The organism is Nocardia sp. NRRL S-836 (genome assembly GCF_001279525.1).
GTDB lineage: Bacteria > Actinomycetota > Actinomycetes > Mycobacteriales > Pseudonocardiaceae > Lentzea.
This window is the reverse complement of sequence record NZ_LGDY01000177.1, coordinates 1-56,077: the sequence shown is the minus strand read 5'-3', so window position 1 is coordinate 56,077 and position 56,077 is coordinate 1. Positions and strand designations below refer to the sequence as shown.

The following is a 56,077-nucleotide window of genomic DNA, read 5'->3' as shown; positions in this document are numbered from 1 at the left end:
AGGACCGCCTCGACCGGCCCGGCGGCGGCCTCTCCGGTGGTCAGCAGCAGCGCCTGTGCATCGCGCGTGCCATCGCGGTGCAGCCGGACGTGCTGCTGATGGACGAGCCGTGCTCGGCACTGGACCCGATCTCCACGCTGGCGATCGAGGACCTGATCACGGAGCTGAAGAAGGAGTACACGATCGTCATCGTGACTCACAACATGCAGCAGGCGGCCCGCGTGTCCGACCAGACCGCGTTCTTCAACCTGCTGGGCGTCGGCCAGCCCGGTCAGCTGATCGAGGTCGACGACACCGAGAAGATCTTCTCCAACCCCGGCCAGAAGGCGACCGAGGACTACATCTCCGGCCGTTTCGGCTAAATTTCTGCGGGTGAGCCCGCAGAGCAAGTCGCGCAAGCGCAAGCAAGGCAAGGCACCCGGCCGCCGGCCCGAGAAGCAGTCCCCGTACGGGGCGTTGCTCGAGTCGGCGGCCGCACTGCGTTCCGAGTCCTGGTTGCTCGCGGACGCCTGGGCGAGCGAGCTGTACGCCACGCTCTGGCTCGCCGGATCCGGCTACGAGCCGATGATCGAGGCGTTGCGGGGCATGGACGACCCGGCCGCGCTGACGGCGTTGCGCGCGCTGTCCGGCGTGGGTGACGCCGAGACCAGGGCCGAGGCGGCCGCCGCGGCGGAAACCGTTGCGGCACGCGGGATCGCCGAGCCGTCCTGGTACGTCGCCGGTGCGGAGCTGACGTTCCGCGAGGCGTTCCTCGTCACGAACCTGCTGGGGGACGTGGAGGTCGTCGCGATCACGCAGGAACGCGCCGGCGCCGCGGAGACCGTGCTGTTCATGCGCCAGCCGGTGCTCGGGCCCACGGCGATCGAGCTCTTCGCGACGCCGGACGAGGGCACGGTGGCGTTGCTGCAGGACATGATCGCCTCCACGCCCGACGCGTTCCGCGACCGGATCACGCCGTTGAGCGCCACCGAGGTCTACGACCGGGTGTGGCCGGACATCGAGCTGTTCTGGGACGAGGGCCCCGACGAGGACGCCGAGGAGGGCCTGATCGGCTCCGAGGACGTCCGGCACCCGATCCAGCTGATCGCGCTGGCCGACGCGCGCGTGAGTGCGTTGGTGCCCACCGACTACGAGATCGCCGAAGGTCCTGATAGGACGGACGAGGTGGTCGAGGCGTTCCTCGCCTCGGAGCACGCCGCCGCACTGCCGGACGCCGGGCTGGCACGGGCGCTCGCGCGGGTGCTCGCCGGTGCCGCGACCGAGCAGCGCCGCGACCCGGTGGTCTACGGACCGGCGTCGCTCACCGGTGTGCTGATCCTGAACGTCGCCGCGCGGCTGCGGGTGAGCGACGAGGACCTCGCGCTGCTGCCCGACGCCGTCCGGGCGTGGGCCTACTTCACCGCCGACGCACGTGAGCTGCCGCGCGAGGAAGCGCGAGCGGCCTGGGACGCGGAACTGCCCACCGTGCTCGCCGAGTTCTCCGAGGCGTACGCCGATCCGGAGCTCGAAGCGGAGCGCGATGGGCAGCTGCGCGACTAGCGGTTCCTACAGGGCGTCGTCGTCACCGTAGCCGGGCATCCGGCCGGTGACGACGAAGACCGTGCGCTTGGCGACCGACACGGCGTGGTCGCCGTAGCGCTCGTAGAAGCGGCCCAGCAGCGTCACGTCCACGGCGGCGGCAACGCCGTGCTGCCACTCCTTGTCCATGATCACCGAGAAGAGGTGGCGGTGGATGTCGTCCATCGCGTCGTCCTCTTCTTCGAGGGAACGAGCACGAGCGACGTCCCTCTCCCGGATGACCAGCGCGGCCTCGGTCGCGAGCTTGACCGCGATGCGGCCCATCTCGGCGAAGTAGGGCTGGACGTCCTCCGGCAGCGCGGACGCCGGGTGGCGGCGGCGCGCGGCCTTCGCCACGTGCAGCGCCAGGTCGCCCATCCGCTCGACGCTCTCGGCCGCGTGGATCACGGCGAGCACGGTGCGCAGGTCCGTGGCGACCGGCGCCTGCAGCGCGAGCAGCGCGTACGACTGCTCCTCGATGCTGGCGCGCACGTCGTCGACCTTCTGGTCACCGCTGATGACCTGCTCGGCGAGGCCGAGGTCGGCCCGCAGCAGGGCAGCGGTCGCGTTCTCCATCGCCTCAGCGACCATGCCGGTCATGTCGGCCAGTCGTTCGGCGAGCTGTTCTAGCTGGTCGGTGTAGGCCTCGCGCATGGGGGTCAGCCTACGTTGCGACCATCGCGGGAGCGACATGCCCGAATGAACCGCAGGTGAACCCCAGGCGAATCACTTCGCGCAGGGGTCCTGGCCCGCGTTCACAATGGACAGATCGTTCTTGTTGCCCGAGCCCTGGTTCTGGTTCGGCGCGGGGGCGGTGCCACCCGACTTCGGGTCGACCACCTTCTCGTCGAAGCCGGCGCCGATGGTGAGCAGCACCGCGCCGCCCATCTCCGGTGCCTCCACCAGCTCCGCGCCGGGAACCGCGGCCCGCAGCGTCGCCGCCCGGTCCTCGGAACCCTTCGAGTAGCGGATGGTCGTCTTCGTCGCCCGCTCGACCGCGTCGCCCTTGCGGGAGACCTGGAAACCGACGTTCTGCAACGACGACGCGATCCGTCCGGCCGCACCGTCGTTCGCCGGGTCGCCGTTGACGACCTGGATGAGGAACGACTTCGGGTCGATCACCGAACCCGCCTTGGGCGGCGCGTTCTGCTCACCCGGCTTCTGCTCGACCGGCTTCTCCAGCGGCAGCGGCGTTCCGTCGATGATCGACTGGAACAGCCTCTTGACGCCGTCGTTGTCCAGCCGCTCGATGTTGTCGTCCGGGTTGTTGATCAGCTTGTTGTCGTCGGTCCAGTGCGGCATCGTCACGAACGACACCCGGCCGGCGTCCAGGCCCTGCAACGACTGCCCGAGGTCGAGCAGCTGCGCCACGCCGATGTTGTCGCCGACCGTGGCCCTGGTGAAGGCCTTGATGAAGTCGTTGAGCCGGCTCGGGTTGAGCAGCACCTCGCTCGACAGCGCCGTGCGCAGCATCGACGACAGGAACTGCTGCTGGCGCTGGATGCGCGCGAAGTCCGAGGCGTCGTCGCCCTGGACGTAGCGCGCCCGCACGTACTGCAGCGCCTGGTCGCCCTTGAGGATGTGCTTGCCCGGCTTGTCGATCACGACGCCGATCTCGTTGTCCTTGATCGGCTTGGACGTGCAGATCTCGACGCCGCCGACGGCCGTGGCCATCTCGCGGAAGCCCACGAAGTCGATGCTGACGAAGTGGTTGATCTTCAGCCCGGTCAGCTGCGTCATCATGTTGGCGACGCACTCCGGTCCGCCCTCGGCGTACACGCTGTTCGCCATGACGTCCTTGGCGGGAGCCAGCGCACCGCCGTACTGACCGCTGTCCGAGTCCCAGCTGCGGCAGTTCGGCCGGTCGACCCGCACGTCGCGCGGCAACGACACCACGACCATGCGCTTCCGGTCGGCCGGGATGTGCGCCAGCATGATCACGTCGGACCGGGCGCCCTTCTCGGTGTCCGCCGTGCCGACGTTGTCGCCGGCCTTCGCGCCCGCCCTGGTGTCCGAGCCGACCAGCAGGAAGTTCTCGTCACCGAGCTGCTTCTCCGCCTGCTGCACCGCCTGCGAGTTGCCGCCGAGCGCGTCGATGTCCCGGAACTGGCCGTCGGCCCACTGCATCGCGCCCCAGCCGACACCGGTCGACACGAACACCACCGCCGCGGCGGCGATCGCACCGACCTTCGCGGCGCGCATCATCTTGCGCTGCTGCGGGGTGCGGCCGGCCGGGCGTTCCTGCTCGTCGTCCTCGCCGAGCTGAACGGGATCGGCGAACTGCGTCGCCTCCTCGTTCTCCTCGTCGTCGTTGAGCCACGGCATGAGCTTCGCGCGCCGTTCCTTGCGCTGACGCTCCTGCTCCAGCAGCTCGTCGTGCACGGCCGAGAACCGCGCGAGCGTGTGGTCCACCTCGCGGCGCTTCTTGACCTCGTCGCCGATGGCCTCCATCTCGGTGGTCAGCGACATCGGGTCGATGTCCTCGCGCCGTTCCACCTTGGCCACACCCGCCGCGGGGGCGATCTGCGTGGCCTCGGGACCGGGGTCGTCCGCGGGCGCGTCCTCGGGAGCGCCCGTGAGCCGGTCGGAGACGCCGGGGGCGCCACCGAGCCGGTCGGCGACACCGGGCGCGGGCCGCGGCCCGCTCGACTCCGCACGCGACGGCATGGGCGAGCGGCCGGTCACGTCCCCGTTTCCGGGCCTGCGCGCCGTTTCCGGCCCCTCGCCGGGGACGGGCGGGCGCGGGATCCGGTTCGCGGAGGGCGCCTCACCGGCGAGCAGCCTGCGTGGCCCGGCCTCGGGCGGCACGCCGTTCGGGTCGGGGCGCCGGATGCTGCTCGACGACGGCGCGTCGCCGGGGTGCGGCCTGCGCGGTCCGGCGTCGGGCCTGCCGTTCGCTGCCTCACCGGGCGGCATCCGCCGCGCGTCACCGGGAACCGGCGGGCGGGGAATGCCGTTGGACGACGGCACGTCGTGCCTGCGCAACCCGTCGGGGGCCTCGCCGGGCACGGGCCTGCGCGGCCCGCCGTCGAGTGCCTCGCCCGGCGTCGGCCTGCGTGGTCCGCCATCCGGAGCGTCGCCGGGTCCGGGCCTGCGCGGCCCGCCGTCGAGTGCCTCACCGGGGACCGGCGGGCGGGGAATGCCGTTGGACGACGGCACGTCGTGCCTGCGCAACCCGTCGGGGGCCTCGCCCGGCGCCGGCCTGCGCGGCCCGGCGTCGAGTGCCTCACCGGGCGTCGGCCTGCGCGGTCCGCCGTCGGGAACCGGCGGGCGCGGGATGCCGTTCGACGACGGTGCGTCGCCGGGAGCCAGCCGCCTGGGCGCGCCGGGGGGTGCGTCGAGCCGTCGTTGCACGCCGTCCGCGTCCACCGGGGCACCGGGTGGTACCGGCCGGCGCATGGTGCCGCTGGCCTCACCGGGCCGGGCACCGGGGGCATCGGGACGTCGTTGCGCGCCGGTGGCCTCGCCGGGTCGCACCGCCGGGTCGACGGGCGCGCCGGGAGCCGGGCGTCGCTGGGTTCCGGTCGCGTCCGGGCGCCGCTGGGCACCGGTCACGTCGCCGGGGCGGGCTCCGCGCGGACCGCCGTTCGGGTCGCCGGGGGTGTCCGGCCGCCGAATCGGTCCGCTCGCGTCGCCGGGACGCACACCCGGTGCGTCGGCGGGCGAACCGGGGCGGCGCACCGCACCGCTCGCCTCGCCCGGTCGCACGGGCCGCTGCACCGCGTCGCCGGGAGCCGGTCGCCGTGGAGCGCCGTTCGCGTCGGGCCGCTGCACCGCGTCGCCGGGAGCCGGTCGCCGCGGTGCGCCGTTCGCGTCGGGCCGCGGTCGCATCCCGGTCTGCTCACCGGGGTGCGCGCCGTTCTGGGGCGGGTTCTGCGCGGGCCGCGGCCGGGTTCCGGTGTGTTCGCCCGGATGGACAGCGCCCTGTGGCGGATTCTGTGGCGAATTCTGCGGCGGGTTCTGGGCAGGCCGCGGCCGCGTGCCGGTCTGCTCCGCACGCCGCTCACCCGGCGCCGGGCGCGCGGGCGCACCGTTCTGCTCGGGTTCGGGCCTGCGCCGCCGGCCGGTCTGGTCGGGCGCCTGGCCGCCGGCGAAGTTCTGCGGAGCGGGTTGCCGCTGGTCGGCGGGCGGCTCCGGCAGTGAACGGCGGCCGGTGTCGGGTGGGGTCTCCGGCAGGGCACGCCTGCCTGTGGTGGAAGCGTCGGGCGAGCCAGGCGGGACGGGCCGGGGGATGTTCGTCCTGCTGTGCTGCTCGATGAGGTCCGAGACGCTCAGGCCCCCAGAGCCTTCCATCGAGCGACGTCTACGGCCGGTCGGCTGGTCCTGGGGTTCCTGATCACCGCGGGAAGAGGGGCCGCCACGTCGGGGGTCGTCGGGCACCCAATCTCCCTTCAGGGTCAGAAGCGTTTTAGCGGTTCGCTATTACGAGTTGACGACGACCGGGACACAAGGGTTGCATCACCGGCGTGTCAGTTGCGCCCGCGATACTACGGATGTAGGCGACTTCTGACGACCACTCCGGGTGATAGAAGTTCGGTCTGTACTCGATTACGCGCAGTCCCCTTGCCCTGAACGGGTGAGCTGGGTCACTCAGTAGTAACCGAGAACCCGTGTCTGGGTGATGGCACGCCGACCGGATGCCGCACCGGCGAGGCGCACCCGGCCGTCCGAACGGTACGCCACGGCGTTGCGGCCGGACTGCTTGGCCGAGTACAGGAGGCTGTCGGCGCGCAGCAGCTGCTGCTCGGCACTGACCGCCGGCCGCTGCGGCGCCTCGTCCGCGGGCGGCTCGTACGCGAGGCCCGCGCTGACCGTCACTCGCAACCCCGGCGCGATCTCGTCCCACGGGTGACGCTCGACACGTTCCCGTGCAGCCTCGGCCACGGCGACCGCGGAAACGGCGTCCACCCGCGGCAGCACGAGCACGAACTCCTCGCCGCCGTACCGGGCGCAGAACGCGCCCTCCGGCAGGCCCTGCTGAAGCAGCTCCACCACGCGCTGCAGCACCCGGTCGCCGAGCAGGTGGCCGAACGTGTCGTTGACCTGCTTGAACCAGTCGAGGTCGATCAGCGCGATGGCGAGCCCGTGCCGACACGCGCCGTGCTCGGCGAGCAGGTCCATCAGCTGCTGGTCGAGGTAGCGGCGGTTGTAGGAGTCGGTCAGGCTGTCGCGCAGGCTCTGCTCCCGCGCCTCCGCGTGCTCCCTGCGCAGCCGGTCGACCTCACGGCGCAGCTGCTCGGGAACGTGCGGCTCCTCGACCTGGTCGGCCTGGACGAGGTCGAGCGCGGAGCGGAGGTGCTGGTAGGCCTGGCGCCACTGGCCGCGGGAGGCGAGCAACGTCGCGATGGACTCGTGCAGCCCCACCAGCCCGGCACCCTGCCCGGCACCGGCGTCGGCCTGCTCGGTCTCTGCGATTTCGGGTCGCAGCGCGGTCATCGCGATCACCTCCTTACCTGCCAGGTGTCGTCTCCGAAGAGGCGGCGCTTGAGCTAGAAGGACGCGTGGGGGCGGGATTTCCCCCGTCCGGTTGACCGCGAGCTGCTCCGATCCAGTGAGCTTGGAAGATCATCAACCCGTTCAGCCACCGATGCAGGGCGCGAACCCGTAGACCTCGTCTTCGAGGAGCACCACGTGCAGGGAACCGATCTGGCTCCCGACCACCGCTTCCTCCTGGCGCAGCGTCACCGTCACGGCGACGACGTACACGTCCCCGCGGGGGTGTGACTTCTCGCCAGGGGGTGCCCAGTCGGCGTCCATCCGAAGCGTGGACCAGGTCGGTTCGACCCTGATCGTGGCACCGCGCAGGTCGCAGGCCTTCTGCCGGAAGTCGGGGTGCTGGGTGTCCTTGAGCAGCTTGGCCTGCTCGGACGCACCCTCGTCACCGGCCTTGTTGAGCCGCTCGTAGTACTGGCGGAACTTCGCGCGGTCGCCGTCGGACAGCGACACCGGCCGCGCCTTGCCCGCGACGGGACCCGTGGCGCAGCCCGCGAGCAGCAGCAGGGAGGCGAGGAGAACCCCGGCGCGCTCAGCCACCGGAGTGCATCACGTCGGCGCCGGCGGGAACGGTCGCGTCCTCGGGGTCGGCCAGCCACCCCTCGGGGAGCACCACCTTGGCGGCGGACCCCTGCCGGCCCCGCGGCCCCTCGGCGTTCACGGGGAACGGCACGTCCGGGTCCAGCTGCCCGATCAGGTCGTCCAGCTCCTGCAGGCTCGACACCATCGCGAACGCCCGCCGCGTGTCCCCGCCGACCGGGAACCCGTGCCAGTACCAGGCCATGTGCTTGCGCAGGTCGCGCAACCCCTTGTGCTCGCCGTCGTGCGCCGCCAGCAGCCGCGCGTGCGTGCGCAGGACCTCGGCGACCTCCCCGAGCGTGGGCCCCGGCGGGACCTCCTCGCCGCGGAACGCCGCCTGCAGGTCGCGGAACAACCACGGCCGCCCGAGGCACCCGCGCCCGACGACCACGCCGTCGCACCCGGTCCGCGCCACCATGTCGAGCGCGTCCTGAGCACTGAAGATGTCGCCGTTGCCCAGCACCGGAATGCTCGTCACGGCCTCCTTCAGCCGGGCGATGGCGGTCCAGTCCGCCTTGCCGGAGTACCGCTGCGACGCTGTGCGCGCATGCAGTGCCACGGCCTGCGCACCCTCGTCCTGCGCGATACGTCCCGCGTCGAGGTACGTGAGGTGGTCGTCGTCGATGCCGATGCGGAACTTCACGGTCACCGGCATGTCCCCGGCGTTGCGCACGGCCGCGCGCACGATCTGCCGGAACAGCTCCCGCTTGTACGGCAACGCCGCCCCGCCGCCCTTGCGCGTCACCTTGGGCACCGGACACCCGAAGTTCATGTCCATGTGGTCGGCGAGGTTCTCGTCCACGATCATCTTCGTGGCCTCGCCGACGTTGACCGGGTCGACCCCGTAGAGCTGCATCGACCGCGGGTTCTCACCCTCGTCGAACGTGATCATGTGCATGGTCATCGGGTCGCGCTCGACCAGCGCCCGCGCCGTGATCATCTCGCAGACGTAGAGCCCGGCCCCGTACTGACGGCACAGCTGCCGGAACGCGACGTTGGTGATCCCCGCCATCGGCGCGAGCACAACGGGCGGGTCGACGGCGTACGGGCCGATTTTGAGGGTCGGAGCGGACACGCCCACCAGGTTACGGCACTGACCAGCCGTGATCTTCACCCAGCGTGATGGCCGCCCGGCCGGGTCGTCAGCGCGTGGCCGCCAGGACCTCCACCAGCGCGGCGTGGTCACCCAGGCTGTCGGTCCACCGGTGGTTCTTCTCCGCGACGCACCCCGATCGGCCTGGCCAGCGCGTCGCGCAGGGCGTCGTGCGTCTCCCGGTCGAACGCGACCAGCCTGATCTCGCCGACGGTGCTGGGTGTGGACCGCACCGCGTCGGCGGCGACCACCGCCGCACGGTCGAGCGGGAAGCCGTACACCCCGGTCGCGATGGCGGGAAACGCGATGCTCTCGACGCCGAGCTCCTCCGCCACCAGCAGCGAGTTGACGTAGCACCGGGCGAGCACCTCGTCCTCGCCGTGGTCGCCGCCCTCCCACACCGGCCCGACGGTGTGGATCACGTACCGCACCGGTGCCAGGTCGAACGCGGGCGTCGCCACCGCCCGCCCCGGCAGACAGGGCGCGAGCGCCGCCCCGGCCTCCGCCAGCCGCGGACCGGCCGCCCGGTGCACCGCCCCGTCCACGCCCCCGCCGCCGAGCAACGACTCGTTCGCCGCCGTCACGATCGCGTCGACGTTCTCACGCGTGATGTCACCCAGCACAACCTCGATCGCCCCCATGTACAGAGCATCGCAGCCGTACTACCAGGGGGAGGCGGACTTCGCCGAGCGCGAACGGCTTGGGGCGGCAATGCCCCGATCGGGTGGCCCGCACCCCTTCTGCCAACATGCCCCTGGGAAAGGAGACCGAAGCGTGGGGGCGAGTCAGCTGATCAAGACCGGGTTCGAGCTCTTCTTCGAGGAAGGCCCCGTCGGCAGACCGACCGGTGGTGACGACCAACAGGTCATCAGCGTGCGCGAGGTGGGTTCGCTGGCCATGCCCACCGGCCGGCTCGTGGCGGCCGACCCGTTCGTGCTGTGGCCGGAGGACGCCGAGCCGTTCACCGCGACGTTCGAGCCGGGCAAGTACCCGGTGACGGTCTCCCTGGTCTCGTGGCTCGACCGCGACGGCTTCCCCGACGTGCGCCAGGGCTACCGGGTCGCCGCGGCCAAGCTGACCGTGCGCGACGAGCCCGCGTACGTGTGGGAGCCCGCGTTGGTGCCCGGCGAGCACGTGTCGCCGATGCTGCCCGGCCAGCGCTTCGGCTACCACGTCGAGTCGAGCACCGGCGCGTTCTTCGACCTCTCCGCCGCACCCGCCGTCGACCGGCTGGCCGGCGACGACCTGTCCGGCAACTGCGAGCTCATCGACGCGCTGGGCGCCGTCGGCGGCGGTCGCGGGCCGGTCAACCTCACCGACGTCGAGTCCGGCCTGAACGTGGTGGCGTTCTCGACCGGCTGGGGCGACGGCGTCTACCCGACCTGGGTGGGCCGCAACGCCGCGGGCGACCCGGTGGCGTTCGTGACGGACTTCTTGATGATCAGCCAGTTCTGACGATTTGGCCGAATCCGAGGATTCCGGACAGGCGCGGGCGGGTACGCGGGTCACGTGAGCGAAGCCGAGGAGTCTTCCCAGCGCCGACTCGCACGCAACGTGAACGAGCTGCTGCAGGAGCTCCGCGTGGCACAGGCCGGCGTGCAGATCCTGTTCGGCTTCCTGCTCTCCATCGCCTTCACCGACAAGTACGCCTCCGTCGGCGGCTACGTCCGCGTCACGCACCTCGCCACGATCATGTGCGCCGCCATCGCCGTCGCGTTCCTCACCGCCCCTGCGGCGTGGCACCGCGTCCTGTTCCGCCAGGGCCGCCGCGAGGACATCGTCAACTCGGGCAACACGTTCGCGTTGATCGGACTCGGCTTCCTCGCCGCCGCCATGACCGGCACCGTGCTGCTGCTGGCCGAGGTCGTCGTCGGCGGCTGGCCGGCCGTCGTCGTGGGCGCGCTGGCGTTCCTCGTCTTCGCCGGCCTGTGGTTCGCCCTGCCCTTCGCCTCCCGCTCAGCCGAGGGTGCTGACGAACGCGAGAGCGCCTAACCCCACCGCGACCGGCGCCGCGAGCACCACCGCCCTCCTGCTCGGCCGCGGCAGCTCCCGGAGCGTCCTGACCCCCAACGGCACCAGCGCCACGCACAACCCGGCCGTGCCGACGACCGACAGCACCTCCGCGCCCTTCAGCACCCCCAGCGGCAGCAGCCCCATCGCGGCCAGCGCCACCGCCCTGACCGGCCCGAGCACCCCGCCGAGGTAGGCGCCGACCGCGAGCACGTACCAGCCGAACATGATCGTGAACGACAGGTAGCTGAACAGGTGCAGGTCCCCGTACCCGTCCGCCACCAGCCGCGTCGCCTCCTCGACCCCGCGGTGCCTGACCGCGCTGAACGCCGCCTGGTCCACCCCGGCGTGGAACGTCCGCGCGAACAGCCCGACGGTCACCAGCACGCCACCCCACGCCGCCCACACCGGGCGTTTCGCGCCGATCCGCCGTGCGACCTCGGCCACCGCCGGCCACATCACCACGTGCCCCGCCAGGAACACCGTGTACGCCGCCGTCATCAGCGCCGGGTGGTCCGCGGCGGCCCTGAGCTGGTCGGGGAAGAAGAAGTGGAAGGGCGACCGCAGCAGCGTGCCGGCCAGCAACAGCAACGGCCCGAGCACCAGCGCCCCGCCTGCGGTCCACCCGTTCGGGAACCTGTTCGTCATGACCGTGGACGCTGCCAGCGCCGCACCCCACCCGGATCGGCCCGCGGTCCGACCTCCCGCCTCGGACCACGGTCCGAGTGCCGCACCGCGCCGCCGGAAAGTTTTCCGGCAGGCCTGTCGATCCGCGCGCCCGCGGTTCGACGTGTGAGTAGACGGACGAGGACCTGATGCCGCTGACGGCGGAATTCAGGTGAGACGGACGCCGTGATGGTGAAAGACTCGAACCACCGATGAGTTCCACCTGATCCGCCGGTCTCAACCGGTGTCAGCGACGACACCGGCGGCCTTGGCCGCGACGTGACTGTGCCAGCTACCTAGTGAGGGCCTGACATGCCTGCTGCGATCCAAGACCGGCCGACCGCGCAAGCGCGCCGAACACCACTCGTGGTGCGCCTGCTGGTGCTGGCGACGTTCGTGGTCATCCTCAACGAGACCCTCATGATCAACGCGATCCCGCGCCTGATGGAGTCGCTGCAGGTCACCGAACACGCCGCTCAGTGGGTCTCCACCGCGTTCATGCTCACCATGGCCGCCGTCATCCCGGTGACCGGCTGGTTCCTGCAACGCGTCACCACCCGCAGCGGCTACGCGATCGCGATGGGCGTGTTCCTCACCGGCACCGCCCTGTGCGCCGTGGCCCCGACGTTCACGGTGCTCCTCCTCGGCCGCATCGTGCAGGCCGCGGGCACCGCCGTGATGCTGCCGCTGCTCATGACCACGCTGATGACCGTCGTCCCCGAAGAGGACCGCGGCCGCGTGATGGGCAACGTGACCCTGTCGATCTCCGTGGCCCCGGCCCTCGGCCCCGCGGTCTCCGGCCTGATCCTGCAACTGGGCTCCTGGCGCCTGCTGTTCGTCGCCGTCCTGCCCATCGCCGGCGCCGTGACGTACTTCGGCCTGCGCCACCTCACCAACATCGGCGAGCCGAAGGTCAGCACCATCGACTGGCTGAGCGCCGCACTCGCCGCCCTCGGCTTCGGCGGCCTGGTCTACGGCCTGAGCCTCTTCGGAGAGGGCAAGGCCAACCTGGGCCCGACCATCGGCCTGGTCGTCGCAGGCGCCGCCATCATCGCCACCTTCGTGCTGCGCCAGCTCAAACTGCAACGCACCGGCGCCCCGTTGATGGACCTGCGCACCCTCACGCACCGCACCTTCGCCCTGTCGCTGGTCCTGATGTGCATCGCGTTCCTCGCGATGATGGGCTCGATGATCCTGCTGCCCCTCTACCTGCAGAACCTCCGCGGCCTCACCCCGTTGGAGACGGGCCTGCTCCTCATGCCCGGCGGCCTCGCCATGGGCCTCCTCGGCCCCACCGTCGGCAAGCTCTACGACCGCTTCGGCAGCCGCCCCCTGGTCCTGCCCGGCACCATCGGCCTGGTCGTCTCCCTGGCCGGCTTCACCCAGATCTCCACGACCATGCCGTACTGGCAGGTCCTGGCCCTGCACGCCCTCCTGATGGTGAGCCTGGCAGCCACCTTCACCCCGATCTTCACCCTCGGCATGGGCGCCCTGCCCGCGGACATGTACCCGCACGGCAGCTCCATCCTCGGCACCCTCCAGCAGGTGGCAGCCGCCCTCGGCACCGCCCTGGTGGTCACCGTGATGTCCGCCCGAGCCAGCCAACTGGTCGCTACCGGCGCTCCTGCCGCCACGGCTCACCTGAGCGGCATGAAGCTCGCCTTCGTGGTCGCAACCGTCCTGGCCGTGGCCACGATCGTGGTGGCCTTCCTGCTGCCAAGCCGCGCATCCGGCTCCGTCGAGGTCGCTCCTCACTGACTTCGGGGCTTCTGGGTGTGGCCGACGTGCTTTCGCTTTGGCACGTCGGCCTTTTGGTTCTGTGCTGGCAAGATCGGCCGTTGTGACCTACATCCGTTACGAGGCCGCCCAAGCGTGCCCCGGCGCAGCTCCGACCGGCATCTTCGGCCTGGCCAACGGCCTCGCCCGCTCCGGGCGGCTGACGCCGGAGGACTGGGCGGTCTGGCGGGCGGGCAACGACTGGTACGACGCGGCTTATCCGGATCCTGGGGCTGTGGATCCGACGCTGTTCGACAAGTCTGTTCACCCTGTTGTGTCGTGCTGGTTTCGGGAGGCCGCTGCTGCTCACCTGCTCGTGAGGGTGCCGGTGTACCTCGACCTGCTCGACCGGTACGGCGTCGGGTGGGTGGAGCAGCGGTCGGCGGATCCTGGCGTGGTGCTGTACTCCGACGACGTGCAGATCGTGGTCCGTCCACACGACCCGTCGTAGGTTCCTCGCCGCACTGTAGGGATCGCTGTCGTTCGGTTCCGGGTGGGTGGGGCGGCGCGATGAACGTGGTGCCGGCCAGTGCTCCGGGCATGCGAAACGCCCAGACCGTTCATCTGGGCGCTCAGTGGGCCGCCAGGGATTCGAACCCTGAACCCGAAGAGTAAGAGCCTTCGCTTGGCGTCGTTCGTCGACCTTGCTCGACACTGCCCGCTACCTGCGCGGATGCAGTCTTGATCTGAGCACTGTGGACAGTCGCTTCTCGACGTCTGTCGTCGTTTTGTGAGGGTTAAGTGTGGGTTGATCTTGGTCTTCCGGAGCCGCCCACACCCCTGCCATCATCCCGACACTGAGCCTCGAACGCGGCCGGTGGCGTCGAGTCAAGGTACTTCGTTCCAGCCTTGACGTGGCGTCGCCAGCCGTTGTCATGCTCGCGGCGTCGGGGTGGCTCGGCCTGGTCCTCGTCGAGCGTTCCGCGGCTCCGTCTGGGGCTTCATCGATGGCAAGGCGGCGCAGCCGTCGCGGCAGTCGAGCGCCGTGCCCAGCCGGCCTGTGATGACTGCGCTGGCGCTCGTCGGGAGTCGGGACGAATCAGCTCTGGGGTGGGTGAGCCGTCAGTTGGCGCCCGAGGTCCGGCGCGCAGCGCCGCCCGGCCGACCGGCGGAGCGAAGCGGATGCCGGGAGTGCCGGGATGGATGTTGGTGCAGCGCCAGACCGCACGCGCCGCCGTGGCGGCGCCTTGATCCCGTAGAGCCAAATTCGGCAAGCATCATGATGTAGAGATGTCGTGCTACAGCTATGCGGCGACTGGAACCAGGTCGCGAACAAAGTCGCGGATGTCGTTTTGGTGGAGGGAAAGGCCAGTGGCAGCATCGCGAATGCTAACCTTCCCTGCCGGGCCGAACATCACTTTTCGAAGCAGCTGAGATGTTTCGGGGATGATGCCCCCTGGCTCTGATGATCGGTATCCTTGATCCGACAAAGTCATGCAAGTATTTCGATATTGCCAATCCGAGAGAAGGTGCAGCTCATGTAGGCGGTGCGTCATTGCCATCGCTGACACTTTCCAGTACGAGCGAGCTGCAAGAATGCGGGCCACGCTGGCGCTTCTCATGGATTGAGTCAGAACCGCGCTGCGGGGCATCAGGAAGCTGGCTGCGAAGCGATTTGCCTCAGATTCCCGTTCCTTCGACGTGCTCAGCTCCATATCCTGCTCGCTGTGTAGCACCAGGTGGGCGAGCTCATGTGCGAGGTCAAAGCGTTGACGTTCCGCTGACTTGGAGGTGTTCAGGAATACGTAAGGCGTGCTGTCTCGAATGAAGCAGAATGCGTCTATGTCAACCAAAGAATGTTGGATGGCGGCAATTCGAACCCCATTAGATTCGAGTAGATGAACCATGTTAGTGATGGGGCGGTCGCCGAGATTCCATCGGCGACGGACAAACTCAGCGGCAAGTTCGGGAGAAAATTTGTCCAGTGACGGGACACTGGATCCAGGAAGCTTGAACTTCTGCTCGATCACTGAGAAGAACTCGACAGCGAGGCTGGCGCTGGCCAGCACGGCATCGCGTCGAGTCGAAGTTGTCTTGCTCAACTTGCGGAAGCTGGCAGCCTCGACCGGCACAGGTTCAACCGACTCGCGTTCGAAGAACTCAGGCGGAACCGCCAGGGTGTTGGCGAGTTTGAGCAGTATCTCGTCGCTAGGTGTCTTGCCGTTCTCGTAGCTGGTCAGGGAGCGAAGCGACACGCCGCTTTCGCTGGCCAGCCTTGTGAGGGTCCACGCGAGTCGTTGGCGCGCGACCTTGAGGCGAGATGGATTGAACATGTGTGGGGTGGGTTGTAGTGCGGTTAGTGGGGCTCGACAGTGACGTTGTAGGGGCCGGTGTCGTCGTCCGGGTCGTCGAAGATCGACAGGTCACCATCAAGATCCAGGAACCCGATGATGATCCGGTCGTCCCACTCTGTCACAACTCCGTTGGAGGTCATCTTGGCGGGGCGGGACAGCTCAAGGTTGAGACCGCGCTCTGTGCGCTCATGGACTAGCAGCCACAGTGGCGCCGCCTCGGCCGCGGCGACCAGGTTCGCGTCTTGTGGAGCCGTCGGCACCTCAAACAGTGCCTCCATGAGCTCTGCCTGCGGCCCGGCCAGCGAATCGCGTGTCGCTTGGCCTTTACGTCGAGTGCGGGGCTGCTGGCGTCGGTCAGGATTCGCAACGTTGCTGCCTGAAGCGATGGTGAAGGAGCGGACGCCCGTAGGGTGGAGCAGGCGCGGCTGCTGTTTCACGTACACCAGCCGCCAACCAGCGTCGGCGAGCAACAGGTGAAACTGCTCCATCGCGTCGTGGTAGACGTCGGTCCCTGGCGTGGAACGCAGCGCCATCGACGTGCGATTAGCCGCACGCGAGAGTCCAGGACGTAGCGCGGTGTGGACGATGTCAGTGGACAGGCCGAAGGCGCGCAGACGACGTTCGCCGTCTGGAGGCGTCGCGGAGATGGGGACCGAGCTTGTCATGGCAACCCCCTTCTGGCAGCTTGCGCGAAACGCTACCACGATCGTGGTTGAATTTCGCGCAACGCGCGGAGGTGGCAGTCCGCTGCTGCTGGTCGCGCCAGGTGCGGCGCTCGTGCGCTGCGCTGTGGATGGCTGGTGACGTCGAGGATGCTGACTAGACGCTGCCAGCCTTGATCCGCTTGCTGGCCTTGCCGAAGTGCCGGTTGGGTACGGGCTCGTCGCGAGATGCGATCGCTTGGTACTGGTCGGTGAGGCTTCGCAGGGACTGTCGTACAGCTTCGGGCGACTCTGCCTCGCCAGCGAGGGTGATTGCGAGCTGTACCTCGTGTTTAAGGGCCGTGTACTTACGGGCAGATTCTTTGTATGAGGGTGCTTTTCTTTCGGCGCCCAAGAACGAACCGGTCGCCGCCATTAGTCCTGCCATAGCTGACGCCACGCCCCAGCTTTTGTCCCATCCGAGCGCTACCAATGTGCCGGCTGCGGCTGAAAGGATCGCAGGGATGAACACGATAGTCTTCCCCCAGAGCTCGGCGCTCTTGGCGGCTTCGAAGTAAGCCTGAGCGTTATACTTACAGCTTTCGGCCAAGGACCTTAAAGCTTCTATAGTGGGGGCATCGGTCTGGCTGGAAGTTGACACTAAAGGCTCTCCTTGGGCAGCGGAACCTTTGGTTCCTGAAGAAGATATGATGCGGTCCATCGAATTAGTGTAGGTTCCTTAGTTAGCCCACTTAGCATCCGTGCTGGGCAGTATCGGGACTCATACATGGCTATCAGGAGTGCTCGGCGCATATATAGGTTAGATTCGGACTCGTATGCATGTTTTATGCGCGGTCCGTCGCCGAATTTCGACGTTCTTCCGATGTATCTCGTTGCAAACTCGCGAACGAAGGTTTCGGTGTTGCTGTCGTCAAGAGCCAGCCAAGCCAATTCTCTGATGGCTCGATCGTCGATCTGTGCGGTTAAGAAATATCTAAAAATCTCCTTCTTTAGGTGTGGATTCAGCCAAGAAGTGTTTCTTGTGAGCTTCGAAAGGTGTCGAGATATTCGCCCTGTCTCGCTCGGGAAGTAGTGCAGGTAGTCGAATATTGTTCGTGCGAGATGCGGACTTCTGGCTAGGTTATCAAAAGCCCATCCGATCGCGTAGTCAACTCCGAACTGCCCAAGTCGCCTGAGTGACCATCGAATATCTCTGGTGGACAACGGGTCGGCCTCTGATGCCTTGACGAAGAACGCCTTCACTTCGTCTGGCGATGAGGTTGACCCTATATCGATATTGTACTGGAGGGCTTCCTTTTCGGTGTCGTCGAACTTGCTTAGAGCTTCGTCGGGCTCGTAGATCCGAGTCTTTGAGGCAGACATCGAAAGGCGCTTAGCTCGAAGGATCTTGTTTATGTCGGAGATGGCTTCTCTTAGCTCCTCCCAGTCTCTGCTGAAAATATCTATGTCGTCGGAGTATCGGAAGTATCGAAGCTTCCTGCGTTTCAGATATTCGTCTACAGGCGTGAGATAGAGATTGGCGAGAAGGCCGGAAGCATCGAGGCCTTGAGGGAGACCCCACGCGTGATGGGCTTCCTGAAAGCCGTCCAGAAACCCACGCAACCGTCCAGGATTGTAGTTCCCGATATCTAGGTAGTCGATATCATCGACTAAGATTCCAAGGTCAATCCCCTCGTAGAATGATGAGATATCGGTCTTGGCAAGCTTAAGCGTTCCGTCCTTCTTGAGAAGGGAACGACAGCGGCGCTGCATTCTTATCCACGATCGAATAGGCGCACGAAATCCGTTGTCATTCCATAGCCATCGGTAGCTATGTACTGCTCGGCCGATCATGTTGTCTATGGATCGAGCTATCTGGAATACTAGTGTGCTGTAGATCAGGTGGTCGTCGATTGTGAATCTGGCCAGTGGTCTAACATTGATTACGTCTTTAGGGTAGTCGACGATTTGTACGCCTGTCGGGCGGACATTTTCGTCATAAATGCGGGTAAGTACGTGTGGAGTAATCTGGTCTCGGAGGGCTCGGGCATCGTGCCAATCGGCAATGTCATTGATATCGCCGATTCTCATTTCCCAATCTAGGCAGGCCCATGCGGATTGCACGCTGGACTCTGCGGTCCTGGCGGATGCTCTGCGAATCACGCGTCCTGCCTCCAGTCAGGTGCTGTTACCTATCTCTATCGGCCTCAGGCGTCGGGGCGTTAACCCGCTACTCTGCCGTCGTGGGATCGATGGCGAGGCAAGCTGAGCAGGTCGCGCGAGAGCTACTTCAAGACGAGCTTCCTAGGCGATGGGAGCACGTCCAGGGTGTTGCCAGGCGCGCCGCTATGGCCTCGCCTCTCTTCTCGGTCGACGATGCTGACCTGCTCGTGGCGGCTGCCCTGCTGCATGACATCGGGTACGTCGACCGCTTGTCGACGGCCAGATTTCATCCTCTGGATGGCGCTCGATACCTTCGCGCGCAAGGGTTTCCCCGGCGTCTATGCGCGCTCGTAGCCCATCACTCGTGTGCGTACCGGGAAGCAGAGCTTCGCGGCCTAACCGCTGACCTCGCGGAGTGGGTAGACGAGGCGTCAGACCTACGCGACGTGTTGTGGTGGGCTGACATGACCACTACGCCCAATGGCAAGCCGACCAACATTGATGATCGTATCGAGGAGATTCAGAAGAGGTACGGCCCTGAGGACCTGGTGACGTTCTTCATTCGGCAAGCTAAACCAGAGTTGGTTGGAGCAGTTGTACGTACGGAGGAACGGTTGCAGGCTGCTGGGATCGGCTACACCGCGAAGTAGGGCGACGTGCGCTCCTCGAACCCGTGCTCGATCCGAAGCCGGATGGATGGGTGGATGTTGAGCGCGTCGAGGTCTCCGCGGCTTACCCAGTGAACTTCGCTGGACTCGTTGCTGGTCCGCAGTTCGCCGCCGACCGCTCGCGCTCGGAAGCAGATGGAGAACTGCTGCCGCACCTCCCCGTCGGTGTACGCGATGACGTGCGCGGGGTCGGAGTACACGCCGATGATGTCGACGGGCTCGACGTCGATCCCGGTCTCTTCCTTGACCTCGCGGATGACGGTGTGGCCGATGGTCTCGCCGACGTCCTGCGCTCCGCCGGGGATCGAGTACAGGTCGTTGTCGGTGCGCCGGATCATCAACAGCCGGCCTTGCTCGTCCTGCACGAACGCCGTCACCGCCACGACGATGTTGGTCGCCTTCGGTGCGTTCGGGTCGTTGTAGTGATCGGTGCGAGCCATGCCTACCTGCCTACCACTTCGGCGGCTTCGCGCCATCCCAGACGCCCTGGAAGCTCTCGGCGTACGTCTCGAACAGGTCGCCCCCGGACAACCGCCGCATGTGCAGAACCGGTGCGTGAGCTGCCATGAAGCCGTGCACGTGCGTGTTCACGAGCATCTCGTCATCGAACCGGTAGATCGAGTTGTAGAGCGTCGTGCCGTGAACTCGAATCTCGACGCCCGGCACCTCGGTCAACGGCTTGTAGACCGCAAGCGCGTTCCGGATCTTCGCACCGAGCGTCCCCTTGCCGATCCCTTCCTCTTCGCTTCGGCGGGCGACTTCCCGACTTGCGGGGTCTCCGAGCAGCAACCGGACCCTGACTCCGCTCTCGGCCTTCTGGCGAAGCGTCCTGATCAGGGCCGGGTTGTCCACGAGGAACATGCCGGCATAGACCAGGATCGAGACGCTGATCTTCGACTGCTCGATCAGGTGCCCCCAGATCTCCTGCGGCACGGCATGGCGGTGCGCATAGACCTGGACGACCTCGGACTCGTTGATCTCTTTCTTCTTCTCCGGCGCGACGGCGTCCGGCCAGAGGTAGGCCTCTGACTCGCGGACCATGGCAGCGATGGCGTGCCGGTGGCGAGGGTACGGCGTCCGGTCCTGCGTGATCCACCGTTCGACGGTCTTAGGGTCTACGCCGGTTGCCTTTGCGACTTCATCGAAGCCCAAAGTGTTGCGCAGCAACGCATCCCGCAGGCGTTGGTTCGGCATAATCCACCCTTCGTACAACTAGGGACGACTTCAATGTAACAAAGACGTCTGTAGTTGTCCTGTTGTGTGGTGTTGACGTCCTGTCGATTCGTCGAAAGTCGTAGTGGTCGAGACGTCGGGGAACAGCCCCGACCGGCACGAACGACAGGAGAACGACGATGGCGATCACAGGTGGGAGCAGGCTCCCGGCGGGTCACGACTTCGTGTTCCCGAGGGGTGCGCTCGTGATGGGCGTCGAGCCGGTGCTCAAGTTCCAGTCCGCGGAGGACCGCGCCAAGGGACTTCCCGTGGAGCAGGAGGTCGACAAGGACAACGGCCTGCTCGTGTGGTCGGTGCTGGTGATCGACCAGGCGGCGGAGCGCAAGACGGACGCGGCGGTCACGGTCAAAATCTCCGCGCCTCACCGACCCGTCCCGCCGGAGGCAATCCCCGGCACGGACATCCGGCCGGCTGTGTTCGAGGGGCTGACGGTCACGCCTTGGATCGACGACAAGGGTTGCCGTGGTGGCCACGTCGGTGAGCGTCACCGCTGCCGGGCGAAGCTGGGCTACAGCCTGCGCGCCACCGGCATGAAGGCGGCCGTCGCGTCCAAGCCTGCTCCCAAGGCGGCGTGACCCGTGGCCGACTTGATGCGTCTGCACCTGACGGCGAACCTGCCGATCCGGGTGGAACCGCTCGTCTTCGCCGGGCGGGTCGAGTTCCGGCTAGGCAACGCGTTCCCGGCCGTGCTCGTGGTCGACGCGGAAGCACTGCCTCGCCTCGCTGAGGCGGTCGCCGAAGGGCAGGCAGCTCTCGACGGGGCGCGGGGTGGTCGGTGATGGGGTTCAACGCCACCTGCACGCCCGGTCAAGACGCGGGCGCGGCCATGGTGCGGGTGACACCGGAGGTTCCAGCGCTGGCCATATACCTCGACCCGGTCAACATCTCGATCCAGCTCCCGCCCTTCCCTGGTGGTTCGGACGTGCTGATTCGGTTCTGCCGCGAGCTGTCGCGGGAGGCGGCCAAGCTGGCTGACCACCTCGGCAACCAGGAGGGACGTCACGCGCTGGTGGAGGAGGCTCCCGATGTCAGCGGCTGAGTCCGTGCACTGGGGAGCCGCTGAGCAGGTTCGCACGCTGAGCGAGGCGCACGACGTGCTGAGCAAGCTCATGCCCAACCCCAAGGCCGCCCCGGCTGTCCTGCGGGACTACCACCTCCGCTCGGCCGCTGTCTACGCGCGGGTCGCTGAGACCGATCGCAGTCACCACCACGAAGCCGTCTACTGGGCGAACCGTGAGCGCGAGAAGGGGGAGGCGATCAAGGTCACCGCGACGGAGAAGAAGTAGCAGAAGTCCTTATTGGACAGAGCGCGTGACTCTGCTGGGTCACGTGGCGATGCCGCATGTCTTGTTGCAGTGCAAAGAGAACGTGAGACGCAGGAGCGGAATCCGGCTACCAACCTTGCCGCTCCTGCGTTGTCCACCCAACTCAGGAGTGAACAAGATGAGCGTAGAGCCTGGGCGCATTCCTTCGCCAGACAGGGCCACGAAACAACTGCTCTGGGATCGGATGATCGCCAGCAAGCAGACCGTTTCCAGCTACGTCGTGATGATCGACGGCGGCAGCCTGGAGACGTTGGAACTCACCGCTGCTCAGGCTGAGGGCTTTGAGTGCCTGACCTGCAAGTCACAGCACACCACGGAGTCGGGAGCGTTCCGGCCTGTTGGGCGCATCCCGAGCGTTGGCACCGTCTTCCAGTGCCTCAAGTGCGCTGGCGGTGCGCGATGAAGGGCAACCGATGGGTCGATCCCGCACCGTTCGAGGGTGCACGTCCGCAGGTTCCCTGGTGGGTGTGGCTTCCCGGCTGGGTCAAGGTCGTACTCGCGCCGTTCGCGATGCTCTGGCTGATGGTGCGCCTGGCGGTGAGACTCGCGGTTCTCGGCGTGCGATACCCGATGGCTGTCACGCTCGGCCTCGGCGGCTATGCCGGCTACCGGCAGTTCGGGCTGTCGCCGCTGGTCCTGGCGCTGCTGTCGCTCGTGTGTGCATTGGCCCTCTGGTACGGCTTCGATCGAGAGTCGTTCCTGCGGCACGGCTGGTATCGGCTGCTGACGGAGTGGCGTCGGCTCACGGTCTACGTGCCGCAGTGGCGCACCGTGATGCGGCTGGCTGAGCTGACCAAGGACAACCGGGGGAAGGAGTACCGGCCGAAGCTGCGCCGTGTTCGCTCTGAGGGCTGGCGGGACAAGGTCCGGGTGCGGATGATCCCGGCTCAGTCGCCGGAGCAGTGGGAAGCACGGCGGGACAACCTGGCGCACTCGTTCAACGCCCGGTCTTGCCGGGTGCGGGTGCTCAAGCCACGCGTGCTTGAGCTCGACTTCATCCACTCTGATCCACTGTCGCGGCCGGTCGTCGTGCCGCAGCTCGCCGACGCCGGAGAGGTCGACCTCAAGCGCGTGGTCGTCGGGCAGACCGAGACCGGGAAGCCCTGGCGGTTGAAGCTGCTCGGCTCTCAGGTCCTCGTGGTTGGCGTGCCTGGTGCGGGTAAGGGCTCGGTGTTGTGGTCGATCGTGTGGCAGCTCGCCCCGGCCATCAAGGCTGGCATGGTGCGGCTCGTCGGGATCGATCCCAAGGGCGGTATGGAGCTGGGGCAGTGTCCGGACGCGTTCGAGAAGGTGATCTACGACAATGGGCCGGAAGCTGTTGCCCTGCTTGAAGAAATCGCCGTAGAGGTCAAGGAACGCGCGGCGCGATACCGGGGTATCCGGCGCTTGTGGGCACGCGGCACGGGCGAGCCGTTCACGGTCCTGATCGTGGATGAGCTGGCGGACCTGATCGCCTACCAGCCGGACCGAAACCTGCGGGAACGTGCGACGCGGGCCGTGCAGACGATCACCTCGCAGGGACGTGCTCCCGGCTACGCCGTGGTCGGCCTGGTCCAGGACCCGCGTAAGGAGGTCGTCTCCTTCCGACACCTGTTCACCACCCGCGTTGCGCTGCGGCTCGATGAGCCGGTCCAGGTCGACATGGTGCTGGGGGATGGCGTTCGGCAACGTGGCGCGGCTGCTCACGAGATCAGCGAGAACACGCCTGGTGTCGCCTGGCTCAAGGAGGACGGGCAGCGCGAACCAGAGAGGGCACGGGCCTTCCACGTCACGGACGCGGACCTTGTCGAGCTGGGCGTCTACCTCGCCCCGGCCACCGTGCACGAGTTCCCGACCAGCGGTGAAGGGAGGGCGGCGGCGTGACCGAGTACCTGACTCGCTCGGAGCGGATGAAGCAGCCGGCCGCGCTCGACATCGCTCGTGCCGTCGCTGAGGAGCACGGCGTCTGCGTCCGGCCGTTGGCCAAGGAACGGATCGACCTCGACACCGGACGCGTCGACATCGTCCCGGTGCCATGCGGCTCGACCGTGGCCAGTGTGTGCCCCACCTGCGCTGAGAAGAACCGGCGTCTGCGGATGGCGCAGTGTCGCGAGGGATGGCACCTGACGGAGGAACTCGACTTCACGCCGGACGCTCCGAGCGACGATCAGCGGAAGTTGACCGCCTACCGGGCTGACCTCGTGAAGGCCTTCCGCCTGGCCCTCGATGAGGGCGACGAGGTCGGAGCGGAGGAAGTTCGGGAGGAGGTCGCGGAGGTCGATGCCGAACTTCGGCAACTCGGAGTCCGCGGTTCACTCCCCTCCCTGGAAGTGCCGCTCAAGGCAGCTCGGAAGCGGTCGACCAGGCGGCGGCAGGACGCGCCCAACCTGCCTCGGAGGCCGGTCAGCAAGCGCACGGTTGGGAAGGTGTTCGGGGGCAAGTACCAGCCATCGACGTTCCTCACGCTGACGCTCGACACCTACGGCAAGGTGCGCAGCGACGGCACGCCTGTTGACCCGGCGACCTACAACTACCGGCGTGCGGCTCGGGACGCGGTGCACTTCGCCGCGTTGCTCGATCGGTTCGTCCAGAACCTTCGTAGGTGCGTTGGGTGGGAGGTCCAGTACTTCTCGACGGTCGAACCACAGCGTCGGCTTGCTCCGCACTGGCACGCGGCGGTTCGGGGCTCGATCTCACGGGCGGAGTTGCGGGCGGTCGCTGAAGCCACCTACCACCAGGTCTGGTGGCCTGAGCATGACGAGATCAAGTACAGCGGCGACAACCTGCCGGTGTGGGACGTCCGGACGAAGGGCTTCGTTGATCCGCAGACACGGAAGGCTCTGCCTACCTGGGAAGACGCGCTCGACCAGGTGGAGCGGCCCGCGCACGTCGCTCGGTTCGGGGTGCAGGTGCACTCCAAGGGCATCCTCGGCGGGACTGAAGAGGCCGGCCGCCACATCGGCTACCTGACCAAGTACCTCACCAAGAGCATCAACGAGTGCTTCGAGGCGCAGACGGCCCGCCAAGAGGACCACGCCGAACGGCTCTGCGCTGAGCTCGCGGTCACGCCCTGCTCGCCGCAGTGTCCGATCTGGCTGCTCTACGGCGTCCAGCCTCGCGGGGCTCGGCTGTCGACGGTGCCGGGCAAGTGCAAGGGGAAGGCGCACAAGCGGACCACGCTCGGCGTTGCTGGGCGACGGGTGCTGGTGTCGCGGAAGTGGTCGGGGAAGTCGCTGGCTGACCACAAGCACGACCGCAAGGCGTTCGTTCGGCAATTGCTGGCCGATGTCGGGATCAAGCCCGATGACCAGCCACAACGCCTCGTCTGGAACAACGTCCAGCCCGGCGATCCGAACGTGCCGCCACGGGCGCACCTGCTGTTGAGCGCCGTCGCAGAGCGCCGCAGGTGGAAGGCCGAATACACGGCCGCGCTGCTCGCATCCGCCGGACCTCCGGGGAGTTCGGCAACACCTGAGGCTGCCTGATCTAGGGGAGAACATCATGGACGCACAACAGTTTGAGCCACTGTGGACAGTCGGCGACGTCGCACTCTTCTTGAACGTCCCGGTCCACACGCTCTACGGCTGGCGAACGAAGAACTACGGCCCGCCTGCTCGACGGGTAGGGAAGCACCTGCGGTACCTGCCCTCGGAAGTGCGGAGCTGGTTCGAGCACCTGCTTGAGGAGGCGGCCTGATGGGACGTCTGCCTTTGGACATCGGCACGTATGGCTCGATTCGTTGCTATGAAACGGATTCAGGCTGGCGTGCGACCGTGAAGTATCGCGACTACGACGGCAAGACGCGGACTGTTGAGCGGTGGGGGAAGACCAAGAGCACCGCAGAGCGGAAGGGACCGTCCGGCAGTTCGCTGACGCGTGAGAGCCGGTTCAAGGAAGCCTTGGACCAGTGGTTCACGAAGTTCCAGGCACTCGCTGACGCTGGGAAGAGGTCGCCGAGCAGCGTCGACACGTACCGAAGCATCATGGATCGGCACGTGCTTCCTGGCCTCGGTGAGCTGCGGATTCATGAGATGTCGGTGGCACGGATCGACGCGTTCCTGAGCGCGCTGTGGCGGTCGATCAGTGTGGACACGGCCAAGACCGCTCGCTCGGTGATCTCGGGGGCCTTGCGGATCGCTGTGCGGGACAAGGCGCTGGACACGAACCCAGTCCGGGAGGTGGAGCCGCTGGAGGCTGGGCGCAAGAAGAGTCCGCGGGCACTCACGCTGGAAGAACGAATTCTCTGGCTGGAGATGCTGGAGTCTGACCCCAAGGCCGTGAAACGGGACCTGCCTGACCTGTCGCGCTTCATGATGGCCACGGGTGTCCGCATCGGTGAGGCGTTGGCCGTCTATTGGGAGGACGTCGACATCGAGGCCGGCACGGTCGCCGTGAACTACACGGTCATCCGGGTCAAGGGCGTCGGGCTGATTCGGAAGTCAACCAAGACGGAGGCTGGTGAGCGCACGCTTCTGCTGCCGCAATGGGCGCTCGACATGCTGAAGCGGAGGCACAAGGCCACCAGCTTCTCGAACGGGCCGGTCTTCCCAGACGCCCTCGGCGGGCTCCGTGACCCGTCCAACACCCGGAAGGACTTCCGGGCGGCTCGTGGCGGGGACGAGTTCGCATGGGTGACCTCGCACGTGTTCAGGAAGACGGCGGCCACCATTCTCGATGAGTCGGGGCTCTCTGCGAGGCAGGTCGCGGACCAGCTCGGCCACGCGCGGCCATCGATGGCCCAGGACACCTACATGGGTCGCAAGACGGTCGACAGGCGCGCTGCTGACGCCCTGGAAGGGGCGCTCGAAGAGCCCAAAGATGATCAAGCGGAAGACGACGAAGTTGAATGACCAGCGGTTTTGTGTGGGTTAAGTGTGGGGCCAACCGGACAAAGCGAAACCCCCAGGCCTGTGACCTGGGGGTTTGGTGGGCCGCCAGGGACTCGAACCCTGAACCCGAAGATTAAAAGTCTCCTGCTCTGCCAATTGAGCTAGCAGCCCTCGCCGCCACAGCCTACCGATCGCCATCCCACGATGTCCCTCGGGTTCCCCACGTCACGGTTGACAGACCCACCCCACACAACAACCACCGAGAGGATCAGGCAAGCACAAGCCCGGATCGAAGTACCGGAACCCGCCCCACCCAGGCTTCCATTGGAGTACAACACCAACCCTCCAAGGAGCCAACGACATGCCACTCGACCACTACGTCACCCTCGGCCGATCCGGCCTCCGCGTCAGCCCCTACGCCCTGGGCGCGATGACCTTCGGCGACGACCCCGGGTCGGCGGGGTGCAGCGTCGAGGAGTCGGAGAAGATCCTCGCCACCTACCTCGACCGCGGCGGGAATTTCATCGACACGGCCAACTTCTACACCAACGGACACTCCGAGAAGATCCTCGGCGACTACTTCGGAGCACGCGGGAACCGTGACCGGGTGGTGCTCGCGTCCAAGTTCTTCTTCAACATGCACCCCGGCGACCCGAACGGTGGCGGGGCCGGGCGGGGTGCGGTGCGCAGGCAGCTCGAAGAGACGTTGCGCAGGTTGAACACGGACTACCTGGACCTCTACTGGATGCACAACTGGGATCGGAACACGCCTGTCGAGGAGACCATGCGGGTTCTGGACGACCTGGTGGGATCGGGCAAGGTGCGGTACGTCGGGTTCTCCAACACGCCTGCCTGGGTGACGGCGCGGGCGCAGACGATGGCGGAGCTCAGGGGGTGGACGTCGTTGGTGGCGTTGCAGGTCGAGTACTCGTTGCTGGCGCGGACCGTGGAGGGGGAGGTGGCGCCGGTGGCGAGGGAGCTGGGGATGGCGTTGGTGCCGTGGAGTCCGCTCAAGAACGGGTTCCTGTCGGGGAAGTACCGGCGGAACGCGCGGGTCGGTGACTCGGAGCGGGCGAAGTTCGTGGGTGGGCCGTCAGAGAGCGAGTTCGGTGTGATCGATGTTGCCGTCGGGATTGCCGAGGAGATCGGCAGCACTGCGGCCGCGGTGTCGTTGGCGTGGCTCAGGCAGCGGCCCGGCACGGTGGTGCCGATCATCGGTGCGCGGCGGGTGGAGCACCTGGTGAGCAATCTTGAGGAGGTGCACCTCAGTGACGAACAGGTTCGCAGGCTTGACGAGGTGTCCACACCGGAGCTGAACTACCCGGCGCCGCTGCACGGGGAGCTGCGGGCGATGTTGCAGTTCGCGGGGACCACGGTCGACGGCGAGGCGTCGAGTGTCTACCCGCCGCTGCTCATGAGCGACGTCCGGTACTAGGTGGAGCAGGCTCTACCTGATCAACGGCAGTGGGCCTGACTGTGTGCGCGGCGCGAAATTGGAATCGTCTTCCTCAAGCCGAACGAGGGGACGAACGATGAAGAAGACGCTGGTAGGAGTGATGGCGGCGGCCATGCTGTGCAGTGGAACGGCGATGGCCGCGCCGGCGGGGCAGGTGCAGAAGCAGCTCGACGGGCTTGCCAAGGAGTTCCCCGCCGCGCTGGCGACCACGAGTGACGCCAACGGCAGGACGACGGCCTACACCGCGGGCACGGCCGAACTGAACAAGCGGGTTCCGGTGCCCAAGAACGGGCAGGTGCGGGCCGGGTCGAACACCAAGGCGTTCGTGGCGGTCGTGGTCATGCAGCTGGTGGCGGAGGGCAAGGTCGAGCTGGACGCGCCGGTCACCAAGTACCTGCCGGGTGCGATCAAGGACGACCGGATCACGGTGCGGCAGATCCTCCAGCACACCAGCGGGCTCGCGAACTACACGAACTACCTCGGGCTCGACAAGTTCGAGGACATGCAGCACCGGTACGTCGAGCCGTACGAGCTGCTGGCCGCCGCGAACCAGCAGCCGGTGACCGGGCAGCCGGGCGAGAAGTTCAAGTACAGCAACACGAACTACGCGCTGGCCGGGTTGATCGTGCAGAAGGTCACCGGGCGGCCGATCGCGGAGAACGTCGACCAGCGGATCGTGCAGCGCCTCAAGCTCAAGGACACCTACTGGCCGAGCCAGGGTGAGCAGGGCATCCGCGGCAAGCACCCGCACGGCTACAGCCTCGTCAAGGGTGTGCCCACCGACGTCACCGAGCTCGACCCGTCGTGGGGCTGGGCGGCCGGGCAGATCATCTCGTCGACCAAGGACCTCAACACCTTCTACCAGGCGTTGATGAAGGGCGACCTGGTGCCTGCCAAGGAGCTCAAGGAGATGCGCAAGACGGTCACGACCGTCGGCGAGATGTGGCCGGGCGCGGAGTACGGGCTGGGCATCGTCAGCTCGCCGCTGACCTGTGGCGGCAAGTACTGGGGCCACGGCGGTGACATCCACGGCTACGAGACGCGTGGTGGTGTCACGGAGAACGGCCGGGCGTTCTCGATCGCGGTGACGGCGCTGCCGGGCACCTTCCAGAAGACGCCGGAAGAGGGCGCCAAGGCGCACGAGGCCGTGCTGGCCACTGTGGACACTGCCCTTTGTGGTGCCAAGTGAACTTACTGGCGGCCATGACGGCGCTCAGCCTGCTCACGCCGATCCCGCAGCAGCTCGACCAGATCGTCAAGGACGGCATGCCCGGCGTCGAGATGCACGTCGGCGACAGGGACTACGCCAAGGGCAACGCGCCGCACAACGGGCGGGTGCGGGTCGGCAGCATCACCAAGTCGTTCGTGGCGGTGACGGTCCTGCAGCTCGTCGGTGAGGGCAAGGTCGAGCTCGACGGGCCGGTCAACCGGTACGTCCCGCGCATCACCGACAGCCGCATCACGGTCCGGCACGTGCTGCAGCACACCAGCGGTCTGCCGGACTACGCGATCGCGATCGGGGTCAGGAAGATCGAGGACGTCCGCAACCGGTACTTCGAGCCGTACGAGCTGCTCGAAGCGGGGCTCCGGCAGCCGGTGACCGGGCAGCCCGGCGAGAAGTTCGGCTACAGCAACACGAACTACGTCACCGCGGGCCTGCTGGTGCAGAAGGTGACCGGCCGGCCGCTGGCGGAGGAGGTGCAGCGCAGGGTGATCGACAAGGCCCACCTGCGGGACACCTACTGGCCGGCGCAGGGCGAGCGGGGGATCCGCGGCCGGCACGCCCGCGGTTACGTGCTCAGCGACATGCTCGACCCGAAGTCGAAGGTGGTCGACGCGACGGAGCTCGACCCGTCGTCGGCCTGGGCGGCCGGTGCGCTCGTCTCGACGCCGCGGGACGTCGCCGAGTTCTACGAGACGCTGCTCCAGGGCGGTCTGCTGGCCAGGCCGCAGCTCGACGAGATGCGCAGGACGATCCCGATCGACGACCGGACCGCGGTGGGGCTCGGGCTGGAGAGCACGAAGCTGAGCTGCGGTGGCGTGTACTGGGGTCACACCGGCGCCATCCAGGGGTTCTCCTCGTTCGGTGCCGCGACCGACGACGGGCGCGACACGGCGGTCACGGCCACCGCGATGCTCGGCACCTACGGAGACCCGCAGCGGACGCTCAAGCAGATGCTGGACGTGGTCGACACCGCCCTCTGCAAGTGACGCGAGCGGTCAGCGAGCGTACCGCAGCACCCACAGCATCTCGTCGGCGCTGACCGGTTCCAGTGCGACACAAGCGAGCAGCCAGTCCGTCAACGAGTCCGCGTCGATGCCCGTCCCGATCAGCACCAGCTGAGTCGGGGCGGGCTCGACCTGTGTGAACGACACGTACGCGCCGACGGTGTGCAGCATGAACGTGCCGTGCTCGAACCGCACGAAACCCTTGGCGCGGAACAGGCCGGGTGGCCGCGCGGCGAGGAAGTCCATGAACAGCTTCGGGTGCATCGGCTCGTCGGACGAGAACGTCACGCTGTCGTAGGCGGCGTGCGCGTGCGTCGAGTGGTCTTCCAGGTCGTCGAACGTCAGCTGGCGCGGGCCCAGGTCCGGTGGCCGCACCTCGAACAGCAGCGCCGGGTCGATCCGGCCGTACGACACCGCGACCACCGGTGCCTCGCACGGCAACGCGGGCGGTGAGGCCACCCGGTCGACCTTGTTCAGCACCACCAGGTCCGCCAGCGCCAGGTCGCGGTCCAGGTGGTCGACGGCGCCGAGCTCCACGGCGTCGACCACGTAGATCAGTCCGCCGTACGACACGTTCGGGGCCTGCAGCACCATCCTGACCAGCGCGGACGGCTCGGCGAGCCCGGACGCCTCGATCACGATGACGTCCAGGTCCGCCGAGGCCAGCGTGTCCAGCATGTCCGCCAGCTCGGAGCCGTCGACCGCGCAGCACAGGCAGCCGTTCGACAGCGTCACCATCGAGTCGACCTGCGCCGACACGGCGAACGCGTCGATGTTGACCGAGCCGAAGTCGTTGACGACGACGCCGATCCGCGTGCCGCCGGACGTGCGCAGCAGGTGGTTGAGCAACGTGGTCTTGCCGGAGCCGAGGAAGCCGGCCAGAACGACGACGGGGATCACGGCCGTTCAGGCTACCTACCGCAGTGCGATCAGCTGCGCCAGCGCCTCGTCCAGCGGCAGGTCGATCGACGACGGGAACACGAGCAGCTGGTCGACGCCGAGGTCCTCGTACTGCCGCACGACCGACGCGTCCAGCCCGGCCGTGGCCACCACGTGGATCTCCAGCGCGCCGAGCGCCTCGGGGCGTTCGGTGATCGCGGAGAGCCTGCGCAGCCGCTTGAGGTTCGCCGCCGTCTCCTCGGGGGTGCCGACGCCGATCCACGCGTTGCCGCGGGTCAACGCCCTGCGCAGCGCACCGTCGCTCGCACCGCCGACGGCGATCCGGACGTTGGCCGGCCGCGGCTGGGCGTCGATGCCGCTGAACGAGACGTGCCGGCCCGCGAAGGCCGGTGCCGGGGAGTGCCACAGCTCCCGCATCGCGTCGAGGTACTCGTCGGTGCGGCGGCCACGACCGGCGAACGGCACGCCGACCGCGGCGAACTCCTGGTGCAGGTAGCCCGCGCCGACGCCGAGCGTGAACCGGCCGCCGCTGAGCACGTCCAGCGACGCCACCTGCTTCGCGAGCACCACCGGGTTGCGCTGCGGCAGGATCACGATGCCGGTGCCGAGCTCGAGCCGGGTCGTGGCGGCGGCCACGAAGCTCAGGTTGACCAGCGGGTCGAGCAGCGGCGTGTCCGGCTCCGACGGCGACGGGTCGGCGCGCGGTGAGGGCAGCACGACGTGCTCCGCCGCCCACCACGACCGGTACCCCAGCGTCTCCACCAGTTCGGCCAGGCGCAGCGTCTCGGCCGGGGCGATCGAGCCGCCCGTGTTCAGTCCCTGAACCCCCATGTCCATGTTCCGGGCAACGACCGGGTGACGCCGGTCATTCCCCGGAATGCAACGGATTCGGCGTTTCGCGCATCAGAGTGCCGAGAGGGGGCGACGATGACCGAGTTCCTGGCCGCCGCGCTGGCGTTTCCGACCGTGCTGTTCAGCTTCCTGGTGCTCCTGGTGCTGGCGTACTGGCTCACGGTCGCGCTGGTGGGCGTCGACTTCGACGCCCCGGTGCTGCCGGTCTCGATCTCGCTGTTCGTCGTGATCACGTGGTTCGCCGCCCTGGTCGGCACCGTGCTCACGCCGGAGAACAAGCTGCGTTACGTCGTCCTCGCCGGGGCGCTGCTCGTGGGCGCGTTCGCCACGAAGATCGTGCTGATCCCGGTCAGGCGCTGGACGCGGCCGGAGAAACCCCCCTCGCGCAACGACTTCGTCGGCCGCACCGCGGTCGTGCGAACCGCTCGGGTGACCGAGCACTACGGCCAGGCCGAGGTCACCGCGGCCGACGGCGGCACGGCCGTCGTGCAGGTGCGGGCGGCCCACAGCACGGAGCTGGTCGCCGGCCAGACCGCGCTGATCTTCGACTACGACGCCGAAGGCGAGTTCTTCTGGGTCGTCGACATCACCACAGGGGGCTGACATGGGTGCCATCTCAACGGGGTTGCTGGTGCTGATCGGGGTGATCGCCGTCGTGCTGGTCATGGCGATCATCGTGATCAGCAGGCTGTTCAAGAAGTGCGAGCAGGGCAAGGCGCTGATCGTCTCCAAGATGCGCAAGGTCGACGTGACCTTCACCGGCACGGTCGTCCTCCCGGTGCTGCACAAGTGCGAGACGATGGACATCTCGGTGAAGACCATCGAGATCAAGCGGGCCGGCAACGAGGGCCTGATCTGCAAGGACAACATCCGCGCCGACATCCGCATCACGTTCTTCGTGCGCGTCAACAAGACCGTCGAGGACGTCATCAAGGTCGCGCAGGCGATCGGCACCGAGCGCGCGAGCCACGAGGCCACGCTGCAGGAGCTGTTCAACGCCAAGTTCTCCGAGGCCCTCAAGACCGTCGGCAAGCAGCTCGACTTCGTGGACCTCTACACCCACCGCGACGAGTTCCGCGACCGGATCATCCAGGTCATCGGCACCGACCTCAACGGCTACAGCCTTGAAGACGCCGCCATCGACTACCTGGAGCAGACGCCGCTCAAGCAGCTCGACCCGGCGAACATCCTGGACGCGCAGGGCATCCGCAAGATCACCGAGCTGACCGCGATCGAGCACGTCAAGACCAACGAGTTCACCCGCAACGAGGAGAAGGAGATCACGCGCCAGAACGTCAGCGCGCGTGAGGCGATCCTGGAGCTCGAACGCCGGCAGGCCGACGCCGAGATCAAGCAGAAGCGCGAGATCGAGACCACCCGTGCGCAGCAGGAGGCGGAGACGCAGAAGGTGCAGGCCGAGGAACGCCTCAAGGCCAACACCGCGTTCATCCGCACCGAGGAGCAGCTCGGCATCCAGACCGAGAACAAGGCCCGCGAGATCGCCGTGGCGGAGAAGAACCGCGAGCGCGTGATCGCCGTCGAGACCGAGCGGATCGAGAAGGACCGCATGCTGGAGGTCATCGCGCGCGAACGGGAGACCGCGCTGCGCATGATCGAGAAGGACAAGGAGCTGGAGCACGAGCGGCGCGCCATCGCCGACCTGGTGCGCGAGCGGGTCGCCGTCGAGAAGACGGTGGCCGAGCAGGAGGAGAACATCAAGCGGCTGCGCGCGGTCGAGGAGGCCGAGCGCGAACGCCAGCAGATCGTGATCCGCGCCGAGGCGCAGGCGCAGGAGTCGCTGGTCAAGGACATCAAGGCCGCGGAGGCCGCCGAGCAGGCCGCGCAGCACCAGGCCCGCCAGGAGGTCCTGCTGGCCGAGGCCCGCAAGCAGTCCGCCGACCTCGACGCCACCGCCAAGATCCGGCTCGCCGAGGGCGTGCAGGCGGAGGTCGCCGCGAAGGGCCTGGCGGAGGTGCAGGTCAAGGAACGCGACGCCGCCGCCGTGGAGGCGCTGGGCCGCGCCGAGGCCGTGGTCGGCCGCGAGAAGGCGCTCGCCGACGCCGAGGGCATCAGGGAACGCCTCAAGGGCGAGGCGGAGGGCCTGTCGCACAAGGCGGAGGCGATGGCCGCGCTGGACACCGCGACCCGCGAGCACGAGGAGTTCCGGCTGCGCCTGGAGGCGGAGAAGGAGATCCGGCTCAAGGGCATCGACGTGCAGCGCCAGGTGGCCGAGGCCCAGGCGATGGTCCTCGCCGCCGGGCTGGAGAAGGCCGACATCGACATCGTCGGCGGCGACACGATGTTCTTCGACAAGATCGCGGGCGCGATCACCGCGGGCAAGCAGGTCGACGGGTTCGTCGGCAACTCCGACGTGGTGCAGGCGCTGGGCGCCAAGTGGATGGACGGGACGAACAACTTCCCGGAGGACCTGACCAAGGTGCTCAGCTCGTTCACCACCGGTGACGCGCAGAACATCGCCGCCGCGATCGCGCTGACCCAGATGGCCAAGAACAACGGCCAGCCCGCATGACAGCACCTGTCTCCCCTGGCCTCGACGCGGGCACCTACGAGGTGCTGCGGGCCCGGCTGGCCGAGCAGGCCGCCGGGCTCGCCCGGAGCACCGAGGCGCTGAACGACCGGCGCGTCGAGACGTTCGGCAGCACCGCGCTGGAGCTCGTGGCCACCGAACGGATCCGGACCGCGAACAACTGCGTGCCGCGCGACATCGTGCCGCTGGGCGAGCAGATGTTGTTCGGCTACAACGTGTTCCTCGGTCTCAAACAGGAGACCGCGGTCTCGGACGTCTTCGCGGTGCACGGCAAGGACTTCGGCCCGGCCGACGCGAACTTCCTGGCCGACCCCAGGTTCCGCGCCGACTTCGCCGAGCTCTACCGGTACTACCGCGACACCAGGCTGCTGCAGCTGCGGATCGTCGAGTCACGGCTGCTCGCGGTGTTCCAGACCGGCGCGCGGATCGAGGACATCCGCGTGCTGCGCTGGGACGTCGCCGTCGACGGCACGGTCACCTACCTCGACAACCGCGGCGAACGCGACCACGTCTTCCCGCCCGCGCACGACTTCACGTGGGTCGAGACGACCCGCGAGCAGCACGTCCTCGGCCGGCACCCGCACATCGCCATCGACAACGAGGTGTTCGTCGAGACGGTCGGCGGCACGCTGACGGTCAAGGTCGAGAACAACACCGAGACCGGCGAGGGCGTCTACTCCGAGCCGGTCGACGAACCGCTGCAGAGCCTCGCGGACGCCGACGTGCACTACGCGCGCGTCGGGCCGTTGATCCTGCTCAGGGTCCTGCCGTACAAGGAGACCGAGTGGCGGCACCTGGTCTTCAACACCCGGACCAAGGCCGTGAGCAGGCTCGACGGCATCGGCCAGGCCTGCCAGCGGCTGCCGGAGGACCAGGGGATCATCTTCCCCGGCGGCTACTACCTGGTCACGGGCGACGACAAGACGTTCGACGTCGACACCGGGGACCTGGAGTTCGAGCGGGTCATCCGGTCGGCCAACGGCGAGGACGTGCTGTACGTCTTCCACGCCCGCCGCGAGGGCCGGTCGTTGCTGCTGCCCTACAACGTGATCCGCAAGGAGGTCGCCACCCCGCTGGTGTGCCACGGCTACTCGCTCTTCGCCGACGGCACGCTGGTGATCTTCCGCGAGACCGGCACCGAACCCGTGCGGGTGCACCCGATGCAGGTCTGGCGCACGCCGTTCGTGGCGGACGAGGTGCTGCCGGAGGACACCGGCCCGCTCGCCCGCATCGGCAACGCCGAGCTGGTCCGCGGCATCTCCGACTGCCTGTCGGTGACCCGCATGGCCGCCGAGATGACCCCGGCCGTGCCGGTGTTCGAGGGCCTGATCGCGCTGTGCACCAGGGTGGTCGACAACGTCCACTGGCTCGCCGAGCTGGGGCTGCGCGACGACGTGCTGGCCGTGCGGTCGACCGCCGAGCAGGTGCTGGACGAGTTCGAGTCGGTGCGCGCGCTCACCGAGCACGCGGCCGGGCAGCTCGCGGAGGCCGGTGAGAAGCTCGCCTCGCTGATCCGGCTGTCCCGCTCGGCGGCACCGCGGTCGGCCGACGAGTGGGTGCGGCTGCTGGCCGACCTGCGGTCCGCGCAGGGCCGCCTGATCACGTTGCGGGACCTGCGGTACGTCGACCTCGCCGACCTGGAGCGCCGGGAGGCCGAGCTCGTCGAGGCACTGGCCGACTCGGCGCGCAGGGCGGTCGCGTTCCTCAGCGCCGAGGGCGCGTTCGCCCAGTACCACGAGGAGATCGACCGGATCGCGGCCACCGAGCTCGTGACCGCGGCCGAGGCCACGCCGCTGCGCGAACGCCTGGCACGGCAGCAGGCCGGTCTGGAGGTGCTGACCGAGGTCGTCAGCACGCTCGACGCCGCCGACACCACGACCCGCACGCAGATCCTGGCCGGCATCGGCGAGGTGCTGGCGGCCGTGAACCGTGCACGGGCCACTGTGGACGGACGCAGGCGAGAACTGGCCGCCGCGGAGGGACGGGCCGAGTTCGCCGCGGAGTTCGCGCTGCTCGGCCAGGCCGTCACCGGCGCGCTCGCGGTCGCCGCCACCCCGCAGGCCTGCGACGACCAGCTCGGCCGGCTGCTGCTGCAGGTCGAGAACCTGGAGTCGCGGTTCGCCGAGTTCGACGACTTCCTCGCCCAGATCAGCACCAAGCGCACCGACGTCTACGAGGCGTTCTCGGCGCGCAAGCAGACGCTGCTCGACGAACGGGCGCGCAAGGCCGACCGGCTCGTCGGGTCGGCGCAGCGCGTGCTGGACACGATCCGCCGCCGCGTCGGGAAGCTGACCTCGGTCGACGAGATCAACACCTACTTCGCGGGCGACCCGATGGTCACCAAGGTCCGCACCGTCGCCACCGAGCTGCGCGAGCTCGGTGACGTCAGGGCCGACGAGCTCGACGCGGATCTGCGCGACGCCCGGCAAGAGGGAGGCCGGGCGCTGCGGGATCGGACCGATCTGCACGACGGCGCGTCGATCGTGCTCGGTCGTCACCGCTTCCCGGTGACGACCGAGCCGATGAACCTCACCGTCGTGCCGCGCGACGGCCGGATGTTCTTCGCCGTCACCGGAACCGACTACCGCGGTGAGGTCACCGACCCGGAGTTCGCGGTCACCCGGCCGTTCTGGGACCAGCTGCTGGTCTCCGAGACGCCCGAGGTCTACCGCTCGGAGCACCTGGCGGCGTGCCTGCTCACCGAGGGCCGCACCGACGTGTCCACGGCCGCCGCGGAACGCTACGACGAGGGCTACGAGAAGGGCGTGCACGACCACGACGCCGAACGCGTCCTCGTTGTTCTACAACGGTTGCACGCCGGCGCCGGGCTGCTCAGGTACCCGCCGTCCGCCCGTGCGGAGGCCCAGCTCTTCTGGGCCGCGCAGGCGGACGACGACCGTGCCGTGTGGACGCGCAAGGCCGAGTCGCTGGCCCGCGCGCGCACGATCTTCGGCGGCACGCACGGAATCCCCGAGCTGACAGCGCAGTTCGGCATCGAACCGCTCGCCGCCGAGTACCTGTTCGAGGAACTCGCTTGCGCGCCAACGGGTTTCGTCACCAGCAAGGCGGCGCGCGCGGTGATCGACCGGTTCCGCGCGGTCGTGGACGAGGACCTGCGCGACCGCGACCTGATCGAGGCGTGGCTGCGGGCGTTCCTCGGCGACGAGGACTGCCCGGAGTTCCCCGAGGTGGTCGCGGTCCTGCTCACCGACCTGCCGCGGTACGACTCCAGCGCCGCGCTGAGCGAGACCGTCACCGGCCTGCTCGGCTCGCACCCGCGCGTCGCGGACCGGTCGCTGGACCTGCGGCTGGACGAGGCGCTCACCCGGCTGCGGCGGTTCCGCACCGAGCACGTGCCGGCGTTCCGCGCCTACCAGCGCCGCCGCGACGAGCTGCTGGCCGGGGAACGCCGGCGGCTCAAGCTCGACGAGTACCGCCCGGCCGTGCTGAACACGTTCGTGCGCAACAGGTTGCTGAACGAGGTCTACCTGCCGTTGCTCGGCGACAACCTCGCCAAGCAGCTGAACGACGGCACCGGCCTGCTGATGCTGATCTCCCCGCCCGGCTACGGCAAGACGACGCTGGTCGAGTACGTCGCGAACCGCCTGGGCATGGTGTTCGTCAAGGTCAACGGCCCGGCGCTGGGCAGCGGCGTCACGTCCCTCGACCCGAGCGAGGCACCGAACGCCACCGCACGCCAGGAGGTCGAGCGGATCAACTTCGCGTTCGCCCTGGGCTCCAACGTCCTGCTGCACCTCGACGACATCCAGCACACGTCACCGGAGCTGCTGCAGAAGTTCATCTCGCTGTGCGACGCCCAGCGCCGCGTGGACGGCGTCTGGGACGGCGAGGCGCGCACGTTCGACCTGCGTGGCAAGCGGTTCGCCGTCTCGATGGCCGGCAACCCGTACACCGAGACGGGCCGCGCGTTCCGCGTTCCCGACATGCTCGCCAACCGGGCGGACGTGTGGAACCTCGGCGACGTGCTGCACGGCCGCGAGTCGCTGTTCGCGTTGAGCTACCTGGAGAACGCGTCCTCGTCGAACCCGACGCTCGCGGGCGTCGACGTGGAACCGCTGGTGCGCATCGCGAACGGCGAGGACGTGCGGACCGGCCACGACACCGTCCAGCTCGACCGGATGCTGTCGGTGCTGAAGAAGATGCAACGCGTCCAGGAGGTCGTGCTCAGGGTCAACCAGGCCTACATCGCCTCCGCGGCCGGCACGGACACCGAACCGTTCCTGCTGCAGGGCAGCTACCGCAACATGAACCGGATGGCCGCGCGGATCGTGCCCGCGATGAACGACGCCGAGGTGGAGGCGTTGATCGACGACCACTACCTGGGCGAGGCGCAGCTGCTCGGCTCGCGTGCGGAGGCGAACCTGCGCAGGCTGCGGGAGCTGAAGGGCTAGCGGCAGTCCAGGTCGTCGCGCTTGCGCCCGTCGGGACCGCGGATCTCGATCGGGTGCAGGTGGTTCTCCTCCAGGAACCTGCACAGCTCCTTCGGCGGCAACGGCCACGGCAGGCAGCGCTCGAAGTCCTTCTCGATCAGCTTGTCGAAGTACTTCGAGTCGCAGCGCAGCAGGTCGAACACCGGGCGCCGGGGCGGAGACGGTGGTGGCGGCGGCCGGTGTTCGGTGCCGGGCGGTACCGGCCGCGGCAACGAGGTCGCGGGCGGTGGCGGAGGAGGCGGCGGTGGGGGTGGCGGCAGGAACGTGTCGAGCACCACGGGACCGACCGCGGACACAGTCGTGGCGGCGGACGCGATCACGGTCTGCGGCGGCGGGGGTGGCGGCGCGACCAGGCGGATGTCCACCGGGCGGTCCGGCGGTGCCGCCATCAGGGCCGTGACCAGGGCAGCACCGAGCATCGCCACCGCGGCCACGACGTAGCCGCGGCGTGTGGCACCACTCATCGCACTCCCCAGGTCCGGATGACGTGTCCGCTGCCGTCCCCGTGGAATCGTTGCGCCCGCTAACGGTGTTACTCAGCCGGTCCGGTCCGGCCCCGCGCCGGTCAGGGCGATGCGCAGGACCACCCGCTGCTCGCGTTCCATCGAGGCGCGGTACTCGTTCCAGTCGGGGTGCTCGCCGGAGATCGTCCGGTAGTACGCCACCAGCAGGTCCATCGCCTCGGGCAACGGCACGACCGTCGCCGTTCCCGCGATCTGGATCCACCGCCCGAAGAAGCTGTCCGGCAGCACGCACAGCCAGACGCGGGGATCACGTTGCACCTGCTTGGTCTTGTAGGCGGTCGCGCGCGTCGACACGAGCACGTCGCCGTTGTCGTCCAGTGCCACGAGCACCGGAGACATCGACGGCGTCCCGTCCGACTTCATCGCGCTGAACACCGCGCGGTGCTGGCTGCGGAGCACGTCCCGTGCCTGGTCGAGGTCCATGGCTTTCATCTTGGCCAGGCGCGACGATGCTCGCATGCTCGATGCGAACACGGTCAGTTGGCAGCTGCACGCGGACCCGACGATGTGGATCGCCGGGATCGCGAGCCTCTACCTCCAGGCGCTGCACCCGAAGGCGGTCGCGGGTGTCGTGCAGAACTCGAACTTCCAGGCCGACCCGCTCGGCCGGCTCAAGCGCACGGCGGACTTCGTCGGGCTCGGCGTCTACGGCACGAGCGAGGAGATCGCCACCGCCGCGGCACGGGTCCGCGCCACGCACCGCAGCCTGCGCGCCATCGACCAGGAAGGCAGAACGTTCCGCGTGGACGAACCGGAACTGCTGCTGTGGGTGCACTGCGCGGAGGTCCACTGCTTCGAGACCGTGCTCGACCGCGCCGGCTACGGCCTCACGGACCGGCAGAAAGACCGGTACTACGCGGAACAGCGGTTCGCGGCCACGCTCGTGGGCCTGCACGAGGAGGACGTTCCCGGTTCACGCCGGGAGATGGCGGAGTACTTCGACGCCATGCGGCCGTCGCTGCGCCGGACCGCCGACTCCGAGGTGATCTACGAGTTCCTGCACGGCCCGCCTGTCAAGGGGTGGCTTCGTCACGGCATTCCGCTCTACCGCGTGCTGATCGGGCATCTGGCGTACTCGGTGCTGCCCGAATGGGCCCTGGAGCTGCACGGTCACCGGCCGTACGCCGACGCGGACCGGTGGCTGCGAATCCTGCGCCGAACAGCGCTTTTGGTGCCCGGCAAAGTCCGCAGGATGGCGCCTCCCGGCCATCTGCGGCGTGCCGTCGAACGTGAGGGGCGTCATGTGACGCCCAGCCGGAGCAGGCTGCCGTAGTTGTCACACATCACAGTTGATTATCAGCGCAGGTACGTAGCATTGCTCACGACTCAAGACCACCCCCGGAAGGCCTGTCGTGATCCGTCGTGCTGCGCTTTTCGCCGCTGTAGCGGTGTTCGCCACCGCTTGTGGAAGCGGTGACACGGCCACCGTCGTCGGTCGAGCCGACTCCGGCAAACTGACCATCGGCATCCGTTACGACCAGCCGGGGATGAGCCAGCGGCGGCTCGACGGCCGGTACGTCGGCTTCGACGTCGACGTGGCGAAGTACGTGGCCAACGAGCTGGGTGTGAAGGAAAGCGGGATCACCTTCAAGGAGGCCCGCGGCGCCGTCCGGGAGTCGATGCTGCAGAGCGGCGAGGTCGACCTGGTCGTCGCGACCTACTCCATCACCGACGCGCGCAAGGAGAAGGTGGACTTCGCCGGCCCGTACTTCGAGACCGGCCAGGGCATGCTCGTCCGCTTCACCGAGCAGACGATCACCGGTCCGGAGACCCTGAACGGCCGCCAGCTGTGCTCGGTCAAGGGGTCCACGTCCGCGCAGAAGGTGAAGAACGACTACGCCAAGGGCGTGGTGCTGGTGGAGTACGGCCAGTACTCCGACTGTGTGATCGCTCTCATGGCCGGCAACGTCGACGCCGTCACCACCGACGAGGTGATCCTCGCGGGCTTCGCCGCCGAGAACCCGGAGCTGCTCAAGCTGGTCGGCAAGCCGTTCTCCAAGGAGCGCTACGGGATCGGCGTTCCCAAGGGGGACACCGAGAGCAGGGCCGAGGTCAACAAGGCCATCGAGAAGATGATTTCGAGCGGTGAGTGGAAGCGGGCGCTGGAACGCAACGTCGGCCCGTCGGGCTACGAGATCCCGGCGCCGCCCCAGATCACGGAGAAGTCCTAACCCACCACGGCGGACTTCGACCTCCAGGTCTCCCAGTCGAGCGCCCAGTCGTAGTAGTCGCGGTCGGCCGGTCCCAGCTTGACCGACGAGTTCAGCACCTCGACCGGGTCGCCGATCATCGTGAGGTCGAAGAAGGTTTTCGCGTCGGCCGGTGACAGGTTCGCGCAGCCGTGCGAGACGTTTTCCCTGCCCTGCGCGTACATCGAGCCGGCGTACTCGTGCACGAACTCGCCGTTGTTCGACAGCAGCACCGCCCAGGTGACCGGGACGTCCTTGTAGTTGAACACGGTGCTGGACATGGTGCGGCTGGCTTCCTTCTGCATCACCACGTGCGTGCCGGAGCGGGTGACCCGCCGCGGGTCGCTGTCCAGGCCGTACGAGGCGGGGAAGTCGTGCAGCTGCACGCCATCGCGGTAGATGACGAACCGGTGCGACTGCGTGTCCGCCTTGACCACCAGGGCCCGGTCCGCGATCGCGAACTGCACGTGCAGGTCGGAGGCGCCGTACGCACCGCCGCCGAACGGCACGCCGTAGACGTTGACGTCCACGGAGACCTGCGTGCCGGGCTTGTAGTACTCCTTCGGCCGCCAGTGCGCCTCGCGGTCGGACAGCCACGCCCACGCGCCCTCGGTCGGCACCGAGGTCGTGACGGTCATGGCCTTCTGCACCGAAGCCTTGTCCTGCACCGGTGCGCTGAACGTGATCTTGATCGGCATCGCGACGCCGTAGGTCTGGTGGTCGCCGACGTTCGCCGTCGCCGTGGTCAACCGGGCCGGCTTCACCGTCCGGAACGAGCCGGTGACCGGCACCTCCGCGCCGTCCTCACCCCTGGCCGACCCCGACCACGTGTAAGCCTTGTCGTAGCCCAGGTCCTCGGTCGCCACCCACCGGTCCCCGGCCGGCTCACCCTTGACCACGCGGCCGTCCGCGCCGGTCAGCGCGACGGACTCGAGCTTGCCGCCGGTCACCCCGACCTGGAACGGACCCGCCGGGCTGATCCCCTCACCCGACGCGGGCGTGACGGTCACCGCCGCCTTCGCCTTCTCCTGCACGACCGGGGCGTCCGGCACCGACGGTGCGTCAGGTGCGGCGCCGCAGGCGGCCAACCCCAGCAGTACTGCCAACAACAACGGCCGGAACACGCACTCTCCCCAAGATCCCCCGGTACTGATGCTGAGAGGACGCGCGAGCCATCGACGAGTTGCTCATGGACTCGCGATCACCCTTGTGGCCCAGTGCCTTTACCCCTGTTGAGGCACTGCGCTGGCTCAATTTCACCAGTAGTGCTATGACGCGGCACACGTTAGGCTCTTCCGCGCAGGCCGTGGTTTCTGTGTTCGTGCTTCACACGCTCGCGGAACGACACGCGGGCGTGCTGTGCGCTCGATTCGAGCGAGCTGAACGCCCCCGGGACGGCCGGGGTTGCACGGTGCAGCCCCAAGCTTTCCTGCGATGGAGGCAGGTACATGGCACAGGGCACTGTCAAGTGGTTCAACTCTGAAAAGGGCTTCGGCTTCATCGCCCAGGACAACGGCGGCGCTGACGTCTTCGTCCACTACTCGGAGATCCAGGGTCAGGGCTTCCGCACCCTGGAGGAGAACCAGCGCGTGGAGTTCGAGGTCGGTCAGGGCACGAAGGGCCCGCAGGCCCAGAACGTCCGCGCCATCTGATCTGATTCGCCGCAGCTAGTCGTACGTGAGAAGGACCCTCGGCCGGGCTCGGCCGAGGGTCCTTCTTCGTGTCGGGACTGCGTGGGGGCTAGTTGCCGCGCTGGCGCGCTTCCCACTCCAGTCGCTGCATGACCCACTCCGTGGCGAGCGCCTGCGGGGAGGTCTGGCGCTCTGCTGCGAGCTCCTTCAACTGCTCGTTGGCCATCAGCTGGAGGCGCAGCTGGTACACCTGCGCGTTGCCGAAGCCCGAGGCGGTGGTCTCGTTGTCCGAGTCCGGGGCCAGTGCGGCCAGGTAAGAGGTCAGCTCCTCGTCGGGCGTCGTCTCCTGCGGTTCGTCCGCTGGGCGGTGACGGCCGGACTTGGAGCGTCCGAGGGATCCGATAGGCACCGGAACACGATAACGGCTCGGTCACGGAACCCAAACCCCTGTGACCTGAGTCACCTAGAGATGCAAGCCCTGGGGCCGCACGCGGGGAGCCTTCGTACTCCTCGGGATGCCACGCGGAGCCTTCGTACGACAGGAGCGGCCGGAAGGTCCCCACGTGCGGCGAGCCGGGCAACGCCGGGCAACTCCGGGGGTTCGGGGGCTTGCCCCCGACTGGGGTCTGGGGGCTCGGCCCCCAGAAGACACCTCCACGGCCAGGCGGCGAGGCGTCAGCCGAGCAGCCTTGGAGAGGACGAGGAGAGGCCCCCGCGCCAGGGGGAGGAACGCGGGGGCCGGAGGGGATCTCCACAGGCGCTGACCGGGGGTGTGTCAGCAATCGGATTGTTGCACGCGCACGCGGTCTCGCGGGAGAGGTTGCGCAGAAGATTCTTGGGTCGCCAATGGGCGGAATCGACGCAGTCGCAAGCTGTTGGTCACCACGAACACGCTGCTGAAGGCCATCGCGGCCCCCGCGAGCATCGGGTTGAGCAGTCCGAGCGCCGCGAGCGGGAGTCCAGCGACGTTGTAGGCGAACGCCCAGAAGAGGTTGCCCTTGATCGTGCCCAAAGTCTTGCGGGACAACCGGATGGCGTCGGCCGCGACGCGCAGGTCGCCGCGCACCAGGGTCAGGTCGCTCGCCTCGATGGCCGCGTCGGTGCCGGTTCCCATGGCCAGCCCCAGGTCCGCGGCCGCCAAGGCGGGCGCGTCGTTCACGCCGTCGCCGACCATGGCCACAACTCGGCCCTGTGCCTGGAGATTCCGCACGGCTTCGACTTTGCCGGCGGGCAGCACGTCGGCGATGACCTCGTCGATGCCGACCTCGCGCGCGACCGCGGCGGCCACGGTGGCGTTGTCTCCCGTCAGCAGGACAGGCCGCAGGCCCAGCGAGCGCAGGTCCTGAACAGCCTGTGCGGACGTGGGTTTCACGGCGTCCGCGACGACGACGAGTCCGACGACCTTGTCATCAAAGGAAACCGCGACAACCGTGCGAGCGGCGTGTGCAACCGCGGCCGCCGACAAGGAGCCGGGCAGCTCGACGTTCCCCAGCCGCCCCACGACGACGCGCCGGCCGTCGACCACGCCGCTGACACCGACGCCATCGGTGGACACGAAGTCGGAAACGGGCCTCAGTTCCGGTATCTCGCGCACGATCGCCGCCGCGACGGGGTGTTCGGACGCGTTCTCGACCGCCGCCGCGAACAGCAGCACCTCGTCGCGGGAGACGCCGTCGGCCGGGATCACGTCGACGAGCGTCAACCGGCCCGTCGTGACGGTCCCGGTCTTGTCGAGGACCACGGTGTCCACGCGCCGCGTCGACTCCAGCACCTCCGGGCCCTTCACCAGGATCCCGAGCTGGGCGCCGCGGCCGGTGCCCACGAGCAACGCCGTCGGCGTCGCGAGGCCCAGCGCGCACGGGCACGCGATCACCAGCACCGCCACGGCCGCCGTGACCGCGAACTCCAGCGGGCGGCCGGCGAGCAGCCACGCGCCGAACGCCACCACGGCGATCCCGGCGACGACCGGGACGAACACGGCAGAAACCCGGTCCGCGAGCCGTTGCACGTCGGCCTTGCCCGCCTGGGCCTGTTCGACCAGCCGGGCCATCCGCGCGAGCTGCGTGTCCGCGCCCACCGAGCGGGCCTCGACGACCAGGCGGCCACCCGCGTTGACCGTGCCGCCGACGACCGCCGCGCCCTCCCGCACCTCGATCGGCACGGATTCGCCGGTGACCATCGAGGCGTCCACGGCCGAGCTGCCCTCGACCACTGCGCCGTCCGTGGCGATGCGCTCACCCGGACGGACCACGAAGCGTTCGCCGACCCGGAGCTGCCCGACCGGAACGCGGGTCTCCACGCCGTCGCGCAGCACCGCCACGTCCTTGGCGCCGAGCGTCAGCAACGCCCGCAGCGCGGCACCCGCGCTGCGCTTGGAACGGGCCTCCAGCCAGCGCCCCAGCAGCAGGAACACGGTCACGCCGACCGCGACCTCGAGGTAGATGTCGCCGGTGGACGCGGGCCGCGGCAGCAGGCTGAACCCGTGCCGCATGCCGATCGTCCCGGCGGTGCCGAACACCAGCGCGTGCAGTGACCACAGGTACGAGACCGTGACGCCCAGCGACACGAGGGTGTCCATCGTGCCGGCGCCGTGCCTCAGGTTGACCGCCGCCGCACGGTGGAACGGCCAGCCGCACACCCACACGACGACGCTCGCGAGCGCCAGCGACACCCACTGCCAGGTGGGGAACTGCCAGGCGGGGACCATCGAGAACGCGATCACCGGCGCGCCCAGCGCGGCCGCCAGCACGAACCTCAGCCGCAGGTCACCGGCGTCGTGGTCGGCGGGCTCCTGCCGCGGCTCCGCGGCGTCGTACCCCGCCGCGCGCACGGTCGACACCAGGTCGTCCACGCGCATCCCCACCGGGAACCGGACGCTGGCCTTCTCGGTCGCGTAGTTCACGGTGGCGCGGACGCCGTCGAGCCGGTTCAGCTTGCGCTCCACCCGCCGCGCGCACGAGGCGCACGTCATGCCGCTGATGCTGAGCTCGACGTGGCGCGGCTCGGTGGTGGTCATCAGGCGACCTGGTACCCGGCCTCGGTCACGGCGGCGACGACCTCGGCCCGGTCGAGCTCGCGGTCGCTGGTGACGGTCACCGCGCCGGTCTCCAGCACCACGTCGACGCCGGTCACGCCGGTGACCTCGGAGAGTTCCTCGGTGACCGAGCTGACGCAGTGGCCGCAGGTCATGCCGGTGACGGTGTAGGTGGCAGTGACGGACATGGGGGTCCCTTCCTCTCGATCGGGACCCCGATGATACCCACCCAGGGTATGGCGCTCTACTGAGGACCGTCGGGTTTCGGCTGGTCCAGGTTCTGGATGTCCTGTTCGATCTTGTTCACCAGCGAGTCGAGGCCGGCGAGCATCTCGTCCAGCTGGGCCATCCGGGCGCCGAACGCGGACTCGATGTCGGCGTCGATGGTCTCCAGGTTGATCCCGCTGATGGCCTTCAGGATCTCCTCGGGGTCCGGCGCCGGCGGGACGTTCCCGAGCTGCGGTTCCGGGGTGTGATGCGCGTTTTGGCCCTCTGCATCGGGGGAAGGCTCCGGCGTGGGGTCGGTCATCGGTCCATCTTCCACTGGTGAGCTCCCCGGCAGTCACGCAGCACACCTGTACGGAAAGTAACGCTGGGTGTTGGTGGAATCACTCTGCGGGGGGCTGCGGCCGTTGTCCCAGGTCGCTTAGCCTCGCGCCAACCTCAAGTCGGGGAGGGCCACTCATGAGCGGGTCACTGGAAGTGCGCAAGTTCCTGTGGACGCAGGACGACGGCATGCAGAGGCAGGGCGGCCCCAGCGTGCCGGCCCAGCGCAGCGGAGAGCCCTCGCGGATCTCCGACGAACAGGTCCACCGGGCGCGGCTCGCTGTCGCGCGCAGCGCCCTGGGCACCGAGGACTGCAGGATGCTGCTCGACATGCTGGGGTTGTCACCCGGCGAGGACGGCGGGGCGCCACAGGTCCAGCGGTAGGCGGGTACGGCAGAGCAGAAGCGGCCCTGAGCGAGGCGCGCACCCCCCGGAGCGCGTCTCGAACCAGGGCCGCATCTCGAAACATACCCACCGGTCTCTTTAGCGGCAACGACTAACCTGGAGCCATGCCCCAGCAGGATCGGGCGTATGCGACACGGGAGGCGATTCTCCGCGCCGCGGCGCAGGAGTTCGACCGGCTCGGCTACGACCGCACGTCGCTGACCGCCGTGCTCGCGCGTGCCGGGCTGACCAAGGGCGCGTTCTACTTCCACTTCGCGTCCAAGGAAGCCGTCGCCGGCGCGCTGATCGCCTACCAGCACGACCTGTGGGTGGAGCTGCGGCAACGGTGGGGCGAGCGCGGCCTGGACCCGTTGCACACGCTCATCGGCATGATCGTGGAGTCCGCCGACCGGATGGCGGGCGACGTCGTGCTGCGCGCGGGCGTGCGGCTGACCGCCGACCGCGAGGTCGGCTATCCGGGCGTGCCGAACTCGCACCTCATGTGGGAGAAGATGATCGCCGCCTACGTGGCGGAGGCGGGCGAGTGCGGCCACCTGCGCGAGGGCGTCGACCCGGAGGCGGTGGCGCGGACGCTCTCCGGTGCCGCGCTCGGGGCCCGGCTGATCTCCTCGGCGACCACCCGGTGCGCCGACTTCCCCGGCCGGCTGCGCGAGGTGCTCGGGCTGGTGCTGCCCTCCGTCGCGAACGACGCCTGGCTGAGCGCCGCGGACGACCTCTGACGAGTTACCCAGGTCACACAAGATCCCTTGCGGCACCCGGTTCAGGCCGGGTTCACGACCCATTCGGCCGTTGAGCTGGCCTTTGTCGTTTCACGGGCCCTCGCGAAGATCGGAACGCGCGCTCGTCCAGACGGCTTCTTCGAACGGTTTGGGCAGGTCAGAGCATAAGTGGGACCCCGTTTTGGAGGTGCGCGGACCTATGTCATATGCTTACGATGCTTCCAGAGACCAGCTAGTCCCCATCATCTAGCGGCCTAGGATCCCGCCCTTTCAAGGCGGTCGCGCGGGTTCGAATCCCGTTGGGGGCACGCAGTAAAGCAAGATGATGCAGTAAGGTACGATCTGCAAGGCAGCAAGAGCAAGGCCCAGTGGCGCAGTTGGTTAGCGCGTCGCCCTGTCACGGCGAAGGTCGCGGGTTCGAGTCCCGTCTGGGTCGCTTTTCTTCAGTCTCATGGCCAGGTAGCTCAGTTGGTACGAGCGACCGCCTGAAAAGCGGTAGGTCGGCGGTTCGACCCCGCCCCTGGCCATCCTTCTTCGAAAGAAGCCTCGCGACCATCGCGGGGCTTCTTTCGTTTTGCGCTCATCCGCAGAGGAAAGACGGGCGCCCCCTCTCACAGCCGCAGCCGGGCGATCGCCTGGTCGTCGTGCGTTTTGTAGCGCGGCCACCGGGTGTGTTCCGGATCACCGCGTTCCGCCGCGCGAATTCGGTCGAGGGCATCGGCCAGTGGCAGCTCCGCGAGCTCTTCCCAGGAGAACAGTCCGTACTCGGACACTCCACACGAGACACCGTCGGTGGCGACGACCACCTTCTCGACCGCTGAACGCGGCCAGCTCGCGGTCAGCGCCTGCCGTCCCGCCTCGGGATCGGCCTCCGCCACCCAGTAGCCACCCGGCTTGTTCTTCCACCGCAGGATGTCCGGGTCCGGTCGCAGGTCCGCCAGCCGGGTGTCCTCGACCACCTCGGTCGTCCGTCCGAACGCGACGACCGGGGTGTCGCACAGGACGAGCGCGTCGATCTTCTCGTCGTTCCACCGCACGATCGCCGCGGTGGCGGCCGGTGAGTCGCCGGGGACGAGGTCGTGCCGTTCGGCCAGGTTCGCGATCGCCTGGGCGAGGAGGTCGGTCAGCGCGGTCTCGGCGTCCAGCAGTCGACCTAGCTCGTCGGCGAGCTGCGTGGCGTACCAGCCGCCGTTGCGGTCGGGCGGCCGGCGTGAGGTGACGCCGTCCAGCACCACGACCGCGTTGGGCAGCACGCGGATCCGGTCTTCGGTGCTGCGCCCCGGAGCGCCCTGTTCGGCGGTCTCGATCACCACGCCCCCACCGTACGTGTCAACTATGGTTGACGGATGCGGATTGTCAACGTACGTTGACAGCATGACGGAAGCGACGGATCTCGCCACAGCGGCTGGGGATCGCGACCCGAAGGTCGGGTTGCGGGCCGTCAGCGCGTTGCGGCGACTGCTCGAACACCTGGAAGCGGCCCAGGTCCGCAGTGCGCGGGCGCAGGGCTGGTCGTGGCAGGACATCGCGGCGGAGCTCGGGGTGTCCCGCCAGGCGGTGCACAAGAAGCACGGGGGACGATGATGATCGCGGAGCGGTTCACGAAACAGGCGCGCGAGGCCGTGAAGAAGGCGGTCGCGGACGCGGAACGGGTGCACGCCGGCGAGGTCGGCGTGGAGCACCTGCTGCTGGCGTTGCTCGACGCGCCGGTACTGCACGGGTTCGACCTGCCGCGTGACGAGCTGGAGGCGGCGTTCCGCGACTACCGGCGCAAGGGCGGGCTGACCAAGGCGGACGCGGAAGCGTTGCGGGGCTTGGGGATCGACGTCGACCAAGTGATCGACTCGGTCGAGCAGTCGCTCGGCACCGGTGCGTTGCGGCCGGGCCCGCGGCGGCGGTGGTTCGGGCTGCCACTGGAGCCCGCCTTCAAGAAGGCGCTGGAGAACAGCCTGCGCGAGGCCCGCGACCTCGGCCACGACTTCCTGGGCGACGAGCACCTCGTGCTGGCGCTGTTGCAGGGCAGGGGAATCGTGGCCGAGGTGCTGGCCGAGCGCGGGGTCGACTACGCGGAGATCAGGAAACGGGCTGCGAGCGCTCGCGCCACGTGAGGTGCGGCAGGAACAGCTGCGACAGCGGGCCGATCCCGAGCGCGTACAGGATCGTGCCGATGCCGACGGTGCCGCCGAGCAGCCAGCCGGTGCCGAGCACCAGCAGCTCGATGACGGTGCGGACCACCCGCAGGGACACGCCCGTGCGACGGCAGAAACCGGTCACCATGCCGTCGCGCGGGCCCGGTCCGAGTCGCGAGCCCACGTAGGCGGCGAACGCGACCGCGTTCAGCACGATGCCGAGGGTCAGGAAGACGATCCGCGGCAGAAGTCCCTGCGGGGCGGGCAGGATCGCGAGCGTGGCGTCGACGGCGACCGCGATCACGACGACGTTCGCGATCGTGCCGACACCGGGTTTCTGCCGCAGCGGGATCCACAGCAGGAGCACGGCCACGCCGGTGATGGCGGTGATCAGGCCGAAGCTCAGCCCGGTGCGTTCGGCCAGACCCTCGTGCAGCACGTCCCACGGGTTCAGGCCGAGGGTCGCGCGGATCTGCAAGGCCATGCTCGCGCCGTAGAGCCACAGCCCTCCCACGAGCTGGGGGAGCCGGCGGACGGGTGAGACGGTCACGGAGACCTGGTGGAGTGCGGTGGGCGAGGCCATGTGGCCATACTGAGCCGCGATTGGCCTGGTAATCCATAGCCAATTCCGGATAATTGGCCTCATGCTCCCACCAGGTGGACGGATATCGGGTGCTCGACTGGCCCGGCTGCTCGGATCGTGGCGCAAGCTGGGTGCCCGGCAGGGCTCGGCCGACCTCGCCACCGCGATCCGGCTGCTCGTGGCCGACGGCCGGCTGCCGGTCGGCACCCGGCTGCCGTCCGAGCGCGAGCTGACCGAGGCGCTCCCGGTGAGCCGGACGACGATCACGGCCGCGCTCGACCAGCTGCGCGACGAAGGGTTGGTGGCGTCGCGGCGCGGCGCGGGGTCGTGGATCAACGGTCCGATCGGGGGCGGCGGCGGGATCGTCGGCGGTGACGACACGTTGATCGACCTGACCCGGTGCGCGCCACCCGCGCACACCGGGCTGCGCCAGGCGATGTCCGCGGCGATGACGCAGATGCCCGAGCACCTGATGTCGCACGGGTACCACGAGCGCGGCCTGCCCGTGCTGCGCCAGGCGATCGCCGACCGGTACACCGCGAGGGGACTGCCGACCTCCGCGGAGCAGATCGTGGTCACGTCGGGCGCGCAGCACGCGTGGGCGCTGGCGCTGCGCCTGTTCGCCGGGCCGGGCGACCGGGTGCTCGTGGAGCAGCCGACCTACCCCAACGCGCTGGAGGCGGTCCGGGCGGCATCGGCGATCCCCGTGCCGGTGCCGATGACGGACGACGGCTGGGAGGTCGACGCCTACGAGGCGGCGCTGCGGCAGGCGGGCCCCCGGCTGGCCTACCTGATCCCGGACTTCCAGAACCCGACCGGGGCGCTGCTGCCCTCCGCCGGACGGGAGGCGCTCGCCGCCGCGCTGCGCAAGGCGCACACGCCGGTCGTCGTGGACGAGACGCTGGTCGAGCTGTCGCTGTCCGACGAGCCGATGCCGTTGCCGATGGCGGCGTTCGGCGGGGATCTGGTCGTGACGCTGGGATCGGCGAGCAAGTCGCACTGGGGTGGACTGCGCGTCGGGTGGATCCGTGCGTCCGCGGAGATCGTGCACCGCCTCATGTCCACGCGGGCGGCCATCGACCTCGGCACGCCGGTGTTCGAGCAGTTGGTGATGGCCGAGCTGCTGAAGGATCCGGAACCCGTGCTGCGGCAACGACGACTGGAGTTCGCCGCTCAGCGCGACGTGGCGGCGGAGGCGCTGGCGCTGCACTGTCCACAGTGGAGCTTCAAGGTCCCGGCAGGCGGGCTCGGGCTGTGGTGCACGCTCGACGCGCCGGTGAGCACCCGGATCGCCGTGGTGGCGCAGAACCACGGACTTCGTTTGGTCCCAGGTCCTCGATGGGCGGTGCACGGCGGGTGCGAACAGATGCTCCGAGTGCCCTACACGCAGTCGCCCGAAGTGCTGCGCGAGGCGATAGCCCGTTTGGGCGTGGTGGCTGCATCCGTTGCGGGGACCGGGTTTCCGGCGGACGCCGACCTCGCGGTACCGGTCGCGTGAGACACGTCGGCCCGGCCTCCCACAGCGGTGGAGGCCGGGCCGACGAACTTGCCACCGGATGGCCTGCGGCGGGGGACGTCCCAGGGATTTGACGTCCCCCGTCCGCAGGTTTCCCGTGCGGTCCGAGGCTGCGGGGGCAGCGCGGCACTCGGACCAGACCCGACCTGCCAGGGCGCGGTTGGCAGGTCAGGAAGACTGGGGGTTCCTTGCGTACAACGGGGAATACGTGGAGGAGTTACTGGCGCGACGGAACTGAACGGTCACGAATCGCGCAGAGGACAGACCTGTCCTGTTCGACTCAGTCGGGTGACGTGCTCGGCAGGCCGGGAAGGCTGCCGGGGGACCGACCGTCGCGGCGTTCCTCGACCGACCACGTGGCCGGCGGGAACAGCTCGTTGCGCGACGCGAGAACGGCGAGCACGCCGCGCGTGCCGCCGGAGTTGTCGGTGGGGCTCGACGACGCGGAGGCCGTCGCGGTGACCGGAGCGGGCTGCGGCGCCGGCATGGGCGCGTCGTGGCCGGGCTCGGTCCAGGTGAGGTCGGCCTGAACGGCCGGTGCGGGCTGGGGCGCCGTGTGCACGAACGCGTCGCGCAGCAGTGGCCCGGTCTTCTTCGTGGCCACGGCGTGCGCCCGTGCGGGCTGCGGTGCTGGTGCGGGGAGCGCGGCGGCGGCCTTCGCGGCCAGCCGGGCGGCACGGGCCTGGGCCTTCGCCCTCAGCACCTCGGGCGGCGCCCGGTTGGAGATGGTGCCGGACCGGGAGTTGGAGTGCGAGCCGCCGCTGAAGTCCAGCGTCGGGCCGTCGTCGTCCTCGTCCGCCGGGTCCTCCGGCCTGTTCGGCGCGATGACGTCCGGGGCCGGGATGTGCGTGATCGGCTCGTGCTGCTCGGCGAGGGACGTGGTGAACGCGGTGGCCCACCCGGCCGGGTCGTAGAACAGGCCGGGGGCGTCGAACGCGGCCGCGAACGCCTCGGGCCCGTCGGCCGGTGCCTTGTCCGGGACGGACGGTGCCTCGGCCTGGACGAGCGCCAGGGTGCCGGTCGGGGAGTCGGTCGAGGGTGCTGCCGGGGACTCGGCCGGGGTTGCGGCTGCGGGCTCGGCAGGGGAGTCGGTCAGGGGCGGCGTGGTTCCGGTCGACGGCTCCGCCGGGGTGCCGGTTAACGTGCCGGGCTCAATCTGTGGCTCGGCCGACGGCTGTGCGGCGGGCTCGATCGACTGGAAGGCGGTCAGCGCCGGTGCCTCGACCGTGATCTCCACGGCGGGCGGCGCGTCGGTGTGCTCCGGGCCGGCGGCGGCGACGTGGCCGCCCATCAGCCAGGCCGCGGCCGTGAACCCGCCGAGGGCAGCGGCCCGCAGCAGCAGTGCGACAGCTCCACCACCGGCCACAGGATCACCACCGTCCACCGTTCAGGTCACCGCCAACGCCAACAGCGCCGTCGGAGGTCGACGTTGACCTAATGTCTAGCACCGGTGAGTGGTTTTGCGAACCAACTGGCCACAAAACACTCGGAAGGGCGGTCACGTGCGGCTGTCCGGGTTGCCCTGGTCAGGCACGCACACCGTCTGTGTCGTCATCGGATCGAGTGACTTTGCGTCTCGCTCCCCTGTGGAGCGTGTCGGGGCGCGGGATCGTGTCCGCTGTGGACGCACCGAAGCAGGTCAACAGCCTCTCTGAGCTGGTCGATCACGCGTCTGAGGCCCTCGGCCCAGTGCACGTGCATGATCCTGGCGGCCCGAACGAGTGTCTGCTCCGTTCGGGGGAACTTGTCGTGCTCCCGAGGGATGCACCCACTGTGCGCAAGCGTTTGCGCGGAATCTACTCCCACGAGGAGATCGCTGCGGGGGCCATCCGGATGCACGTGAAGCCGGCGCATGCACTGCGAGTGGCTGACATCGCCCGCGAGGTCGGTGCCACCCCGCACCACGTCCACCTGGCCTGCCCGATCATGATCGGCACCTCCCGGCCGGTCATCGGCGGCCACCTGCCGTCGTTGCGCGGCGAGGGCTCGGTCGCGTTGCTGGACACTCCTCTCGACGCCCCGCACGGCGCGTTGGTCGCCGGTGTGCTGCGGCACCACGGCGCCGCCGTCCGCCCGTTCCCGGTGCTGACGCCGTCGGGCTTCGGCTCCGACCTCGTCCTCGCCGCCGCCCTGCGCGCCACCCGCTCGCTGCCCGTGGTGCTCGTCGCCTCCGGCACCTACACGTTCGACGACGCCTGCCCGCCCGTCCTGGCCGACTGCGGGCGCACCGTCGTCGCCGCCGCGGGCAACGGCGGCTCCGACCGGCCGTGGTGGCCCGCAGCCCTGCCCGACGTGACCGCGGTCGGTGCGGCGGCCCCGTTCTCCGGTCACGGCTCGTGGGTGAACGTCATCGCCGAGGGCGTGGACGTGCCGGCCACGGTCGGCTCCACGCAGTCGCTGTGCACCGGCACGTCGTTCGCCGCCGCGCTGCACGCCGCCACCCTGGTCCCGGTGCCGTAGCAGCTGAACCCGAGGTGGGCGACGGCCCGTGCGGCCTCGGCGGGGTGGTCGATCCGCCGGTGCACCGCCGCCATGGCCTCACCGAGCCGCTGTTCCGGGACGGGGAGCACGCCGGCGATCACCGCCCTGGTGCCCGCGTCGAGGAACGCCCGCGCCAGGCCGGACTCGCAGGCCGACAGGACGACGACCTCGGGCGGGTTCTCGATGCGCGCGAGGTCGTAGCCGTAGAGCGGCCCGTCGGCGAGCTCCAGGTGGGAGAACAACGGGTTCTCGGTGTTCACGCGGCCGTGCGCGGCGATGTGCGCGACCCCGGCGCCTTCCAGGCCGCGCAGCACTTCGTCCACAGTGGACCCGAGCAGTACGCCACCGTGCTCCGCCCGCAGGGCGGTCACCTCCTCGTGCGCCAGGTCCGGCCCGGCGACCCACACCCTGCGGTCGTTGTGGCGTGGCGGTCGCCAGCGGTCCAGCCCAGGAAGCACGTGCACCCTCGGCCGGAGCGCGGCCCACGGCATGCCGTGCAGCACCCCGTCCGGCACCACCACGACCTCGTCCGTTTCCGGCAGCAGGTCGGTGTCGACGCTCCGCCCCGCCCGCACCGCAAGCCGGGCCGCGGCGACCAGCGCGTCCGGCTCCTGCACCGTGCGGACCTCCGTCGGCGTGACGGCCAGCATCCGTCCTCTGTGGACGATGAAGCTGACCACCGGCAGACCTTCCGGCACCGGTTCGCCGGCCGGTACCCGCGGTTCGGCGGCGACGGTGAGCCGGCGGATGTCCCGTTCCAGCACCTCGACCGGCCCGCCGAGCGCCCGAGCCCGCCGCAGCCTCGTCAACGCCGTGGCGAGCGCGGGATCGTTGGGCGGCAACGGTGACGGGTAGCTGCGGCGGTGTCGTTCACCCCACCGCAGCACCTCGCGCGGCGTCGTGGCCAGGTCGAGCGCGACCCCGGTCAGCTCCCGCCGCACCCACTCGTCGGCGAGCCCGGCCCCGTCCTGGTCGAGCACCCGCAACCCCGCACGGCACGCCGCCAGCGCACCCCGCCGGTCCGATCGCCTGGCCTGCGCGAGCCACCCCAGCGCCCTGGTCCGCGCCGGGCCGCGAAACCGTTGTGCAGCAACGGCATCGACCTCACCGGCGGCCAGCATCAGCTCGCTGTCCGGCCTGCCCGCCCTGCGGTAGAGCTTCAACGCCTCGGCGACGTCCCCTCTGCGCAACGCGCACCGCGCCCCGAGCAGCACCGCCTCCGGCGACCTCCGGTTGCACCGCCGCAACAACGCGAGCGCCGGCTCCAGCACCCGCCGCGCCTCCTCGTCCAGCCCCGCCGCGAGCAACGCCTCCGCCCGGTCGACCAGCGCCTCCGGCCGGCTGCCAGAGTCGAGCCCGGCCCGCGCCGCCGCCTCGTACCGCCGCAGGGCGAGCGGCAGGTCACCGGCCAGCATCGCCACGAACCCCCTGTTGTGCAGGCACATCGCGACCCGCCCACCCTCCCCGGCCGCCCGCAACGCCAACTCCGCCGCCGTGAAGTCCGCGTCGGCCTCGGCCAGCCGCAACGCCTGACAACGTGCGATCCCCCTGCCGATCAACGCGTTGGCGAGCCACCGC

General features: G+C 68.8%; 55 protein-coding genes and 4 tRNA genes (1 of these 59 cut by a window edge). 32 read left to right on the top strand and 27 right to left on the bottom strand.

Annotation, left to right across the window (positions count from 1 at the left end):
• Both pstB and ADL03_RS43995 read left to right on the top strand, forming a co-directional pair.
• Nucleotides 1–362: the end of a phosphate ABC transporter ATP-binding protein PstB gene (pstB, locus tag ADL03_RS44000; RefSeq protein ID WP_053739607.1), read on the top strand. It extends 415 nt beyond the left edge of the window; the window shows 362 of its 777 coding nt (coding positions 416–777); its start codon lies beyond the left edge, outside the window; it ends in the stop codon at nt 360–362.
• A gap of 10 nt (nt 363–372) precedes the next feature.
• Nucleotides 373–1,539, top strand: a complete 1,167-nt coding sequence (locus ADL03_RS43995; protein WP_053739606.1) for a hypothetical protein — start codon at nt 373–375, stop codon at nt 1,537–1,539.
• Between the two features lie 6 nt (nt 1,540–1,545).
• Here the strand turns inward: ADL03_RS43995 and phoU are convergent, their stop codons facing one another.
• The 6 genes from phoU to ADL03_RS43960 form a co-directional block, all read right to left on the bottom strand.
• Nucleotides 1,546–2,211, bottom strand: coding sequence for a phosphate signaling complex protein PhoU (phoU, locus tag ADL03_RS43990; RefSeq protein WP_053739605.1), 666 nt, complete (start codon nt 2,209–2,211; stop codon nt 1,546–1,548).
• Nucleotides 2,212–2,283: 72 nt separating this feature from the next.
• Nucleotides 2,284–5,850, bottom strand: coding sequence for an LCP family protein (locus ADL03_RS50605; protein ID WP_157529797.1), 3,567 nt, complete (start codon nt 5,848–5,850; stop codon nt 2,284–2,286).
• A 297-nt stretch (nt 5,851–6,147) separates the two neighbouring features.
• Nucleotides 6,148–6,993: a GGDEF domain-containing protein gene (locus tag ADL03_RS43975; RefSeq protein ID WP_082374098.1), complete on the bottom strand. Its 846-nt coding sequence runs from the start codon at nt 6,991–6,993 to the stop codon at nt 6,148–6,150.
• Nucleotides 6,994–7,134: 141 nt separating this feature from the next.
• Nucleotides 7,135–7,590 carry a hypothetical protein gene (locus tag ADL03_RS43970; protein WP_053739602.1) on the bottom strand — a complete coding sequence of 152 codons (456 nt, stop codon included), beginning with the start codon at nt 7,588–7,590 and terminating at the stop codon, nt 7,135–7,137.
• Nucleotides 7,583–8,704, bottom strand: coding sequence for a tRNA dihydrouridine synthase DusB (gene dusB, locus ADL03_RS43965; protein ID WP_369809099.1), 1,122 nt, complete (start codon nt 8,702–8,704; stop codon nt 7,583–7,585). The genes ADL03_RS43970 and dusB overlap by 8 nt, the downstream gene beginning before the upstream one ends.
• 107 nt (nt 8,705–8,811) lie before the next feature.
• Nucleotides 8,812–9,363, bottom strand: a complete 552-nt coding sequence (locus ADL03_RS43960) for a macro domain-containing protein (protein ID WP_053739601.1) — start codon at nt 9,361–9,363, stop codon at nt 8,812–8,814.
• 133 nt (nt 9,364–9,496) lie between these two features.
• Here ADL03_RS43960 and ADL03_RS46405 point away from each other — a divergent pair, with 133 nt between their 5' ends.
• Nucleotides 9,497–10,177 (top strand): DUF4241 domain-containing protein, encoded by a 681-nt coding sequence (locus ADL03_RS46405; RefSeq protein ID WP_053739600.1) that lies wholly within the window; start codon nt 9,497–9,499, stop codon nt 10,175–10,177.
• 54 nt (nt 10,178–10,231) lie between these two features.
• On the top strand, nt 10,232–10,714 hold the full coding sequence (locus ADL03_RS43950; RefSeq protein WP_053739599.1) for a DUF6328 family protein: 483 nt from the start codon (nt 10,232–10,234) through the stop codon (nt 10,712–10,714).
• Here the strand turns inward: ADL03_RS43950 and ADL03_RS43945 are convergent.
• On the bottom strand, nt 10,679–11,380 hold the full coding sequence (locus ADL03_RS43945) for a hypothetical protein (protein WP_053739598.1): 702 nt from the start codon (nt 11,378–11,380) through the stop codon (nt 10,679–10,681). The genes ADL03_RS43950 and ADL03_RS43945 overlap by 36 nt on opposite strands.
• A gap of 330 nt (nt 11,381–11,710) precedes the next feature.
• On the opposite strand from ADL03_RS43945, the gene ADL03_RS43940 reads away from it, so the two are divergent.
• The gene (locus ADL03_RS43940) at nt 11,711–13,156 is read left to right on the top strand and encodes an MDR family MFS transporter (RefSeq protein ID WP_053739597.1); all 1,446 of its coding nucleotides are present in this window, start codon (nt 11,711–11,713) and stop codon (nt 13,154–13,156) included.
• Between the two features lie 82 nt (nt 13,157–13,238).
• Nucleotides 13,239–13,625: a hypothetical protein gene (locus ADL03_RS43935; RefSeq protein WP_053739596.1), complete on the top strand. Its 387-nt coding sequence runs from the start codon at nt 13,239–13,241 to the stop codon at nt 13,623–13,625.
• A 793-nt stretch (nt 13,626–14,418) separates the two neighbouring features.
• Here the strand turns inward: ADL03_RS43935 and ADL03_RS46400 are convergent.
• The 4 genes from ADL03_RS46400 to ADL03_RS46395 all read right to left on the bottom strand — a co-directional run bounded on the left by ADL03_RS46400 (nt 14,419) and on the right by ADL03_RS46395 (nt 18,200).
• On the bottom strand, nt 14,419–15,447 hold the full coding sequence (locus ADL03_RS46400) for an ImmA/IrrE family metallo-endopeptidase (protein WP_082374072.1): 1,029 nt from the start codon (nt 15,445–15,447) through the stop codon (nt 14,419–14,421).
• Between the two features lie 23 nt (nt 15,448–15,470).
• Complete coding sequence (locus ADL03_RS43930) at nt 15,471–16,133, bottom strand: hypothetical protein (protein WP_157529795.1); 663 nt, start codon at nt 16,131–16,133, stop codon at nt 15,471–15,473.
• A gap of 154 nt (nt 16,134–16,287) precedes the next feature.
• A complete protein-coding gene (locus ADL03_RS47920; RefSeq protein ID WP_197289180.1) occupies nt 16,288–16,770 on the bottom strand; it encodes an SLATT domain-containing protein in 483 nt (160 codons plus the stop codon).
• Nucleotides 16,770–18,200 (bottom strand): RNA-directed DNA polymerase, encoded by a 1,431-nt coding sequence (locus ADL03_RS46395; protein ID WP_082374071.1) that lies wholly within the window; start codon nt 18,198–18,200, stop codon nt 16,770–16,772. The genes ADL03_RS47920 and ADL03_RS46395 overlap by 1 nt, the downstream gene beginning before the upstream one ends.
• Before the next feature lie 161 nt (nt 18,201–18,361).
• On the opposite strand from ADL03_RS46395, the gene ADL03_RS43925 reads away from it, so the two are divergent.
• Nucleotides 18,362–18,922 carry an HD domain-containing protein gene (locus tag ADL03_RS43925; protein WP_053739594.1) on the top strand — a complete coding sequence of 187 codons (561 nt, stop codon included), beginning with the start codon at nt 18,362–18,364 and terminating at the stop codon, nt 18,920–18,922.
• Here ADL03_RS43925 and ADL03_RS43920 read toward each other — a convergent pair.
• Both ADL03_RS43920 and ADL03_RS43915 read right to left on the bottom strand, forming a co-directional pair.
• On the bottom strand, nt 18,907–19,380 hold the full coding sequence (locus tag ADL03_RS43920) for an NUDIX hydrolase (protein WP_053739593.1): 474 nt from the start codon (nt 19,378–19,380) through the stop codon (nt 18,907–18,909). The two genes, ADL03_RS43925 and ADL03_RS43920, sit on opposite strands and share 16 nt — an antisense overlap.
• A 10-nt stretch (nt 19,381–19,390) precedes the next feature.
• Nucleotides 19,391–20,134, bottom strand: coding sequence for a DUF5919 domain-containing protein (locus ADL03_RS43915; RefSeq protein WP_053739592.1), 744 nt, complete (start codon nt 20,132–20,134; stop codon nt 19,391–19,393).
• A 158-nt stretch (nt 20,135–20,292) separates the two neighbouring features.
• On the opposite strand from ADL03_RS43915, the gene ADL03_RS43910 reads away from it, so the two are divergent.
• From ADL03_RS43910 to ADL03_RS43870, 8 genes are all read left to right on the top strand, one after another.
• A complete protein-coding gene (locus tag ADL03_RS43910) occupies nt 20,293–20,748 on the top strand; it encodes a hypothetical protein (protein WP_053739591.1) in 456 nt (151 codons plus the stop codon).
• 3 nt (nt 20,749–20,751) lie between these two features.
• Nucleotides 20,752–20,952: a hypothetical protein gene (locus ADL03_RS43905; protein ID WP_053739590.1), complete on the top strand. Its 201-nt coding sequence runs from the start codon at nt 20,752–20,754 to the stop codon at nt 20,950–20,952.
• Nucleotides 20,952–21,212, top strand: a complete 261-nt coding sequence (locus tag ADL03_RS43900) for a hypothetical protein (protein WP_053739589.1) — start codon at nt 20,952–20,954, stop codon at nt 21,210–21,212. Before ADL03_RS43905 ends, ADL03_RS43900 begins: the two co-directional genes overlap by 1 nt.
• Complete coding sequence (locus ADL03_RS43895; RefSeq protein ID WP_053739588.1) at nt 21,199–21,459, top strand: AMED_5909 family protein; 261 nt, start codon at nt 21,199–21,201, stop codon at nt 21,457–21,459. Before ADL03_RS43900 ends, ADL03_RS43895 begins: the two co-directional genes overlap by 14 nt.
• Before the next feature lie 324 nt (nt 21,460–21,783).
• On the top strand, nt 21,784–23,361 hold the full coding sequence (locus ADL03_RS43885; protein ID WP_197289179.1) for an FtsK/SpoIIIE domain-containing protein: 1,578 nt from the start codon (nt 21,784–21,786) through the stop codon (nt 23,359–23,361).
• On the top strand, nt 23,358–24,962 hold the full coding sequence (locus ADL03_RS43880) for a replication initiator (protein WP_053739586.1): 1,605 nt from the start codon (nt 23,358–23,360) through the stop codon (nt 24,960–24,962). The genes ADL03_RS43885 and ADL03_RS43880 overlap by 4 nt, the downstream gene beginning before the upstream one ends.
• A gap of 16 nt (nt 24,963–24,978) precedes the next feature.
• Nucleotides 24,979–25,173 carry a helix-turn-helix domain-containing protein gene (locus tag ADL03_RS43875; RefSeq protein WP_030471743.1) on the top strand — a complete coding sequence of 65 codons (195 nt, stop codon included), beginning with the start codon at nt 24,979–24,981 and terminating at the stop codon, nt 25,171–25,173.
• Entirely contained in the window at nt 25,173–26,327 is a 1,155-nt protein-coding gene (locus tag ADL03_RS43870) for a site-specific integrase (RefSeq protein WP_053739585.1), read from the top strand. The genes ADL03_RS43875 and ADL03_RS43870 overlap by 1 nt, the downstream gene beginning before the upstream one ends.
• A gap of 74 nt (nt 26,328–26,401) precedes the next feature.
• Here the strand turns inward: ADL03_RS43870 and ADL03_RS43865 are convergent.
• A tRNA-Lys gene (locus ADL03_RS43865) sits at nt 26,402–26,477 on the bottom strand.
• A 190-nt stretch (nt 26,478–26,667) separates the two neighbouring features.
• Here ADL03_RS43865 and ADL03_RS43860 point away from each other — a divergent pair.
• The 3 genes from ADL03_RS43860 (at nt 26,668) to ADL03_RS43850 (ending at nt 29,973) form a co-directional block, all read left to right on the top strand.
• Complete coding sequence (locus ADL03_RS43860; RefSeq protein ID WP_053739584.1) at nt 26,668–27,741, top strand: aldo/keto reductase; 1,074 nt, start codon at nt 26,668–26,670, stop codon at nt 27,739–27,741.
• Nucleotides 27,742–27,838: 97 nt separating this feature from the next.
• Nucleotides 27,839–28,951, top strand: a complete 1,113-nt coding sequence (locus tag ADL03_RS43855; protein WP_053739583.1) for a serine hydrolase — start codon at nt 27,839–27,841, stop codon at nt 28,949–28,951.
• Between the two features lie 14 nt (nt 28,952–28,965).
• Nucleotides 28,966–29,973, top strand: a complete 1,008-nt coding sequence (locus tag ADL03_RS43850) for a serine hydrolase (RefSeq protein ID WP_082374097.1) — start codon at nt 28,966–28,968, stop codon at nt 29,971–29,973.
• 9 nt (nt 29,974–29,982) lie between these two features.
• On the opposite strand, the gene ADL03_RS43845 is transcribed toward ADL03_RS43850, so the two are convergent.
• Together ADL03_RS43845 and ADL03_RS43840 are read right to left on the bottom strand one after the other, a co-directional pair.
• Nucleotides 29,983–30,891 carry a GTP-binding protein gene (locus tag ADL03_RS43845; protein WP_053739581.1) on the bottom strand — a complete coding sequence of 303 codons (909 nt, stop codon included), beginning with the start codon at nt 30,889–30,891 and terminating at the stop codon, nt 29,983–29,985.
• Between the two features lie 15 nt (nt 30,892–30,906).
• Entirely contained in the window at nt 30,907–31,722 is an 816-nt protein-coding gene (locus tag ADL03_RS43840; protein ID WP_197289178.1) for a TIGR03619 family F420-dependent LLM class oxidoreductase, read from the bottom strand.
• A 96-nt stretch (nt 31,723–31,818) separates the two neighbouring features.
• On the opposite strand from ADL03_RS43840, the gene ADL03_RS43835 reads away from it, so the two are divergent.
• The 3 genes from ADL03_RS43835 to ADL03_RS43825 are packed head-to-tail and all read left to right on the top strand — an operon-like array spanning nt 31,819 to nt 38,703.
• Complete coding sequence (locus ADL03_RS43835) at nt 31,819–32,346, top strand: hypothetical protein (protein WP_053739579.1); 528 nt, start codon at nt 31,819–31,821, stop codon at nt 32,344–32,346.
• Nucleotide 32,347: 1 nt separating this feature from the next.
• A complete protein-coding gene (locus ADL03_RS43830) occupies nt 32,348–34,273 on the top strand; it encodes a flotillin family protein (protein WP_197289177.1) in 1,926 nt (641 codons plus the stop codon).
• Nucleotides 34,270–38,703, top strand: a complete 4,434-nt coding sequence (locus ADL03_RS43825) for a DNA repair ATPase (protein ID WP_053739578.1) — start codon at nt 34,270–34,272, stop codon at nt 38,701–38,703. Before ADL03_RS43830 ends, ADL03_RS43825 begins: the two co-directional genes overlap by 4 nt.
• Here the strand turns inward: ADL03_RS43825 and ADL03_RS47915 are convergent.
• Nucleotides 38,700–39,206 (bottom strand): hypothetical protein, encoded by a 507-nt coding sequence (locus tag ADL03_RS47915; RefSeq protein WP_053739577.1) that lies wholly within the window; start codon nt 39,204–39,206, stop codon nt 38,700–38,702. The genes ADL03_RS43825 and ADL03_RS47915 overlap by 4 nt on opposite strands.
• A gap of 72 nt (nt 39,207–39,278) precedes the next feature.
• On the bottom strand, nt 39,279–39,689 hold the full coding sequence (locus ADL03_RS43815; protein WP_053739576.1) for a PPOX class F420-dependent oxidoreductase: 411 nt from the start codon (nt 39,687–39,689) through the stop codon (nt 39,279–39,281).
• Between the two features lie 34 nt (nt 39,690–39,723).
• Here ADL03_RS43815 and ADL03_RS43810 point away from each other — a divergent pair, with 34 nt between their 5' ends.
• Together ADL03_RS43810 and ADL03_RS43805 are read left to right on the top strand one after the other, a co-directional pair.
• A complete protein-coding gene (locus ADL03_RS43810; protein ID WP_053739575.1) occupies nt 39,724–40,539 on the top strand; it encodes an oxygenase MpaB family protein in 816 nt (271 codons plus the stop codon).
• 82 nt (nt 40,540–40,621) lie between these two features.
• Nucleotides 40,622–41,437 carry a glutamate ABC transporter substrate-binding protein gene (locus tag ADL03_RS43805; protein ID WP_053739712.1) on the top strand — a complete coding sequence of 272 codons (816 nt, stop codon included), beginning with the start codon at nt 40,622–40,624 and terminating at the stop codon, nt 41,435–41,437.
• On the opposite strand, the gene ADL03_RS43800 is transcribed toward ADL03_RS43805, so the two are convergent.
• Nucleotides 41,434–42,579, bottom strand: coding sequence for an Ig-like domain-containing protein (locus ADL03_RS43800; RefSeq protein WP_157529793.1), 1,146 nt, complete (start codon nt 42,577–42,579; stop codon nt 41,434–41,436). The genes ADL03_RS43805 and ADL03_RS43800 overlap by 4 nt on opposite strands.
• 324 nt (nt 42,580–42,903) lie before the next feature.
• Here ADL03_RS43800 and ADL03_RS43795 point away from each other — a divergent pair, with 324 nt between their 5' ends.
• Nucleotides 42,904–43,107 carry a cold-shock protein gene (locus tag ADL03_RS43795; RefSeq protein ID WP_030473173.1) on the top strand — a complete coding sequence of 68 codons (204 nt, stop codon included), beginning with the start codon at nt 42,904–42,906 and terminating at the stop codon, nt 43,105–43,107.
• Nucleotides 43,108–43,195: 88 nt separating this feature from the next.
• On the opposite strand, the gene ADL03_RS43790 is transcribed toward ADL03_RS43795, so the two are convergent.
• From ADL03_RS43790 to ADL03_RS43775, 4 genes are all read right to left on the bottom strand, one after another.
• Nucleotides 43,196–43,495, bottom strand: coding sequence for a hypothetical protein (locus tag ADL03_RS43790; RefSeq protein WP_053739573.1), 300 nt, complete (start codon nt 43,493–43,495; stop codon nt 43,196–43,198).
• Nucleotides 43,496–43,861: 366 nt separating this feature from the next.
• Nucleotides 43,862–46,102 (bottom strand): cation-translocating P-type ATPase, encoded by a 2,241-nt coding sequence (locus ADL03_RS43785; RefSeq protein ID WP_082374065.1) that lies wholly within the window; start codon nt 46,100–46,102, stop codon nt 43,862–43,864.
• Nucleotides 46,102–46,308 (bottom strand): heavy-metal-associated domain-containing protein, encoded by a 207-nt coding sequence (locus ADL03_RS43780; RefSeq protein ID WP_053739572.1) that lies wholly within the window; start codon nt 46,306–46,308, stop codon nt 46,102–46,104. The genes ADL03_RS43785 and ADL03_RS43780 overlap by 1 nt, the downstream gene beginning before the upstream one ends.
• 56 nt (nt 46,309–46,364) lie before the next feature.
• Nucleotides 46,365–46,649 carry a hypothetical protein gene (locus ADL03_RS43775; protein WP_053739571.1) on the bottom strand — a complete coding sequence of 95 codons (285 nt, stop codon included), beginning with the start codon at nt 46,647–46,649 and terminating at the stop codon, nt 46,365–46,367.
• Nucleotides 46,650–46,804: 155 nt separating this feature from the next.
• Here ADL03_RS43775 and ADL03_RS43770 point away from each other — a divergent pair, with 155 nt between their 5' ends.
• The 5 genes from ADL03_RS43770 to ADL03_RS43750 all read left to right on the top strand — a co-directional run bounded on the left by ADL03_RS43770 (nt 46,805) and on the right by ADL03_RS43750 (nt 48,317).
• Nucleotides 46,805–47,050, top strand: coding sequence for a hypothetical protein (locus ADL03_RS43770; protein WP_053739570.1), 246 nt, complete (start codon nt 46,805–46,807; stop codon nt 47,048–47,050).
• Nucleotides 47,051–47,175: 125 nt separating this feature from the next.
• Nucleotides 47,176–47,790 (top strand): ScbR family autoregulator-binding transcription factor, encoded by a 615-nt coding sequence (locus tag ADL03_RS43765; protein ID WP_053739569.1) that lies wholly within the window; start codon nt 47,176–47,178, stop codon nt 47,788–47,790.
• Between the two features lie 235 nt (nt 47,791–48,025).
• Nucleotides 48,026–48,098, top strand: a tRNA-Glu gene (locus ADL03_RS43760).
• 54 nt (nt 48,099–48,152) lie between these two features.
• Nucleotides 48,153–48,226, top strand: a tRNA-Asp gene (locus ADL03_RS43755).
• 17 nt (nt 48,227–48,243) lie between these two features.
• Nucleotides 48,244–48,317, top strand: a tRNA-Phe gene (locus ADL03_RS43750).
• Nucleotides 48,318–48,401: 84 nt separating this feature from the next.
• Here ADL03_RS43750 and ADL03_RS43745 read toward each other — a convergent pair.
• A complete protein-coding gene (locus tag ADL03_RS43745; RefSeq protein ID WP_053739568.1) occupies nt 48,402–49,103 on the bottom strand; it encodes a protein phosphatase 2C domain-containing protein in 702 nt (233 codons plus the stop codon).
• Between the two features lie 61 nt (nt 49,104–49,164).
• Between ADL03_RS43745 and ADL03_RS43740 the strand changes: the two genes are divergently transcribed.
• Entirely contained in the window at nt 49,165–49,374 is a 210-nt protein-coding gene (locus ADL03_RS43740; protein ID WP_030473166.1) for a helix-turn-helix domain-containing protein, read from the top strand.
• Nucleotides 49,371–49,898, top strand: a complete 528-nt coding sequence (locus tag ADL03_RS43735) for a Clp protease N-terminal domain-containing protein (RefSeq protein ID WP_197289176.1) — start codon at nt 49,371–49,373, stop codon at nt 49,896–49,898. The genes ADL03_RS43740 and ADL03_RS43735 overlap by 4 nt, the downstream gene beginning before the upstream one ends.
• Here ADL03_RS43735 and ADL03_RS43730 read toward each other — a convergent pair.
• Nucleotides 49,864–50,403: a YitT family protein gene (locus ADL03_RS43730; RefSeq protein WP_231642870.1), complete on the bottom strand. Its 540-nt coding sequence runs from the start codon at nt 50,401–50,403 to the stop codon at nt 49,864–49,866. The genes ADL03_RS43735 and ADL03_RS43730 overlap by 35 nt on opposite strands.
• A gap of 160 nt (nt 50,404–50,563) precedes the next feature.
• On the opposite strand from ADL03_RS43730, the gene ADL03_RS43725 reads away from it, so the two are divergent.
• Nucleotides 50,564–52,000 (top strand): PLP-dependent aminotransferase family protein, encoded by a 1,437-nt coding sequence (locus ADL03_RS43725; RefSeq protein WP_053739566.1) that lies wholly within the window; start codon nt 50,564–50,566, stop codon nt 51,998–52,000.
• A gap of 298 nt (nt 52,001–52,298) precedes the next feature.
• Here the strand turns inward: ADL03_RS43725 and ADL03_RS43720 are convergent, their stop codons facing one another.
• Complete coding sequence (locus ADL03_RS43720) at nt 52,299–53,384, bottom strand: hypothetical protein (RefSeq protein ID WP_053739565.1); 1,086 nt, start codon at nt 53,382–53,384, stop codon at nt 52,299–52,301.
• A 961-nt stretch (nt 53,385–54,345) separates the two neighbouring features.
• Nucleotides 54,346–56,077 (bottom strand): CHAT domain-containing protein (locus ADL03_RS43710; protein ID WP_157529792.1); only part of this gene is annotated, 1,732 nt, incomplete at its 5' end.

Coding starts and splice junctions, on each gene's coding strand:
- ADL03_RS43775 (WP_053739571.1), bottom strand. CDS start 46,649: ATGACCGACCCCACGCCGGAGCCTTCCCCCGATGCAGAGGGCCAAAAC.
- ADL03_RS43945 (WP_053739598.1), bottom strand. CDS start 11,380: ATGACGAACAGGTTCCCGAACGGGTGGACCGCAGGCGGGGCGCTGGTG.
- ADL03_RS50605 (WP_157529797.1), bottom strand. CDS start 5,850: ATGGAAGGCTCTGGGGGCCTGAGCGTCTCGGACCTCATCGAGCAGCAC.
- ADL03_RS43930 (WP_157529795.1), bottom strand. CDS start 16,133: ATGACAAGCTCGGTCCCCATCTCCGCGACGCCTCCAGACGGCGAACGT.
- phoU (WP_053739605.1), bottom strand. CDS start 2,211: ATGCGCGAGGCCTACACCGACCAGCTAGAACAGCTCGCCGAACGACTG.
- ADL03_RS43825 (WP_053739578.1), top strand. CDS start 34,270: ATGACAGCACCTGTCTCCCCTGGCCTCGACGCGGGCACCTACGAGGTG.
- ADL03_RS43855 (WP_053739583.1), top strand. CDS start 27,839: ATGAAGAAGACGCTGGTAGGAGTGATGGCGGCGGCCATGCTGTGCAGT.
- ADL03_RS43765 (WP_053739569.1), top strand. CDS start 47,176: ATGCCCCAGCAGGATCGGGCGTATGCGACACGGGAGGCGATTCTCCGC.
- ADL03_RS43785 (WP_082374065.1), bottom strand. CDS start 46,102: ATGACCACCACCGAGCCGCGCCACGTCGAGCTCAGCATCAGCGGCATG.
- ADL03_RS43940 (WP_053739597.1), top strand. CDS start 11,711: ATGCCTGCTGCGATCCAAGACCGGCCGACCGCGCAAGCGCGCCGAACA.
- ADL03_RS43810 (WP_053739575.1), top strand. CDS start 39,724: ATGCTCGATGCGAACACGGTCAGTTGGCAGCTGCACGCGGACCCGACG.
- ADL03_RS43780 (WP_053739572.1), bottom strand. CDS start 46,308: ATGTCCGTCACTGCCACCTACACCGTCACCGGCATGACCTGCGGCCAC.
- ADL03_RS43770 (WP_053739570.1), top strand. CDS start 46,805: ATGAGCGGGTCACTGGAAGTGCGCAAGTTCCTGTGGACGCAGGACGAC.
- ADL03_RS43960 (WP_053739601.1), bottom strand. CDS start 9,363: ATGGGGGCGATCGAGGTTGTGCTGGGTGACATCACGCGTGAGAACGTC.
- ADL03_RS43835 (WP_053739579.1), top strand. CDS start 31,819: ATGACCGAGTTCCTGGCCGCCGCGCTGGCGTTTCCGACCGTGCTGTTC.
- ADL03_RS43925 (WP_053739594.1), top strand. CDS start 18,362: ATGGCGAGGCAAGCTGAGCAGGTCGCGCGAGAGCTACTTCAAGACGAG.
- ADL03_RS46400 (WP_082374072.1), bottom strand. CDS start 15,447: ATGTTCAATCCATCTCGCCTCAAGGTCGCGCGCCAACGACTCGCGTGG.
- ADL03_RS43920 (WP_053739593.1), bottom strand. CDS start 19,380: ATGGCTCGCACCGATCACTACAACGACCCGAACGCACCGAAGGCGACC.
- ADL03_RS43860 (WP_053739584.1), top strand. CDS start 26,668: ATGCCACTCGACCACTACGTCACCCTCGGCCGATCCGGCCTCCGCGTC.
- ADL03_RS43895 (WP_053739588.1), top strand. CDS start 21,199: ATGTCAGCGGCTGAGTCCGTGCACTGGGGAGCCGCTGAGCAGGTTCGC.
- ADL03_RS43740 (WP_030473166.1), top strand. CDS start 49,165: ATGACGGAAGCGACGGATCTCGCCACAGCGGCTGGGGATCGCGACCCG.
- ADL03_RS47915 (WP_053739577.1), bottom strand. CDS start 39,206: ATGAGTGGTGCCACACGCCGCGGCTACGTCGTGGCCGCGGTGGCGATG.
- ADL03_RS43725 (WP_053739566.1), top strand. CDS start 50,564: ATGCTCCCACCAGGTGGACGGATATCGGGTGCTCGACTGGCCCGGCTG.
- ADL03_RS43735 (WP_197289176.1), top strand. CDS start 49,371: ATGATGATCGCGGAGCGGTTCACGAAACAGGCGCGCGAGGCCGTGAAG.
- ADL03_RS43830 (WP_197289177.1), top strand. CDS start 32,348: ATGGGTGCCATCTCAACGGGGTTGCTGGTGCTGATCGGGGTGATCGCC.
- ADL03_RS43915 (WP_053739592.1), bottom strand. CDS start 20,134: ATGCCGAACCAACGCCTGCGGGATGCGTTGCTGCGCAACACTTTGGGC.
- ADL03_RS43795 (WP_030473173.1), top strand. CDS start 42,904: ATGGCACAGGGCACTGTCAAGTGGTTCAACTCTGAAAAGGGCTTCGGC.
- ADL03_RS43730 (WP_231642870.1), bottom strand. CDS start 50,403: ATGGCCTTGCAGATCCGCGCGACCCTCGGCCTGAACCCGTGGGACGTG.
- ADL03_RS43875 (WP_030471743.1), top strand. CDS start 24,979: ATGGACGCACAACAGTTTGAGCCACTGTGGACAGTCGGCGACGTCGCA.
- ADL03_RS43910 (WP_053739591.1), top strand. CDS start 20,293: ATGGCGATCACAGGTGGGAGCAGGCTCCCGGCGGGTCACGACTTCGTG.
- ADL03_RS43840 (WP_197289178.1), bottom strand. CDS start 31,722: ATGGGGGTTCAGGGACTGAACACGGGCGGCTCGATCGCCCCGGCCGAG.
- ADL03_RS46395 (WP_082374071.1), bottom strand. CDS start 18,200: ATGAGAATCGGCGATATCAATGACATTGCCGATTGGCACGATGCCCGA.
- ADL03_RS43870 (WP_053739585.1), top strand. CDS start 25,173: ATGGGACGTCTGCCTTTGGACATCGGCACGTATGGCTCGATTCGTTGC.
- ADL03_RS43975 (WP_082374098.1), bottom strand. CDS start 6,993: ATGACCGCGCTGCGACCCGAAATCGCAGAGACCGAGCAGGCCGACGCC.
- ADL03_RS43815 (WP_053739576.1), bottom strand. CDS start 39,689: ATGGACCTCGACCAGGCACGGGACGTGCTCCGCAGCCAGCACCGCGCG.
- ADL03_RS43900 (WP_053739589.1), top strand. CDS start 20,952: ATGGGGTTCAACGCCACCTGCACGCCCGGTCAAGACGCGGGCGCGGCC.
- ADL03_RS43850 (WP_082374097.1), top strand. CDS start 28,966: ATGACGGCGCTCAGCCTGCTCACGCCGATCCCGCAGCAGCTCGACCAG.